Below are 57,157 nucleotides of genomic sequence, written 5' to 3'. Positions count from 1 at the left end.
TGGCGCATCACCTCCAGGTAACGCCTGGCGCCCAGGCCCAACGGGCGGGATTTGATCCAGATGATGTCTACCCACAAGCGTAGGCGGCTGGCCATGTTGTCAAAACGCACCTCGGCCAATGCGCCTGAAGCAATCAACGGCTCCACCAGTGGCTGCGGCAGGTAGGCCCAGCCCAGGCCGGATTGCACCAGGTCGAGCGTCGCCAAATAGCTGTCGGTCAACCATATCCGCCGCGACAGCACCATGCGCGGGTCCGAGCCGGTGGCCTTGCCCGAAGCCACGATAATCTGCCGCTGTTCGGCAAAGGCTTCTTCAGGCAGCGGCATGCCACTGTTGCTGCCAGCGGGATGACGCGGTGAAGCGACAGCCACCAGCAACTGGCTGCCCGCTTCGAGAAATGACTCGCGTTCATCTATCCCCGGGCGCTCGAACACCAGCGCCAGTTGCACGCTGCCTTCATGCAGCAAGCGCACCGCTTCGGTCTGGGTTGCCGAACGCACTTCGATCTCCAGGCTGGGAAACTCCTTCGCCAGGGTTTCCAGCGGCTGGCTCCAGCGGCCGGTCTGCAGCTCGGGGGCCATGGCGATGGTCAGGCGCTTTTCCAGCCCCTGGTGCAGTTGCAGGGCCTGGGCGTCGAGCAGGTTGAGCTGGCAGATCACCTGCCGCGCCTGGGGTTCCAGCGCCAGGGCGGCGCTGGTGGGCAAGGCCTTGCGTGTGGCTCGGTCGAACAGGGCCAGGTCCAGCTCGGCTTCCAGTTGCGCGATGGCCATGCTCACGGCCGACGGCACCCGCCCCAGTTTGCGCGCGGCGGCAGAGAACGAGCCCGCTTCCAGCACTGCGAGGAAAATTGCCAGGGAGTCGCTGCTGAAGGCCATGTCCGCAAACCTGAGGAGGAGGCCGGAAAGTATGAACACTCGCCGGCCCGCTTGACAGCCCCTTACAGGCCTTCGCCAAGCACCCGGTCAATGCTGTCGACGAAGTAGTCGACGCTCGCCCGCGTGGTGCACATCGGCGGCTTGATCTTGAGGATGTTCAGGTAGTCGCCGGTCGGCTGCATGAAAATTCCCAGTTCGCGCAAGCGGTCGCACAGCAGCATGGTTTCCTCGGTGGCCGGCTCCAGGGTTTCACGGTTGCGCACCAGCTCCAGCCCCAGGTAGAAGCCCGAGCCATGGGCCGCGCCGGCCAGCGGGTGCTTGTCGACCAGCGCCTGCAGGCGCGCCTTGAAATAGCGCCCGGTGTCGCGGGCGTTGTCCCACAGGCCTTCCTCCTGCATCACGTCCAGTACCGCCATGCCGATGCGACAACTCACCGGGCTGCCGCCGGCCGAGGAGAAGAAGTAACCCTCGGCTTCCAGTGCTTCGGCGATCTCGCGGCGGGTGATCACCACACCCAGCGGCTGGCCGTTGCCCATGCCCTTGGCCATGGTGATGATGTCGGGCACCACGCCTTGTTCCTCGAAGCCCCAGAAGTACTCGCCCAGGCGGCCATAACCGACCTGCACCTCGTCGGCGATGCACACGCCGCCCCGGGCCCGGACCTTGGCATAGGCGTCGCGCAGGTAACCGGCCGGCAGCGAAATGCCCCCGGCATTGCCGTACATCGGCTCGCAGATGATGCCGGCCAATTGGCGGCCACGGGCATCGAGGTCGGCCAGCTTGGTGTCGACATCGCGCAGGTAGTCGGCCGCCGTGTCGGCACCGCGGAAGCGGCCGCGGAAGGTATTCGGTGCCTCCACCGGGTGCACCCAGTCAGGGCGGGTTTCCAGGGCCTGCGGGTTGTCGGCGATCGAGGTGGAAATGGCATCGGTGGCCACCGACCAGCCGTGGTAGGCCTCCAGCACGCTGAGCAGGTCACGGCCACCGCTGTAGGCCCAGGCCAGGCGGATCGCCAGGTCGTTGGCCTCGGTGCCGCTGTTTACCATGAATACCCGGTCGAAGCCCTCGGGCGCGAGGTCGAGCAGGCGCTCGGAGAACTCGGTGATGGCGGCGTAGTGGAATCGCGAGTTGGTGTTGAGCAGCGACCACTGGCGCGCCGATTCGGCGACCATGCGTGGGTGGCCGTGGCCCAGTACGGCGACGTTGTTGAGCATGTCCAGGTACGAGCGACCCTGCAGGTCGATCAGGTAGTTGCGCCAGCCGCGTTCGATCTGCGGCGGCTGCGCGTAGTAGTGCTTCTGCGAACGGGCGAAGCTGGCGTCGCGACGGGCCAGCAGGGCCTGTGGGTCGGGCAACGGTTCGGCGTCGCAATCGATGCCCAGCAGCGCGGCAGGCGACGGGCACAGGGCCAGCCAGGCGTCAGCTTGCGACGGGGTGGCGAAGAAGGGCGGCTGGATATGGGTGTCGAGGCACAGCTGGACACTGAGGAAGCCGCAACTGCTGCCCAGCGATTGCCCTTTCGTCACGGCCTGGCCATCCGCCAGGGCATCTTCCAGGCCTTGCAACCACAAGGCCCAGTGTGGCGTGCGCAGGCTGCCGCGGCCGTCGCCGTGACGTTGCCAGATGCCCGCTTCGGGTGCATGAACCGGGCTGCCATTGGGCACATGCAGCTCAACGCCCAGCGCGCAGGTGGCGGGTTCTTCGGGGCGATCGACATGGGTTTGTGACAGTCGATACTGGCCGTGCAGGCTGCAGGCCGGTGCAGGTTGCGAACTCAGCAGGTGCTGGTCGAAGCCCGCCTGTTCCCAGTTTCCGGCTTCGCAGTGCGCGCTGAGCACGCCCAGGTCGACTCGCCTGACCGGCTGCCCGGCCAACTCAGGGAGGAGCGGCGCACAGCCCGTCAGGTTGGCGGCATCGGCTTGCAGGCCGGCCGCCTGCAAAATGGCCGCTTCCATCAAGGCAAACGGCACGGCCGTGGCGGTATCGAAGATTTCCCATTCATGGGCGACGTTGTCGCGGGTGTACTGGTTGTCCGGGTCCACGGCCAATTGCTGCGCGCTGCTCAGTACCAGCACGGCCGCACGGTTCAGTACCAACGGCCACAACGCACGCAGCTCGGCCTCTGTCAGCGGGTTGAGGGCCTGGTAGGCGCTGATGGCTGGCAGGATACGCAGCGGGTCGCCTTCGGCATGGTGCAGCAGCGCTGCGCAGGTCACCGACAGGTCGGCGATGCGCCAGGTGCGCGACAGGTCGCCGAAGTCGATCACGCCCTGCAGTTGCCATTGGCGCTGGTCGTCTCGCGCCCACACGGTGTTGTCGTCGGTAATGTCCAGGTGCACGGCCTGAGTCGGCAGCCGCGCCGCCAAGGGTGCCAGGCGCTCGCTGGCCACACGGGTGGCCTGGTCGATGCGGGCGCGTTGCCCGGCGTCCTGCAGCATTGGCAGCAGGTGTTCGATCAGCGCCTGGGCATGTTGCGGGTCCCATTGCAGGGTACGCACCAGGCCAGGGTGGTCGAAGTCGACCAAGGCCAGGTCGAGCCGTGCGCACAGCTTGCCCAGTTCAGCCATCAGGCGTGGCGGCATGTGCTTGAGGCGGGTCACTGGCTGGCCGTCGATGTAGTCGAGCAGGCGCACCCGCAGGGGTTGCCCATCGATGTCCACTGCCAGCAAGGTTTCGCCATCCTGCGCAGCTTGCACGGCAGGCACTGGCAAGCCCTGCTCGCGCAGGTAGGCCAGGGCGGCGTGCTGCGCCTGCAGTTCGACTTCGGCGTAGCTGCCATGGCAGGCCTTGAGCACGAAGCGCCCCTGCGCGGCGTCTACGCGGAAGTTGAGGTCCTGCTGGCTGCCCAGCGCAGTCAAGTCGCCATCCAGGCCGTAGTGTGTCTGCAACAGCGTGTGCGCCTGGGCTTCGCCGAGCACAGGGCTGGGCAGGCCGGAGCGCTGGATCAGCGTGGCGAGGGCAGGGGAGGCGGGTTTTTGTTGTGGGCTGGACATGAGCTCTACCGTTGTTGCTGGGAGTTGACTGGAGAGAATCTATTCCCGATCTGGCTGATGATGAAAGACGATCGTGATCAGAATTTCTGATGAATGAAGTCGTCGCAGCTCCGATCATGGCGTCGCGTATTCCGCAGGTGAGGGGACGAGGTTAAGCTCGCTGGTTTCCTGGGATGGACTGACCCATGACGGAGCTTTATCAGGGGAGCTGCCTGTGTGGCGGCGTACGTTATGAGTTGCGGACTGCGCCCAAGGCCGTGAGCCATTGCCATTGCAGCCAGTGCCGCAAAGGGCACGGGGCGGCGTTTGGCAGTTATGGCAGCGTGCCGCGGGGGGCGATGCGGTTGCTTTGCGGTGCTGAGCTTCTCAGGAGCTACGCCTCTTCGGAGGCGGTGCGGCGTGAGTTTTGTTCGCGTTGTGGGTCTAGTTTGTTCTGGTCGCAGTCACAGGGTGAATTTGCTGATTGGATTTCCATCGCATTGGGAACACTGGATACGCCGTTCAGGCCCGGCAAGCAAAAGCATGTTCACATGGGTGTGGTGGTGGATTGGTGTTCGCTTGCCGGGTGACCGGGCCTGCCGAGGGATTGCAGTAGGGCTGGCGGGTGCATGCCTTGGTTTTTGCAGGGTGGCTGGGATCGAGCGCCGCCCGCGCGGCGCTCGGTCTAATAGGCGCTGCAAATCTTTCGGCAGGCACCTGCAAGCCTTCATGCGCTCTGCAGGCAGGCCCCGTTTCACTCGCCCAAAAACGCCGCTTCCAACAATTGTTTCGTATAGACATGTTGCGGTGCATGGAAGATCTCCCGCGCATCCCCTTGCTCCACCACATGCCCATGCTTGATCACCATCAACTGGTGGCTCAGCGCCTTGACCACCGCCAGGTCATGGCTGATAAACAGATACGTCAGGTTGTACTTGGCCTGCAAATTCCGTAGCAACTCCACCACCTGCCGCTGCACTGTGCGGTCCAGCGCCGAGGTCGGCTCATCCAGCAGGATCAGCGCCGGCTTCAACACCAGTGCCCGGGCAATGGCTATCCGCTGGCGCTGGCCGCCGGAAAACTCATGGGGGTAGCGATGGCGGGTGCGCGGGTCCAGCCCCACTTCCTCCAGCGCCGCAACGATTGCGGCTTCCTGCTCCTCAGGCGTGCCGATCTTGTGAATCCGCAGCCCCTCGCCAACGATATCCGCCACACACATGCGCGGGCTCAGGCTGCCAAAGGGGTCCTGGAACACCACCTGCATTTCCCGCCGCAGCGGCCGCACTGCCTTCTGGTTCATCCCTTCAAGCTGTTGGCCATGAAAGCGGATACCGCCCTGGCTGGAGATCAACCGCAGAATCGCCAACCCCAGTGTCGACTTGCCCGACCCGGATTCGCCGACAATCCCCAGCGTCTGCCCCTGGGGCAGGCTGAAGTTGATCCCGTCCACCGCCTTCACATGGTCAACAGTCTTGCGCAACAGCCCCTTTTTGATCGGGAACCACACCTTCAGATCATTCACCTCCAGCAACGGCGCACCTACCGGGTTATGCGCCGGCAACCCGCTGGGCTCGGCATTGATCAGCATCTGCGTGTAGTGATGCTGTGGGGCACTGAACAGCGTGGCGCACTCGGCCTGTTCGACAATCTGCCCGCGCTGCATCACGCACACGCGGTGGGCGATGCGCCGTACCAGGTTGAGGTCGTGGCTGATCAGCAGCAGGGCCATGCCTAACTTTGCCTGCAGCTTTTTCAACAGGTCGAGGATCTTCAACTGCACGGTCACATCCAGCGCCGTGGTCGGTTCATCGGCAATCAGCAACTCGGGTTCGTTGGCCAGGGCCATGGCGATCATCACCCGCTGGCGCTGGCCGCCGGACAGTTCGTGGGGCAGGGCCTTCAGGCGCTTGCGCGGTTCAGGGATGCCGACCAGTTCCAGCAGTTCCAGCGTGCGCGCTGTGGCTTCCTTGCCGGTCAGGCCCTTGTGCAGCAGGAGGATTTCGTTGATCTGCTTCTCGATGCAGTGCAGCGGGTTCAGCGAGGTCATCGGCTCCTGGAAGATCATCGCAATACGGTTGCCGCGAATACGTTGCAGGGTCTTCTCGTTCTGCTGCAGCAGGTCCTTGCCTTCATAGCGGATGCTGCCGCTGGGGTGGCGGGCCAGCGGGTAGGGCAGCAGGCGCAGGATCGAGTGCGCGGTGACCGATTTGCCCGAGCCGCTTTCGCCGACCAGGGCCAACGTCTCGCCCTTGCGGATGTCGAAGCTGATGCCGTCGACCACCCGGTTGACCTGCTCGCCGGTGACAAACTCCACCGCCAGGTCGCGCACTTCGATCAGGTTCTGTTCGCTCATATCACTTCCTCGGGTCGAAGGCATCGCGGGCGGATTCGCCGATGAACACCAGCAGGCTCAGCATGATCGCCAGCACCGCGAAGGCGCTGATGCCCAGCCACGGGGCTTGCAGGTTGGACTTGCCTTGCGCCACCAGCTCGCCCAGCGACGGTGCGCCAGGAGGTAGGCCGAAGCCGAGGAAGTCCAGCGCGGTCAAGGTGCCGATGGCACCGGTGAGGATGAACGGCATGAAGGTCATGGTGGAAATCATGGCATTGGGCAGGATGTGCCGGTACATGATCGCGCCGTTGCGCATGCCCAAGGCACGGGCCGCGCGCACGTATTCAAGATTGCGCCCGCGCAGGAACTCGGCGCGCACCACGTCCACCAGGCTCATCCACGAGAACAGCAGCATGATGCCCAGCAGCCACCAGAAGTTGGGCTGCACGAAGCTGGCGAGGATGATCAACAGGTACAGCACCGGCAGGCCGGACCAGATTTCCAGGAAGCGCTGCCCGGCAAGGTCCACCCAGCCGCCGTAGAAACCTTGCAGGGCGCCGGCGATGACGCCGACGATGGAACTGAGCACGGTCAGGGTGAGTGCGAACAGTACTGACACGCGGAAGCCATAGATCACCCGCGCCAGTACGTCGCGGCCCTGGTCGTCGGTACCCAGCCAATTGTCCGCCGAGGGCGGCGCCGGGGCCGGTACGCGCAGGTCGTAGTTGATGCTTTGATAGCTGAACGGGATCGGCGCCCACACCACGAAGCTGTCTTTCTTCTCCAGCAGGTCGCGGATGTATGGGCTCTTGTAGTTGGCCTCCAACGGGAATTCGCCACCGAAGGTGGTTTCCGGGTAGCGCTTGAACGCCGGGAAGTACCATGAGCCGTCGTAGCGCACGGCAATTGGCTTGTCGTTGGCAATCAGCTCGGCGCCCAGGCTCAGGCCGAACAGGATCAGGAACAGCCACAGTGACCACCAGCCTCGGCGGTTGGCCTTGAAGCGCTCGAAGCGCCGGCGGTTGAGGGGGGAGAGGGCCATGTCAGTGCTCCCGGCTGGCAAAGTCGATGCGTGGATCGACCAGGGTGTAGGTCAGGTCGCCGATCAGCTTCACCACCAGCCCGAGCAGGGTGAAGATGAACAGGGTGCCGAAGACCACCGGGTAGTCGCGGTTGATGGCCGCTTCGAAACTCATCAGGCCCAGGCCATCGAGGCTGAAGATCACCTCGATCAGCAGGGAGCCGGTGAAGAAGATGCCGATGAACGCCGACGGGAAGCCGGCGATCACCAGCAGCATGGCATTGCGGAACACATGCCCGTACAGCACGCGCGGCCGGCTCAGGCCCTTGGCCTTGGCGGTGACCACGTACTGCTTGTTGATCTCGTCGAGGAAGCTGTTCTTGGTCAGCAGGGTCATGGTGGCGAAGTTACCGATCACCAGTGCGGTGATCGGCAGCACCAGGTGCCAGAAGTAGTCGAGCACCTTGCCCGTGGTGGACAGCTCGTCGAAGTTGTTCGAGGTCAGGCCGCGCAGCGGGAACCAGTCGAAGTAACTGCCACCGGCGAACAGCACGATCAGCAGGATGGCGAACAGGAACGCCGGGATGGCGTAGCCGACGATGATCGCCGAGCTGGTCCAGACGTCGAAGTGGCTGCCGTGGCGCACCGCCTTGGCGATGCCCAGCGGGATCGACACCAAGTACATGATCAGCGTGCTCCACAGCCCCAGCGAGATCGACACCGGCATCTTCTCGGCGATCAGGTCGATGACTTTGGCGTCACGGAAGAAGCTGTCGCCGAAGTCCAGCGTGGCGTAGTTCTTGATCATGATCCACAGGCGTTCGGGCGCCGACTTGTCGAAGCCGTACATGTGCTCGATCTCGGCGATCAGCGCCGGGTCCAGGCCCTGGGCGCCGCGGTAGTTGGAACCGGCTACCGAAACTTCGGCGCCGCCGCCAGCGATACGGCTGGTGGCGCCCTCGAAGCCTTCGAGCTTGGCGATCATCTGTTCCACCGGGCCGCCGGGGGCGGCCTGGACGATGATGAAGTTGATGATCAGGATGCCGAACAGGGTCGGGATGATCAGCAGCAGGCGGCGCAGGATATAGGCCAGCATGTCAGTTGGCCTCGTCCGCAGGGGCGTCGGTGACCGCCGGCGTCACATCCGGTTTGACCCACCAGGTGTCGATGCCGACGTCATACTTGGGCGATACCTTGGGGTGGCCGATGTGGTTCCAGTAGGCCACCCGATTGGTCTTGATATGCCAGTTGGGCACCACGTAGTAACCCCATTGCAGCACGCGGTCGAGTGCGCGACAGTGGTCGATCAGGCTCTGGCGCGAGTCGGCATTGATCAGCTCCTCCACCAGTTGATCGATGGCCGGGTCGCGCAGGCCGATGAAGTTGCGGCTGCCGGGGTTGTCGGCGGCAGCGCTGGACCAGAACTCACGTTGCTCGTTGCCGGGCGAATTGGATTGCGCGAAGCCGCCGACGATCATGTCGAAGTCACGCGAGCGCAGGCGGTTGATGTATTGCGAGACATCCACGCGGCGGATCTCGAAGCCTATCCCCAAATCAGCGAGGTTGCGTTTGAACGGCAGCAGCACGCGCTCGAACTGGGTCTGTGCCAGCAGGAACTCGATGCTGACCGGTTTACCATCCTTGTCGACCATCTTGTCGTCGACGATCTTCCAGCCGGCTTCCTGAAGGAGTTTGTAGGCCTGGCGCTGCTGCTCGCGGATCATCCCGCTGCCGTCGCTGACCGGGTTGGCGAAGGCCTCGGTAAACACCTGCTCGGGGACCTTGCCGCGCAGCGGTTCGAGGATCTTCAGCTCGGCCGGCGAGGGCAGGCCACTGGCGGCCATTTCGGAGTTCTCGAAATAACTGTCGGTGCGAATGTAGGCGCCGTTGAACAGCTGCTTGTTGGTCCATTCGAAGTCGAACAACAGGCTGAGTGCCTTGCGTACACGCACGTCCTGGAACACCGGCTTGCGCAGGTTGAAGACGAAGCCTTGCATGCCCACAGGATTGCCGTTGGGTATTTCTTCCTTTATCAGGCGGCCATCGCGTACGGCGGACACGTCATAGGCGGTCGCCCAGTTTTTCGCGCTCATCTCCAGTTCGTAGTCGAAGGCCCCCGCCTTGAGTGCCTCCAGCGCCACGTTGTTGTCACGGTAGACATCGAAGGTCATGGCGTCGAAGTTGTAGAACCCGCGGTTGATCGGCAGGTCCTTGGCCCAGTAATCCTTGACCCGCTCGTAGCGGATCGAGCGCCCGGCCTTGACCTCGGCGACCTTGTACGGGCCGCTGCCAAGCGGCGGTTCGAGGTTGCCACGGGTGAACTCGCGGGTTTCGTACCAGTGTTTGGGCAGCACCGGCAACTGGCCGAGAATCAGCGGCAGCTCGCGGTTATTGTTGTGCTTGAACTTGAACAGCACCTTGAGTGGGTCTTCTGCGACCACTTCAGCCACATCCCCGTAGTACTGGCGGTACAGCGGGGCGCCGTCCTTGATCAGGGTGTTGAAGGTGAATACCACGTCCTCGGCACGCATTGGGTGGCCATCGTGGAAGCGTGCCTCGGGGCGCAGGTAGAAGCGCACCCAGCTGTTGTCCGGGGCCTTCTCGATCTTGCCGGCGACCAGGCCGTATTCGGTGAACGGTTCATCCTGGCTCTGACGCATCAGGGTGTCGTAGATGATGCTGACGTTGTCGGCCGAGACGCCTTTGTTGATGAACGGGTTGAGGCTGTCGAAGCCACCGAAGCTGGACTGACGGAAGGTGCCGCCCTTGGGCGCGTCGGGGTTGACGTAGTCGAAGTGCTTGAAGTCGGCCGGGTATTTCGGCGGCTCGTCGTACAAAGTCAGCGCGTGTTGCGGCGCGGCCAGCGCGGGCAGGCTCAGGCAGGCGACCAGCAGGCTGCAGGCCAGGCGTAGCGTCGGCTTCATTGGGCTTTCTCCGAAGGCTTTATCCACCAGGTATTCAGCCCGAGGGTGTAGGGCGGCGTGGCGACGAAGGCGAACCGGTTGCGGTAGGCCAGGCGGTGATTGTCGAGGTACCAGTTGGGGATCATGTAGTACTGCCATGAGAGCACGCGGTCCAAGGCGCGGGCGGCGGCGACCTGGTCGTCGCGGGTGCGCGCGGCCAGCAAAGTGTCGAGCAGGTGGTCGACCACCGGGTCCTTGACCCCAGCATAGTTCTTGCTGCCTTTGGTCGAGGCCTGGCTGGAATGGAAGTACAGCCACTGTTCGAGGCCCGGGCTCAAGGTCTGGTTCAAGGTCATAAGGATCATGTCGAAGTCGAACTGGTCCAGGCGTTGTTTGTACTGGGCACGGTCCACCGTGCGCAAGCGCGCATCGATACCGATGCTGGCCAGGTTTTCGACATAAGGTTGCAGGATGCGTTCGAGGCTCGGGTTAACCAGCAGCAGCTCCATGCGCAGCGGTTGGCCCTTGGCGTTGACCAGGCGCTGGCCGTCGAGCTTCCAGCCAGCCTGGTTGAGCAGGCCCAGGGCCTGGCGCAGGGTCTGGCGGCCAATGCCGCGCCCGTCGGTGTGGCTGACCTGGTAGGGCTGGGTGAACAGCTTGTCGGACAGTTGGTCACGGAACGGCGCCAGCAGCAGCCATTCTTTGCCGGTGGGTACGCCGCTGGCGGCGAACTCGCTGTTGGGGTAGTAGCTGGTCGCGCGGCGGTAGGCGCTGCTGAACAGCGCGCGGTTGGTCCACTCGAAATCGAGCATCAGCCCTAGTGCCTGGCGCACCCGCGGGTCGCTGAAGGTGGCTCGGCGACTGTTCATGAACAGGCCCTGGGTCTGGGTAGGGATCTGGTGCGGGATCTGCGCCTTGATCACCTCGCCACGGCGCACGGCCGGAAAGTTGTAACCGTTGGCCCAGTTTTTTGCCTGGTGCTCGATATAGATGTCGAACTCACCGGCCTTGAACGCTTCGAAGGCCACGGTGGCATCGCGGTAGAACTCGTACTCGACGCGGTTGAAATTGTACTTGCCGCGGTTCACCGCCAGGTCCTTGCCCCAGTAGTTCTTTACCCGCTCGAACACCAGGCGCCGGCCAGGTTCCACCTGGGTGATGCGATACGGCCCGCTGCCCAGCGGCGGTTCGAAGGTGGTGGCCTCGAAGTCACGCTTTTGCCAGTAGTGCTTGGGCAATACCGGCATTTCGCCCAGGCGCAGGATCAGCAGCGGATTGCCGGCGCGCTTGAAGACGAAGCGGATGCGCAGCGGGCCGAGAATGTCTACGCGCTGCACTTCCTGCAGGTTGGTGCGGTAGATCGGGTGCCCTTGCTTGAGCAGGGTACGGTACGAGAACGCCACGTCGGCGGCGGTGATCGGCGCGCCGTCATGCCAGCGGGCTTCCGGGCGCAGGTTGAACACCACCCAGCTGCGGTCCTCGCTGTACTCCACCGACCGGGCGATCAGGCCATAGCTGGAGGTGGGCTCGTCACCGGATGGGTCGTACTGGCCGGTGCCGACCATCAGCGTTTCGTTCAGCTCGCTGACGCCGTACTGCAGGAAGTTCGGCGTGGTGACCGGGCTGGTGCCCTTGAAGGTGTAAGGGTTGAGCGTGTCGAAGGTGCCGAATGCCATGGCCCGCAAGGTACCGCCCTTGGGCGCTTGCGGGTTGACCCAATCGAAGTGGGTGAATGTGGCTGGGTACTTGAGCGTGCCGAACTGCGCGTATCCGTGGCTTTCGCTCACCATCGCGACGGCGGGGAAGCTCAAGGCCAGGCTGAATGACAGCAGGAGGGGACGTATCAAGTCGGCATCCGATCCAGAGGCGTTGGGCTTTGGTCGGGGTACAGTAACAGCTTGGCGGGTATGGAAAAAGAGTGGGGTCCAGGGGATTGCCAAGGGCCGCATAGCGGCCCTTGGTCGTGTATCAGTGCGACAGATAGACGGTCAGGGTCTGGCCTGGCTTGAGCGCATGGCCACTGCGCGGATTCCAGCGCTTGAGGTGCTGCATCTCGACGTTGAAACGTTTGGCTACAAGATACAGCGAATCACCCTTGCGCACCTTGTACTGGGTGGAGCGTTGCCCGGAGGCGGCCACGCGGTTGCCTGCGGCGCTCGGCGCGCTGCCGCCGCGCAGGGCCAGGACCTGGCCAGCCTTGACGCGGTTGCCCGGCAGTTTGTTCCAGCGCTGGATGTCCTTGACCGCAACCCGGTTGGCCCTGGCGATGCTGCTCAGGCTGTCGCCTCGCTTGACCCGGTAGCTGCGCGCGGCAGGCGCCTTGGCTTCGGCCACGGCGGCAGCGAACACGGCCTTGTTCGGCTGCAGGCTGACCAGCTGCTCGGGCTTGAGGTTGGACAGGCTGTCGCTGAGCAGTTGCGCCTTGGCGGTCGGCACCAGCAGCTGCTTGGGCCCATCCACGGTCATGCGTTTCTTGAAGGCCGGGTTGAGCTGAATCAGTTCGTCTTCGTCGATGTTGGCGAAGGCGGCGACCCGTGACAGGTCGAGGCGGTCGTTGATGGCTACCGCTTCGAAGTAGGGCTCGTTGGCGATCGGGGTAAGGTTCACACCATAGGCCTCAGGCGTGGAGACCACCTGCGACAGCGCCAGCAGCTTGGGCACATAGTCACGGGTTTCCTGTGGCAGTGGCAGGTTCCAGTAATCGGTGGGCAGGCCGAGCTTCTCGTTGCGCTCGATGGCACGGCTGACGGTGCCTTCGCCCGCGTTGTAGGCCGCCAGGGCCAGGAGCCAGTCGCCGTTGAACATGTCGTGCAGGCGGGTCAGGTAGTCCAGCGCGGCGTTGGTCGATGCGGTGATGTCGCGACGGCCATCGTAGAAGTTGGTCTGGCGCAGGTTGAAGTGGCGACCGGTGGCCGGCATGAACTGCCACATGCCCGCCGCGCTGGCGCGCGAGTAGGCCATTGGGTTGTAGGCGCTCTCGATGGCCGGCAGTAGTGCGAGCTCCAGCGGCATGTCGCGCTCTTCGAGGCGCTCGACAATATAGTGCAGGTAGAGGCTGCCGCGCTCGCCGGCGCTTTCGAGGAACGTCGGGTTGCTGGCAAACCACAGGCGCTGCTGCTCGATGCGCGGGTTGACATCGATGTTGTCCTGCAGGGCGAAGCCCTGGCGCATGCGCTCCCAGACATCCTGCGGCGGTTCGGCCGGTTTGATCGCCAGCGGCGAGGGCTTGTGCTTGATCCGTGCCTGGTAGGTGTGAGCGCGAACGTTGTCGGCTTCGTCGAGCTGACGGGTACTCTGGCAGCCCACCAGGGTGGCGGCCAGCGCCAGCGCACTGATTTGGGCCAGGCGCGTCAGGGCGACTGAATGAGCGGTTCTGCGGCTACGGGAAGACATCGGCTGACACAGGTTTCCGGGCGAAAAATTTCGGCGATTCTAGAAACCGCACCCGCCTGGGTCAACCGTTGTGAACCCTCTGCGATATATCTTGAGGTTATCAGAAGGTATCCTTCCAAGACCTCAAAGCAGCAAAAACAGTGACCTGCGAGTCGTTTGAATGTCCCTTCCATTCGTCTGCTTTTTGTTTAACTAATGTTTCAGCGGTACGCAGGAAAGGGTTGGTCAGGCGCTCGAGACCGATGGTTGATGGCAAGGTGATGCGATTTTCGGCGCGCAACCGGGTAACGTCTTCGAACCGCTGCAGAACATGCGGGTTGGTAGGCTCTACGGCCTTGGCAAAGCGCAGGTTGCTCAAGGTGTATTCATGGCTGCAATAGACTTCGGTCCGCTCCGGCAGCGCCGCCAGGCGGGCGAGGGCGGATTGCATCTGTTCCGGCGTGCCTTCGAACATGCGCCCGCAGCCAGCGGCGAACAAGGTGTCGCCGCAGAACAGCAGCGGTGTTGACGGCTTGTTGCTGAAGTAGGCGATGTGACCCAGGGTGTGGCCCGGCACGGCCATTACCTGGAAGGGCACGCCCAGCACGTTGACCTGGTCGCCCTCGTCCAGCGCCAGATCGCGGCCTGGGATCTGCTCGTGGGCCGGGCCGCAGACGCGGGCACCGGTTTGCTGCTTGAGGCGTTCGACACCGCCGACATGGTCATGGTGGTGGTGGGTCACCATGATGGTGTCCAAGGCCCAGCCGGGGTTGGCGGCCAGCCAGGCCTCCACCGGGCTGGCATCACCGGGATCGACCACCGCGCAACGGCGTTTGGCAGTATCCTGTAACAACCAGATGTAGTTGTCGGAGAAAGCGGGGAGAGCGTCGATCTGTATCATGGTGCGGATCCGTATCGCCAGGCGTGGCACATGAGGGCATCTTAGCCGCGATGGCGCGGTGCGAGAACCTTCGAGGGAGAACGCAATGACCGACCAAGCCTTTGCTCAGGCCGACCCGGAATGGGTCGAGCTGATCAGCCTGGCCCGTGAGTGGTTCAATGGCCCACTCGGCCAGCTGATGCTGAAGGAAGAGGAAAAACTGCTGGAAGAGGAGCTCGGGCGCTTCTTCGGTGGCTACCTCGTGCACTATGGCCCCTGTGCCGAGGCGCCGCCGAGCGCGCCACAGGTGCAGCGTAACGTACGCCTTGGTGCACCGCTGCCGGGGGTGGAAATCGTCTGTGAGGAACAGGCCTGGCCCTTGAGCGAGCACGCCGCCGACGTGGTTGTGCTGCAGCATGGCCTGGACTTCAGCCTGTCGCCCCATGGCCTGCTGCGCGAGGCAGCCAGCGCGGTGCGCCCGGGCGGGCACCTGCTGATCGTCGGCATCAATCCCTGGAGCGGCTGGGGCATTCGCCATTTCTTCAGTCATGGTGCGCTGCGCAGGGCGCGCTGCATCTCGCCGTCACGGGTGGGCGACTGGCTCAACCTGCTGGGCTTCGCGCTGGAGAAACGCCGCTTCGGGTGCTATCGTCCGCCGCTCACTTCGCCGGCCTGGCAGCAACGCCTGGCAGGCTGGGAACGGATGGCGGGCGGTTGGCAGAGTGCCGGCGGCGGGGTCTACCTGCTGGTGGCGCGCAAGATGGTGGTCGGCCTGCGGCCGCTGCGCCAGGTGCGCCGCGAGCCGATGGGCAAGCTGCTGCCGCTGCCGCTGGCCAAGGTCAACCGCAGCGCCGCCAACCCGGGAACCGAAAAGCACTGAACATGAGTGGTACATGAGCGATAGCGTCGAGATGTATACCGATGGCGCCTGCAAGGGCAACCCCGGCCCGGGCGGCTGGGGCGTCCTGCTGGTCTTCAAGGGCGTCGAGAAGGAATTGTGGGGTGGCGAGCGCGAAACCACCAACAACCGCATGGAACTGATGGCGGCGATTCAGGGGCTGATGGCGCTCAAGCGTGAGTGCGAAGTGGTGCTGACCACCGACTCGCAGTACGTGATGAAAGGCATCAACGAGTGGATGGCCAACTGGAAGAAGCGCGGCTGGAAGACCGCAGCCAAGGAGCCGGTGAAGAACGCCGATCTGTGGCAGCTGCTCGACGAACAGGTCAACCGCCACAAGGTCACCTGGAAGTGGGTGCGCGGGCACATCGGCCACCCCGGCAACGAGCGCGCCGACCAGCTGGCCAACCGCGGCGTCGAGGAAGTGCGCGCCAAGCGTTGAGCTGCGGTACAATCGCCGCCTTTGTAACTGATGCAAGTTGGAGCGCCCCGCGTGGAGCAGCAGCAAGATAAACGCCTGGTCATTCTCGATACCGAAACCACGGGTATGCCGGTCAGCGAAGGCCACCGGATCATCGAGATCGGCTGTGTCGAGGTCATGGGCCGGCGCCTGACCGGGAGGCACTTCCACGTCTACCTGCAGCCTGACCGCGAAAGTGACGAGGGGGCGATCAACGTTCACGGCATCACCGACGCGTTCCTGGTCGGCAAACCGCGCTTCGCCGATGTCGCCGAAGAGTTCTTCGAATTCATCCAGGGCGCCACCCTGGTCATCCACAACGCGGCGTTCGACGTCGGCTTCATCAACAACGAATTCGCCTTGCTGGGGCAGGGCGATCGCGCCGACATCGCCAACCACTGCACCATCCTCGATACCCTGCTGCTGGCCCGTGCCCGCCACCCAGGGCAGCGCAACAGCCTCGATGCGCTGTGCAAACGCTACGACATCGACAACTCTGGCCGTGAGCTGCACGGCGCGTTGCTCGACTCCGAGTTGCTGGCGGACGTCTACCTGGCGATGACCGGTGGCCAGACCAGCCTGTCGCTGGCTGGGCACGGGGCAGACGGTGATGGTGACGGGCAGGGTGCGACGGGCAGCGAGATCCGTCGCATCGTCGGGCGCGCGCCAGGGCGGGTGATCATGGCCTCTGCCGAAGAGCTGGAGGCGCATGCCGAGCGGCTGGCAGCGGTGGCCAAGTCGGCGGGTGGGCCGTCGATGTGGCAAGCCCTGACAGAGACACCTGCTGGTTGATGCGTAAGCCTGTACCGGCCCTTTCGCGGGGCAAGCGCGCTCCTGCAGGGATCGCATAACTCCTGTAGGAGCGGGCTTGCCCCGAAGAGGCCGGTACAGGCAGTACAAGGCCAACTACCCTTAACAGGACAACAAGTCCTGCGGAGGTAGCAGCCGGATGTACAAGGACCTCAAGTTCCCGATCCTCATCGTCCACCGTGCGATCAAGGCCGACAGTGTTGCCGGCGAGCGCATCCGCGGCATCGCGGATGAACTGAGCCAGGACGGCTTCGCCATCATCAAGGCTGCCGATCACACCGAAGCGCGCCTGGTCGCCACCACCCACCACGGCCTGGCCTGCATGCTGATAGCCGCCGAAGGCGTCGGCGACAACACCCACTTGCTGCAGAACATGGCCGAGCTGATTCGCCTGGCCCGCCTGCGTGCACCGGACCTGCCGATCTTCGCCCTGGGCGAACAGGTCACCCTGGAAAACGCCCCAGCCGAGGCCATGAGCGAGCTCAACCAGCTGCGTGGCATCCTCTACCTGTTCGAAGACACCGTGCCATTCCTCGCCCGCCAAGTGGCGCGCGCCGCGCACAACTACCTCGACGGGCTGCTGCCGCCGTTCTTCAAGGCCCTGGTGCAGCACACCGCCCAGTCCAACTACTCGTGGCACACGCCCGGGCACGGCGGTGGCGTGGCCTACCGCAAGAGCCCGGTGGGCCAGGCATTCCACCAGTTCTTCGGTGAAAACACCCTGCGTTCGGACTTGTCCGTCTCGGTGCCGGAGCTGGGCTCGCTGCTCGATCACACCGGCCCCCTGGCCGAAGCCGAAGCCCGTGCAGCACGCAACTTCGGTGCCGATCACACCTTTTTCGTCATCAATGGCACCTCCACCGCCAACAAGATCGTCTGGCATGCCATGGTGGGCCGTGATGACCTGGTGCTGGTTGACCGCAACTGCCACAAGTCAGTGGTCCACGCCATCATCATGACTGGTGCAATCCCCATCTACCTGTGCCCGGAGCGCAACGAGCTGGGCATCATCGGGCCGATTCCGCTCGGCGAGTTCAGCCCTGAGTCGATTCAGGCCAAGGTCCGGGCCAACCCGCTGGCCGCAGGGCGGGCGCCGCGGATCAAGCTGGCGGTGGTGACCAATTCCACCTACGACGGTCTGTGTTACAACGCCGGTCTGATCAAGCAGGCGCTGGGCGCCAGCGTCGAGGTGCTGCACTTCGATGAGGCCTGGTTTGCCTATGCGGCGTTCCATCCGTTTTTCGAGGGCCGCTACGCCATGGGCATCGCGTGCAGCGAGAGCAGCCCGCTGGTGTTCAGCACCCATTCCACCCACAAGCTGCTGGCCGCCTTCAGCCAGGCGTCGATGATCCACGTGCAGGACGGCGCCCAGCGCCAGCTGGACCGCGACCGCTTCAACGAAGCGTTCATGATGCATATTTCCACCTCGCCGCAATACAGCATCCTCGCCTCACTGGACGTGGCTTCAGCCATGATGGAAGGCCCGGCCGGGCGCTCGCTGCTGCAGGAGATGTTCGACGAAGCCCTGAGTTTCCGCCGCGCCTTGGCCAACCTGCGTGAGCACATCGCCGCCGAGGACTGGTGGTTCAGCATCTGGCAGCCGCCAGCGGCGGAGGGCATCCATCGCCTGGCCGCGCAGGACTGGTTGCTGCAGCCGGGAGCCGAGTGGCATGGCTTTGGCGAGGTGGCGGACGACTACGTCCTGCTCGACCCGCTGAAGGTGACCCTGGTGATGCCTGGGCTCAGCGCCGGTGGCGTACTGGGTGAGCACGGCATACCGGCGGCAGTGGTCAGCAAGTTCCTTTGGGAGCGTGGGCTGGTGGTGGAGAAAACCGGCCTGTACAGCTTCCTGGTGCTGTTCTCGATGGGCATCACCAAGGGCAAGTGGAGCACGCTGCTCACCGAGCTGCTGGAGTTCAAGCGCCATTACGACGGCAACACGGCGCTGAGTGCCTGCCTGCCGAGCGTCGTCGCGGTCGATGCCGTGCGTTACCAGGGCCTTGGGCTGCGCGACCTGTGCGATCAGTTGCATGACTGCTACCGTGCCAATGCCACGGCCAAGCAGCTCAAGCGCTTGTTCACGCGCCTACCGGAGGTGGCCGTGAGCCCGGCGCGGGCGTATGACCAGATGGTGCGGGGGGAAGTGGAAGCGGTGCCGATCGAAGCATTGCTGGGGCGTGTCGCTGCAGTGATGCTGGTGCCGTACCCGCCGGGCATTCCGCTGATCATGCCGGGCGAGCGGTTCACCGAAGCGACCCGCTCGATCCTCGATTACCTGGCGTTCGCCCGGGCCTTCAACAGTGGCTTCCCGGGCTTTGTCGCCGATGTGCATGGCCTGCAGAATGAAAGCGGCCAGTACACGGTCGACTGCATCAAGGAATGCGAATGATCTCGACGCCGGTCTGCGCCAGTTCGAAGCGGTTTTCGCCCAGGTGGTTGACGCGGTCACCGATAGCCAGGCGGTAGGTGGTGATCGGGGCACCCAGTACGCTGCCGTCCGCTTGCAGGGTGGACTCTTGGAATTCGTGGACGGGGTAGATACGGCCTTCGGCGTCACGGGCGTGGAATTGGCCGACCATTACTGCTGCCATTTGGGGAGAAACCTCTGAATTGCGTAGGAAATGTCTGCAGGGATAGACCGTAAAAGATACCTGGAAGTTTTCGCGCGGTGGAAAAAAATCCAGGCTGCCGAGGAACGGTCATCTATAACTACTGACGTCCCTTTTCCCAGCAAAGGATGGATCACGCCATGAGCCAGGTGTATTCGGTAGCAGTTGTCGTCGGCAGCTTGCGCAAGGACTCCTACAACCGCAAGGTGGCCCGCGCACTTTCGGAGCTGGCGCCGTCCAGCCTTGCCCTGAAGATCGTCGAGATCGGCGACCTGCCGTTGTACAACGAAGATGTCGAGGCCGAGGGCGTGCCTGAGGCGTGGAAGCGCTTTCGCGATGAGATCCGCCGCAGTGACGCGGTGCTGTTTGTCACCCCGGAGTACAACCGTTCGGTTCCGGGCGGCTTGAAGAACGCCATCGACGTGGGTTCGCGGCCATACGGTCAGAGTGCCTGGAGTGGCAAGCCGGCGGCGGTGGCGAGTGTGTCGCCGGGCGCCATTGGCGGCTTTGGTGCCAATCATGCGTTGCGCCAGTCGCTGGTGTTCCTCGACATGCCGTGCATGCAGATGCCGGAAGCGTATATCGGTGGGGCGGCCAGCCTGTTCGATGAAGGCGGCAAGCTCAGTGACAAGACCCGGCCGTTCCTGCAGGGCTTCATCGACAAGTTTGCTACCTGGGTGAAGTTGAACCGGGCTGTATGAGTTGCTGCACCCTGTGCTGACGCGGTCTTTGTAGGAGCGGCCTTGTGTCGCGAAAGGGCCGCCGAGCGGCCCCTGCAATTCAAGCGGCGAAGCTGAAACCCTGGGGGCGCTTCGCCCCCCTTTCGCGACACAAGGCCGATCCTACAAGTGAACACGACCCCGATCTGTCAGAAGGACTGCGGCATCTCACCCTTGGCCAGGCGGCGATTGATATCAGCAATCACCTCTGGCAAGTCGTTGATGGTGTCGATCAGGTAGTGCGGTCGCGAGCCGGCGAACAGTTGGTGAATGCGCTTGCGCTCGCTCTCCAGTTTCTCCGCGCTCAGCGCCTGGTAACCTTCCCAGGTCAGCCCCAGAGCATTGCCCGAACACACCAGGGCCACGGTCCACATCCCGGCGCGGCGGCCTTCGAGGATGCCCGGCACGGTGTCGTCGACCTTCACGCACGCCGCCACATCATCGATCCCCAGGGCAATCACGTTGGCCAGTGCCTGGGCAGGCCATGGGCGGCCATTCGGGGTTTCGTCGGTGGCCACCACGTGGTCGGCGACGTAGCCGTTCTGTGCTGCCAGCTCCACCACCTTGTCCATCACCACTTTCGGGTAGCCCGAGCACGAGCCGATCTTCAGGCCGTCCTGGCGCAGGCCGGTAAGTGTGTCCAGGGCGCCGGGGATCAGCGCCGAGTGCACGGCGATCTTCTCGATCTGCAGTGGCATGAAGCGGTTGTAGATGGCGGTGACGTCATCGTCGCTCGGGGTACGGCCGAACACCTTGCGGTAGCGCTCGGCGATCTCCGGCACGTCGCACAGGGTGCGGATGTGGTCCCATTTGCCCATGCCCATCGGGCCGCGGGCTTCTTCGATGGACACCTGCACGTCGAATTCGGCGAAGGCTTCGACGAAGATCTGGGTCGGGGCGAAGGAGCCGAAATCGACCACGGTGCCAGCCCAGTCGAGGATGGCGGCTTGCAGCTGGGTAGGATTGCTGTAGTTCATGTGCGCTAATTCCTGAAATCGGGTGGGCAAAGGGGTTAGATGTCCAGCACTTCCATTTCCCGCAGCACTTCGGCCACGGCGTTTACGGCGGCTTGCATGCCATCGGCACCGACTACGCCGATGCAGCCGACGCGGAAGGTCTCGACCTGGGTCAGCTTGCCCGGGTAGAGGATGAAGCCCTTGGCCTTGACCCGCTCGTAGAAGTCCTTGAACTGGTAGCGGGCGTGGTTCGGCGCATGGAAGGTGACGATGATCGGTGCCTGGATCTCGGCCGGCAGGAAGCTGCGCAGGCCAATGGCGGCCATGCCGTCGAGCAGGGTCTTGCAGTTGTCGGCGTAACGCTGGTGGCGCGCTGGCAGGCCACCTTCCTCGTTGTACTGTTGCAGGGCTTGGTGCAGAGCCGCGACCACGTGGGTCGGTGGGGTGAAGCGCCACTGGCCGGTCTTGGCCATGTAGGCGTGCTGGTCGTGCAGGTCCATGGCCAGCGAGTGGGCATTGCCTTCAGCGGCGGCCAGGGCGGTTTTCTCGGCGAAGACGAAGCCCATGCCCGGCACGCCTTCCAGGCACTTGCCGGAAGCAGCGATCAGCGCCTCAAAGGGGATTTCGCGAGCATCGATCGGCAGCGCGCCGAACGAGCTCATGGCGTCGATGATCAGGCGCTTGCCGTGGCGTTTGATCACCTGGGCGATCTCTGGCAGCGGGTTGAGGATGCCGGTGCTGGTTTCGCAGTGGATCAGCGCCACGTGGGTGATGGCCGGGTCAGCGGCGAGCAGGCGGTCGACGTCGGCGGCGGTGGTCGGCTGGTCTTCGGCGGTTTCGAAGGTGCTGTAGTTGCGGCCCAGCACTTTGCAGATCTTCGCCAGGCGCTGGCCGTAGGCACCGTTGATCAGGACCAGCACCTTGCCATCGCGTGGCACCAGGGTGCCGATGGCCGCTTCCACGGCGAAGGTGCCGCTGCCTTGCAGGGGCACGCAGTGGTGGCTGGCGCTGCCGTCGATGATCGCCAGCAGTTGTTCGCAGACACTTGCGGTCAATTGGTTGAAGTCGCGGTCCCAGGAGCCCCAGTCCACGAGCATGGCTTGGCGGGTGCGGATTGATGTGGTCAGGGGACCAGGGGTCAGCAGGATCGGGGCGTTGCTCATTCCGTTATTCCTCACAAGCGGTGGGCTGAAACTACGGGGCCTAGGTTGCAATTCCCGCTCTTATCAATCAAATTGTTTGTTGTTATCCAAGCTATAAGTCAGGCCGATAGATATGAACCTGTTCCAGTTGCGTGCCTTCGATGCCGTCGCCCGTGAAGGCAGCTTCACCCGCGCGGCTGCGCGACTGTTCATCAGCCAGCCAGCGGTGACCGGGCACGTCAAGGCACTTGAGGAGCACTACCAGATCACCCTGCTGCGGCGCACTGCGCGGCGGGTCGAGCTGACCGAGGAGGGCACCCGTCTGGCGGCCATTACCCGGGCCATGTTCGGCTTGGCCGAAGAGGCCCAGGCCATGCTCGAAGCCAACCGCCAGCTGCTGACCGGGCGGCTGGAGGTGGCCGCCGACGGCCCGCACCGGGTCATGCCGATGCTGGCGCTGCTGCGTGAGCGCTACCCGGGCATTACCGTCAACCTGCGCCTGGGCAACGCCCAGGAGACCTTGGCGGCATTGCTAAGCGAGCATGCCGACGTCGCAGTGCTGACCGAGATCGAACCACGCAAGGGCTTGTACCTGCAGAACCTCTGCGAATCGCGCCTGTGTGCCTTGCTGCCGGCCGGCCACGCCTGGGCACAGTTGGACAGTGATCTGCCGTTGGCAGAACTGCACCAGCAGATCATGGTGCTGCGTGAGCCCAGTTCAACGACGCGTCGCACGTTCGACAAGGCGTGCAACGCTGCTGGCGTGCAGCCCCGGGTGCAGCTGGAACTGGATAGCCGCGAGGCGGTGACCGAGGCGGTGGCGTCGGAGTTGGGCATCGGCGTGGTGTCATCGACCGAGGTGGCCAACGATCCGCGAGTGGTGGCGCGGCCTCTAAGCGGCCAAGGCCTGCTTAACCAGCACATGGTTGGCTGCCTGGAGCGGCGCCGCGAACTGCGCCTGATCCAGGCGTTCCTGGGCCTGGCAGCCAGCCTCTGAGCCAGCCTAAGATGCCCGCATCAGCGAATGGAATGCCTATGAGCGAAAAAGACACCATTTCCATGCAGTTGGTGCGTGAGGCGCTGCTGCAGACCTGCCCCGCCGGCGAGCCAGATAGCGGCTTGCTGGCGCGGGCAGGCATCGCTGTCGAACACTTGCATCTGCCCGAGGCGCGGGTCAGTGCCGAATCCTATGCCAGGCTCTGGCGCTTGCTTGCACGGCGCTGCAACGATGAGTTCTTCGCCATGGACCCGCGCGGTCTGCGCAGCGGTAGCTTGGCATTCATGTGCCGTGCTGGCATGGGGCAGCCCACTTTGGGCGCCGGCCTGGAAACCGTGCTGGCGTTTCTCTCGCTGATGCTCGAAGACCTGCAGCCAAGCCTGGTACGCCAGGCGAGCCTGGCCGAAATCGTCATCAACGAACCACGCGACCGGCCGCGTCGCGCATTTACCTATTTCACCTTCTGGATGATCGTGCACGGTGTGGCCTGCTGGCTTGCCGGGCGGCGCATCCCGATTTTGGCTATTGATCTGCGCTGTGACGAGCCCCCGTTCTGCGATGACTACCGGGTGATGTTTTCGGAAAACCTGCAGTTCGAGCGCCCGCGAACACGCATGATCATCGCCGCCGAATGCCTGGAGCTGCCGCTGCGCCGCAGCGAGGAGGAACTGCAGCGCTTTCTGGCGGAGGCGCCGGGCAACATCCTGGTCAAGTACCGAGACCCGGCCAGCCTCGGGCGGCGTATTCGCACCGACCTGCTGCGCCAGGACCCTGGGCACTGGCCCGATGGCGACAGCCTGGCGCGGCAGTTGTGCCTTTCGCCCTCTACCTTGCGCCGGCGCCTGGCTGAAGAGGGGCAGAACTACCAAGGGTTGAAGGACAGTGTACGGCGTGAGCTGGCAATCGCCTGGCTGAGCAAGCAAGACGCGGCGCTGGGTGATATCGCTGCGCGCCTGGGCTTTGCCGACAGTAGCTCGTTTTACAAGGCGTTTCGCAAATGGTTCGGCTGCAATCCAGGGCACTATCGCGCGCTGATCCAGGCACGTGGTCCGGGAGGATGAGGGGCGAATAGTTCCGTATGCCTGGCGTCAGCGTATGGACGCAGGGTTGCAGGTCGAACAACCCTGAGGATTCGACCATGGCCAAAACGAAGGTGCACCCGAAACTGCAGCACCCTGCACAGGACTTTATCGCTGAGCAATTGCCCGGCTGGCTGAAGAACGCCACTCAAGCACAGCTCGGATCATTGCGCGCATGCATGACTGCGCATTTGCAAAGTCAGAAACACATGGCAGCGGCCTTGCAGCAACTGCTGCCGCTTGACCGGTTCGCTGCCCAAAAGCTTGAGCTGGCCTTCAAGCAACAGCTGGCACTGGACATTGACCTGTTCAAGGTCAACTGGCACGAACAGCGCCGACGCTTCTCGGTGGCACCGGGCCTGCTGCCTGAGGACGAGGCCTACTTTGTGACAGTGCCTGCCTTGCAGAAGCTGTTGCAGAATTTCCATGAGGGTGAAACGTTCTACGCGCAGACTGCGCTGACCGATGCAACGGCTGCGCCCGGTGAGCCGGAGCGGGTGGTCTCGCGGCGCATCGACGATATCGTCAGGCTTTGTCGCAGCGTTGATGTTGGCAAGTCCTATCAGGAGCACCTGAAGCAGGTATTGACGAGCGCTTTCGAGCGTCAGCTGGCCACGGACAAACGCCAGGAACTGGCTGTGGCAGTCGAAATCGCGGCCATCAAGGGGCAGTTGACGTATAGCGACCAGAACATGTTGCGTCAGGTCGCTCAGGGACAACCTGCAGAACTGCCTTTAGACTTTGAATTGTTCATGGGAGACCTGCAGTTGCTGGGGCAACGAGTGGACGGGGCAGTGGCGTTCGAATTGGTGGGGACACCAGCCGGTCTGCCAGGGCTGGTCTATAACCCCAGGAAACTGCTGGGGGTACTGCTGTACTTGCCGGACGATATGCAGCAGCCATTGCGCCGCTTCGATGACTGGGCCACGGCGAACCTTGCTTTGGTCGCGGCGATGCGCGATGAGCGGTTTAGTCAGGCCATTGCCCGTCGTATTTCTCTGGCCGGGCAGGCTGACTACTTGATAACCCTGGGCAAGCGCCTGAAGGATCCCAAGACGGATCTGGAGCCCAGGCGGATTGCCGAGAACGGTGAGGGTTTCGCAGCGCTGGCGGCAGGGCATGTACAGCGCATCAAGGCCGACGCTGCATTCCTGGCCGTGCCGACGGCGCAGACGGATGCCAGGGCCGCTGCCGAGCGCCTGCGCCAGCTGGAGGCGGCTGGGTTGGTGATGTTGAACTTGGCCGGTTTGTTCGTGCCGGGTGTCGCTGTATTGCTGTTGGCTGATCTGGCCCGCCAGGTACTGAGCCAAGTGTACGAGGGCGTCAGCGACTGGGCGCAGGGTCACCAGCACGAAGCACTGGAGCACCTGCTCCAGGTTGCCTCGACGGTGGGCGCAGGGGCAGCCATTGCAGGTGGCGCGCAGGTGGTGCGCAGCGCCTTCGTCGAAGGCCTTGAACCAGTAGTGACCGAGGCGGGCGAGCAGCGCCTGTGGCAGCACGATCTGCAGCCCTACGAGGAGCGGGCGTCATTGCCCCCTTTGATGGAGCTGGATAACGGGTTGCTCAGTGACGGCAAGGCCCATTGGTGGCGCTGTAACGGTGTGCTCTACCGGGTAAGGCGCAATGGCGCAGGTACTTGGCGATTGCTGCATCGTGAAGGGGCGGGCGTTTTTGGCCCTGTCCTGGAAAGTAATGGCGAGCGCGCCTGGCGAATCGTCTACGAGCGGCCATTGGAGTGGCAAGGTACGGACCTGCTGCTCAAGCGCCTGTGGCCGGACGCAACCAAACTGAGCACCGAACTGATCAGCCAGATCTTGACCGTCGCGGATGTCGATGAAGCCCATCTGCGTGGCCTGTTGGTGGAGAACCGGCCTCTGCCGGCCAGGCTCCGCGATACCCTGGAGCGCTTTGCCGTCGACGCAAGAATCCATGTTTTTTTCGCTCAGGTCGGGGCTGGAAGCAACGATGCCGAGGCCTTGCAATGGTGTATCGACAGGCTGGGTTTGCAAGGCGAAAGCCTGACAGGGCAGGTTGAGGCGATCCAGGCATCCAGCGAAGCGCTGCGCAATCCGATGCTGGAGCATTTCGCCAAGGCTTATCTGACCGATGATCCGCTGCTAGCTACTTTGAAAGCAGCCTTCCCAGGGCTTGCGGATGCCTACGCCCTGGATTTGCTGAAGAACGCCAGTGTCGAGGTGCGGCAACGATTGACCAGCGAATCCCGCGTGCCGCTGGCTCTGGCGGAACAGGTGCGCGGGATGCTTCAGGAGGCCCGCTTGACCCGGGCGCGCGAAGCACTCTACCTGCGCAGCAGTTACCATGCCGATGTCGTCACCCTGGTGTTCTCCTTGATGAGGCGCCGGGGCTTGTTGCCCGGAGAGATGAACCTGGTGTTGCGCGAGCGCTCAAGTGGCGGGCCGGTGCTGGAGCGGCTGTTCCCCGAAACGGGCGGCGCGCCGCCGCCCACGATCATGGTCAGGACCAACGGCGGATTCTCACTTTTCGACGACGCGGGGCGTGCCAGCGAGATCGAAGTCGAAGAGCCACAGGGATTGTTCGAAGTGCTGGCTGCCTGTCTGCCACCTGCTTTCATGCAACGCCGAGGGTGGGCCGGCGAGGATGCTGCGGAGCGCATCCGTTCGGCCATGCAGCGTGCGTTGCCACGGGATCGACAGGCGTTGATCAGCCTGCTTGGGTGGCGCGAAGCGAAGCCTGTTGGAGCTTCCCTGCACCGATTGCGCGATGGCCGCGTGGGTTATCTGCTCAGTGGCCGGGGCGCGTCGACGGAGGCGGATGGGCGGATTATGCGGCAACGGATTCGCGCGCTGTACCCGTCGTTCGATGAGGCAGCAGTCGATCGATACCTGCAATTGCTGCTCGATCAGTCAGGGTCGGCCTATGCCATCCTGCTGCGCCAGGAGCAGGAATATCGAGCGCTTGATGAAAGCCTGCAGCACTGGAGAAATGCAGTCAGCGCCCCGGAACGGGGACACAGGGGCGCAGTTGCAGAGGTATTCCTGCGGGCGTGGCGGCTGGAGGGTGAAGAGGCGTTCTACCGCAACGGCCAGCCTGCTGGTTTAAGGATCAGCGTGCTGGGCATACCTGCACGTAGCCTGCCGCCGATTCCAGTCGGTACGGACTTCGGCCACATCACTGACATGGCCCTCGTGGGGATGCAACTGGAGGCTCTGCCAGCCGCGTTCCTGAGGCACTTTCCGGAACTGCGACGTCTTGATCTGAGCAACAATGCCTTGAGTGCGATCCCGGATGATCTTCATTGGTTGACTGCGCTGCGTCATCTTCGCCTGGCCCGCAACCAGATTCGCATGAGCGAGGGACAGGTGAATGTGCTGGCCGCTCTGGGCCGCCTGCGCACGCTGAACCTCAATGAGAACAGGCTGGGCTCGATCAGCCTGCGCTTTAACCAGTTGTCCCGCTTGCGGGAAATCCATTTGCATCGAGCTGGATTGCAGGCAGTGCCGAGCGGCCTTGAGTGGTGTGGTCAGCTGGAGTTTGCCGACCTGCGGCACAACCAGATTTCCAGCTTGCCTCAATCACTGATCGATGCCCCGTTGGCCCTGCGGCAAGCGATCCGTGTTGAGCATAACCCGCTGTCGGTGGCGGACCGTGAGCGGTTGTATGCACCAAACCCGGCACCTGCAGATCTGCTAGCGATCAGGGACAACATGCAGACGGAAGCGGCTTTCATTCTCGGCGCCAGGAACGCCTGGCTTGAAACACTGGCCGCATCCGAACAGGTGTCCAGGGCTGAGCAGTGGGATGCCCTGCAGGGGGAAGCAGGCAGCGCTCAATTTATCGAGTTGTTGGCAGAGCTGACTGGCACGTCTGATTTTCGTCTGGCACGCCACGACCTTTCGCGAAGGGCCTGGACCATGATCCAGCTCGCACATGAAGATTCGCGGATAAGGACCGAGTTGTTCGAACGAGCGGCTGACCCTCGTACCTGCGTCGACAGTGTGGCGCACTGCTTCAGCCAGCTGGAAGTGCGCATGCGGGTGCTAGAGGTGACGTTCGGGGGGGAGCCGCTGGCTACGAGGGATGCACGCTTGCTGTTGGCTCAACGCATGTTCCGTCTTGATCAGGTGGAACTGTTCGCCCGCAACGATTTTCAGGGCCGGTTTGCCGAAGGGCGACGTGTGGATGAGGTCGAGGTCAGCCTGGCTTACAGGATGGGCCTGGCGGAACGTCTGAATCTTCTGGGACAGCCGCGGACCATGGAGTTCCAACGGGTTGCCGATGTCACGCAGGGTCATCTCGATCGGGCATACCAAGCAGTTCTGGCTGCCGAAACGGGCACTGAGCGGATCCGCTACATCAGCCAGCGCGACTTCTGGACGTCCTACCTTCGCGCCAGATATCCCGAGGCTTTTGCGCAGATCGCCGAACGTTTCGACACAAAGATGGATGCGCTGGACGATGAAAAGGAAGCGCTCGGCAGTGGCGCATATGCACAGCGTTGCGAAAAACTTCGGGATGATCGAGAGCAAGCTTTGGATGCACTTGCCTTGAAGCTCACACAGGATGAATTGAACATGCCCTTGCCAGGCAGTTCCCGGGCGTAGGGGGGGCAACGAACCGCTTCCTGCTGCATCGTGATCTGAGCATTGAACAACATGATTGGCTTCATCCGAGTGCCAAGGAACCAATCATGTTGAACCCAGCAACCAAGATCGATCAATTCGTCGAGGCAAAATTGCCTGACTGGCTCAAGCGAGCGTCAAGGGGGCAGATCAACACTTTGCGTACCAGCCTCGACGCACATCACGCCAGCCAGGCGCGGTTGCGTGGCCTAACGCTCGAGCTACTGCCAATTCCTCAGTTCGCCGAGCAGCACCTGGCGGCGCTGCTCGATGAGCCTTTGCCTGACGGCCAGTCTTTCGGCCAGCTTGAATGGCTACTGGTGGCGCCGCGCTTCGGCAGGTTGCCAGGCTCCTTGCAGCAGACTTACGAATACAGCCAGAGCCGAGAGAACGGGTTGTTGCGGCTTATGCGCAACTTTGCCGCAGGTACCACTTACTACGATGGTACCGGGCTGGTGTTGCCAGGGCGCGATCAACCTTTGAATGGACCACTCGACGCATTCATCAGGAAATGCCGTGAGCTGGATATCGGCACGCATTATCAGGAGAAACTGGAGCAGATCTTTAATCCCAGAACGCAGGCAATCCTGGTCGAGGATAAACGTTCAGGGCTCAAGCTTGCGATCGAGCTGGCTGCGTTGAAGGGGCAGATCAGTGCCGATGTGCAGATTGCCTTGCGTGAGATCGCAGGCGATGGGCAGGCGCATCGGCAGGAGGGACTGACAGCTGATCCCAGTCTCCTGGCGTCGCTGGGGCAGCCAGTGGCCGATGGCTTGTTGATTCCATTGCGCGATAGCGCGGGTGCTGTCAGGGGCATCGTGCTTTACCTTCCCAGCGACCCATTGCAGGCGCTGCGATGTTTCGACAATCGGGAGTCCCTCGACAGTGCCTTGGCGAACTTGCTGAGAAAGGCCGATTACCGCCAGTACTTCACGCAGTTGATCAGCCTTGAGCACCGTGCAGATTATGTCACCCTGCTGGACACACGCCTCAAGGACGCTCAGCCTGACTTGGAGGTCGAAGGTCGCAAGCGGCCCGATAACATCTTCTCGGAACTGGCTGCCCTGCAAATTCAGCGGGTCAAGGATGACGCGCGGGTGTTGCTTGTAACCAGCGCCGATGCCGATAGCGCGGAAGTGCGAGCCAGGCATGCGAAATGGGCAGCGGCAGGCCTGGACATGGTGAACTTGGCAGGGTTCTTCATTCCAGTGGTGGGGGGGCTGTTGCTGGGTCAGTTGGTCGCTCAGACGTGCCTGGAAGTATTCGAGGGGGTGAGAGACTGGTCGAGGGGGCGTCAGCACGAAGCGCTGGGGCATCTGCTCGGGGTTGCCGAAACCTTGGCGGCCACTGCAGCCACTGTGGCGGGTGTCAGTTACGTGCGCAGCGCCTTTGTCGCTGGTTTGGAACCGGTAAGTCTGGGGAAAAGTGGCAGTCGGCTGTGGTGCTTTGACGCCGAGAATTATCGATCAGTCCCAGGCGATATCAATATGTCCGAAGACGGGCGTTATGGCACCGGTGAGCGTCGTTGGATTCATGTCGATGGACATTATCATGAAGTGCATCGGCCAGTTCCCGATGGCCCTTATCGGTTACGGCATGTTGCAGGCGATGGCAGTTACGGCCCGGTAGTGCTCTACAACGGTGAGCGCGGATGGCGTCTTTTACGCGAGCAACCGCTGGCATGGGAGGAGCCTGTGCGCATGCTCGATGCGCTTTGGCCGCAGCATCCGCCAATGGACCAATTACAGTCAGAGCACATCCTGCAGGTGGCAGGCGTCGATGAGGACGAATTACGCGGTGTTCTGGTGGAAAACCGGCCAGCCCCGGTTAACCTCAGGTATGCCCTGCGTGCTTTCCAGGCACAAGCGCGCATTGAAACGTTCTTCAAGCGAATTCGCCTGAAGGCGTTAATGCCACCCGACAGTGAACTTCTGGCCTGGAGTGAGGGCCGCGCGGGGATCGGTAGCGGGTTGGAGCGAGTATTGGCCCATGAAGCTGAATTGCGCCCGCAGTTGTTCGCTCACTTGACGCAACAACCGTTTCCACAAGACCCACTCAGCGTGTTGGTCGCCCGGGACTTTCCGGGTCTGCCTTCGTCGTACGTAAGTGAAGTGCTACGCCAGGCTACCGACCTTGAGCGCGACATGGCAAAGGTCGAGGGGCGCTTGCCAATTTCGTGTGCTGAGAATGCACATTCGCTGCTGCGACTGGCGCGGTTGAACCAGGCGTTGGCAGGCCTCTACCTGAGTACTGGCTACTGCGATGATACGGGGGAGCTGGTGCTTGCCTTGCTGGATGGACTAGAGCTTGAAGGCGTCAGCATCGACTTGCGCGAAGGTACGGTGGATGGGCGCTCGATCAAGCTTGTAGGAAATGGCGGGCAAGGTGAGGTGGACAGGGTGCTGGTGCGCAGTAACGGCAGTTTTCAAATTTACAACGGGCTGGGCGAGCAGCAAATGTTCACGCCCGCCGACCCTGGCTGCATCTTCGAGGCAATCTATGCAGCGCTTTCACCCGAGCAGCAGGCCGCAAACGTCTCAACTGGCCAGTTGCGCGAGCAGCTGCTGACGCGTCTACCCGCTTCGCACTGGGGCATCAACCGCATGCTGCGCAGGCCGAAGCAACGCCGCTGGTTCAACCCTGGGCGTCGTCTGGATGACGGACGGGTAGGCTACCCACTCAGCGGTCACCCTTCCGTTGGCCCCAGGGATGAGCGGGCGATCATTCGCGATCAGCTGCGCGCTCTTTATCCCGGCCTGAATGGGCAAGCGATCGAGGATGAACTGGCACGCCTGCAGCAAGGCGAGCGCCCGGTACTTGAGCGCCTGGTGGAGTTGCAGGACGATCATGATCAGCTCGTGCAACACCTGAACCGTTGGGTCGGCGCCGAGCTGCAGGAAGGTCGTCAGAACGCGCGCCGGATGACGGCGGACAGCATCCTGCGGGCATGGCGGCTGCAGGGTGAAATCGTTCCGGCAAGTGCGGGGCAAGCACAGGGGCAACGCTTGTCGCTCAGGGGTAGTCATCTGCTTACGCTACCGGAGCTACCGCCGCAGATCGACTTTCATCGCATCACCATGCTGAGCGTGAACGAATCGCGGATAAGTGACATTCCGGTCGACTTTCTGCGTCCGTTCACCGCAGTATCGGACTTGAACCTCAGCAGCAATCAGCTGCTGCGCCTGCCCAGAGGCATCGCCTATCTCCCGCGGGTCCGGGTGCTGCGCCTGGCACACAATCAGATCCGGCTCGATGCACAGGCAGTCGAGATACTTCACGGGTTGCCCAATCTGGTCCATCTTGATCTGAGTTATAACCGGCTGGAGGGGCTGGACCTGCGCTTCCACCATCTTTCCCAGCTTACCACTCTCAACCTGCGCCATTGTCGGCTGGGTGTATGGCCCCAGCGCCTGGAACTGTGCGGTCTGCTCGAGCGTGCCGATCTGCGTGACAACTCTCTGCGCACCGTGCCAGACGAGATCCAGCAAATGCCCTACGGATTCCGGCGCGCGATACTGGTGCAGCGCAACCCGCTGTCGGTCATGCAGCTGCAGCGTTTGTATGCACTTGATGTCATTGAAGAACATGGGCACCTGCCAGAGGCTTCAGGGCTGGTGGACTTGCCCAGAGCCCGCGCGCTCTGGGTGGCGCATGCGGATGCGGCTGTTCAGGCGGCGCGCGAAGCATTGTGGCAGCGGCTGCTGGACCAAGCCGGGAGCAGCGGACTGTTCAGGCTGTTGGCCCGCCTGGAGTTCACCGCGGATTACACTCAGGCGGGGGAAGCACGCACGGTGCTGGCCGAAGGCGTATGGACGCTGCTGGAGGCGCTCGATACGGATCCGGTGCTCTGTGGGCGGGTCCTGGTTCAAGCCAGCCTGCCTCTCTCATGCCTGGATGCCGTCGCCATCCATTTCAGCGCACTGCAGATTCTGGTAAGGCAGGCCCAGGCCGAAACTGAGGCGCTCAACCCTGAAAACAGGAGCGCGTTGCTGGCCCTCGGCCGTCAGCTGTTCTGCCTGGAACAGCTCGAAGGTGTCGCCTATCGGGACTGTCGGCAGCGCCAGGCCGCCGGTGAGCATTTCGATCAGTTGGCACTGGGATTGGCCTACAGGGTACAGCTTCGTAGTCGCTTGAATTTGCCCCTTCAGCCTCATGCCATGCGCTACCCCGACGCCGCCGAGCTGACAGTGGCGCAAGTCGAGGAGGCATTTCGGCGAGTTGACCAAGCGCAGACGCTGGAAGCCCTCACCGATAGCCTCAGCCAGCGAGAGTTCTGGCGCCGCTACTTGCGTCAGCAACATGGTCCGATGTTCGAGGCAATCAGCACGGACTACAACCAGCGTTCGATCCAGTTGCAGGCCGAGCGGCCCGGCTTGTCTCCGGAACAGTACGATGACCGGCTCAGCCACCTGCAACAGCAGGAGGTCGACGATGTCGAGCGTCTGGTCCACGGCCTCACCCAGTCCTACTTGCGCGCTGGCGAGCGCGGTGAAGGTTGAGTAGCGGCGGCCAAACCGGTCATCCAGATTGACAGCTTTGGCCATTGCCGCGTCTGGCAAGCGGCGCGAACATCGTCGGACCGATGGTTCAACTCCAAAAACAAGAAACCAGGAGTCCGACGATGCGCGATTACGCCGAGGCAGCTCGTGCGTTCGACCATGCCCAGGCCGCTGCTGCGGCGTTGCATGGCGACCTCACTGCCCTCAATGCCTGTGTCGAATGCTGTGACCGCCATGCCGGTGCTGACAAGCTGGCGCTGGTCTGCGAAGACCGTGATGGCAACGCTGCCCGTTACAGCTTCGATCAGCTCAGGATCCAGGCTTCCCGCTTCGCCAATGTGCTCAAGGCGCAGGGAGTGGGCCCTGGAGATCGGGTTGCCGGCCTGATGCCGCGCACCGCCGAATTGCTGGTGACGATTCTCGCCACCTGGCGTCTGGGGGCGGTGTATCAGCCGTTGTTCACGGCCTTTGGCCCTAAAGCCATCGAGCACCGCCTGGAGCAGTCCCACGCCCGCGTGGTGATCACCGACGCCCATAATCGCGCAAAGCTCGACGAGGTGCAGGGTTGCCCGACGATCATCACGGTCAGGGCCCGCAGTGGTGAACTGGATTTTCGTCAGTGCCTTGAGGCTGCAGCCGATGTGTGTGAACCGGTGATGCGCTCGGGGGACGATCCGTTCCTGCTGATGTTCACCTCCGGCACGACCGGCCCGGCCAAACCGCTGGAGGTACCACTACGCGCCATTGTCGCTTTCCAGGGCTACATGCGCGACGCCATTGACCTGCGCCCCGACGACCACTTCTGGAACCTGGCCGACCCGGGCTGGGCCTATGGCCTCTACTACGCGGTCACCGGGCCGTTGGCGCTGGGCCATGCCACCACCTTCTACGATGGCCCGTTCAGCGTCGACAGTTGCGCACGGGTAATCGACAAGCTGGGCATCACCAACCTGGCCGGTTCGCCCACGGCGTATCGGTTGCTGATTGCTGCTGGCGATGGCTTTTCGGCACCGATCAAGGGCCGCCTGCGGGTCGTCAGCAGTGCCGGCGAACCGCTCAACCCCGAAGTGATTCGCTGGTTCGCCGACGAACTGGGGGTAACCATCCACGACCATTACGGGCAGACCGAGCTGGGCATGGTGCTGTGCAATCACCATGGCTTGCAGCACCCGGTGCACCAGGGCTCGGCCGGTTTTGCCATCCCTGGCCACCGCATCGTGGTGCTGGACGAACAAGGTAACGAACTGGCGGCCGGCCAGCCGGGCATTCTGGCGGTGGATCGCGAGCAGTCGCCACTGTGCTGGTTCGGCGGCTACCACGGCCTGCCGACCAAGGCCTTTGTCGGCAAGTACTACCTCAGTGGCGATACGGTCGAGCTCAACCCGGATGGCAGCATCAGTTTTGTCGGCCGCAGCGACGACGTGATCACTACCTCCGGTTACCGCGTTGGTCCTTTCGACGTGGAAAGCGCACTGATCGAGCATCCGGCGGTGATCGAAGCGGCGGTTATCGGCAAGCCGGACCCCGAGCGCACCGAACTGATCAAGGCCTTCGTTGTACTGGCCAGTGGTTGCCAGGGCAGCGCCGAGCTGGAAGAAACCCTGCGTCAGCATGTGCGCCAGCGCCTCTACGCACATGCCTATCCTCGCGAAATCGAATTCGTCAGCGAGCTGCCGAAGACCCCGAGCGGCAAGCTGCAACGCTTCATCCTGCGCAATCAGGAAGTCGCCAAACAACACGCGCAACAGGCCACCCCTGCCAGCGCCTGAAAGGAACCCGATCATGCAGATAGCCAACAAACACTTCATCGTCAGCGGCGCCGCCTCCGGGCTGGGTGCTGCCACCGCGCAGATGCTGGTCGAAGCCGGCGCCAAGGTCATGCTGGTCGACCTCAATGCCCAGGCAGTCGAGGCCAAGGCCCGCGAGCTGGGTGACAAGGCCCGCTTCGCGGTGGCCGACATCAGCGACGAGCAGGCTGCGCAGGCGGCGGTAGAGGCGGCGGTCAGCGCCTTCGGCAGCCTCCACGGGCTGATCAACTGCGCCGGTATCGTCGGTGCCGAAAAGGTGCTGGGCAAGCAAGGCCCGCACGGTCTGGCCAGTTTCGCCAAGGTCATCAACGTCAACCTGATCGGCAGCTTCAACATGCTGCGCCTCGCCGCAGCGGCCATGTCTGAAAGCCAGGCAGATGACAACGGTGAGCGCGGAGTGATCATCAACACCGCCTCCATCGCCGCCTACGACGGTCAGATCGGCCAGGCCGCCTATGCGGCCTCCAAGGGCGCCATTGCCAGCCTGACCCTGCCGACTGCCCGAGAACTGGCGCGCTTCGGCATCCGCGTGATGACCATCGCCCCAGGCATCTTTGAAACACCCATGATGGCTGGCATGACCGAAGAAGTTCGCGCCTCGTTGGCCGCTGGCGTGCCGTTCCCGCCGCGCCTGGGTCGCCCTCAGGAATACGCCGCGCTGGCCCGCCACATCATCGAGAACAGCATGCTCAACGGCGAGGTGATCCGCCTCGACGGCGCACTGCGCATGGCTGCCAAGTAAGGAGAACGCACATGACCCTCGCCAATGATCCGATCGTTATCGTCAGTGCCGTGCGCACGCCCATGGGCGGCCTCCAGGGCGACCTCAAGAGCCTGACCGCGCCGCAGCTGGGCAGCGCCGCCATCCGCGGTGCCGTGGAGCGCGCCGGCATCGACGCCGCCAGCGTCGAGCAGGTGCTGTTCGGCTGCGTGCTGTCCGCCGGCCAGGGCCAGGCCCCCGCACGTCAGGCAGCGCTCGGTGCCGGGCTGGGCAAGCACACTACCTGCACCACCCTGAACAAGATGTGTGGCTCGGGCATGCAGGCGGCGATCATGGCCCATGACCTGCTGCTGGCCGGTACCGCCGAGGTGGTGGTGGCCGGCGGCATGGAGAGCATGACCAACGCACCGTACCTGCTGGACAAGGCCCGCGGCGGCTACCGCATGGGCCATGGCAAGATCATCGACCACATGTTCATGGACGGCCTGGAAGATGCCTACGACAAGGGCCGCCTGATGGGCACCTTTGCCGAAGATTGCGCCCAGGCCAATGCCTTTAGCCGCGAAGCCCAGGACCAGTTCGCCATCGCCTCGCTGACCCGCGCCCAGGACGCTATCAAGAGCGGCCGCTTTGCCGCGGAGATCGTGCCGGTAGAGGTCACCGAGGGCAAGGAGAAGCGCGTCGTCAAGGACGACGAGCAACCGCCAAAGGCGCGCCTGGACAAGATCCCGCAGCTCAAGCCGGCCTTCCGCGAAGGGGGCACAGTGACCGCCGCCAACTCCAGCTCGATCTCCGACGGCGCTGCGGCGCTGGTGCTGATGCGCCGCTCCGAAGCCGACAAGCGTGGTCTCAAGCCGCTGGCGGTAATCCACGGCCACGCCGCGTTCGCCGATACCCCGGCACTGTTCCCCACTGCGCCGATCGGTGCCATCGACAAACTGATGAAGCGAACCGGCTGGAGCCTGGGCGAAGTCGACCTGTTCGAGATCAATGAAGCGTTTGCCGTGGTCACCCTGGCGGCCATGAAGCACCTCGACCTGCCACACGACAAGGTCAATATCCACGGTGGCGCCTGCGCCCTGGGTCACCCGATCGGCGCCTCGGGTGCACGTATCCTGGTGACCCTGCTGGCGGCCCTGCGCCAGAACAACCTGCGTCGCGGCGTTGCTGCCATCTGCATCGGCGGTGGCGAGGCCACGGCCATGGCAGTCGAATGCCTGTATTGAGGTGAACCATGCTGGTAACTGACGAGCAACAACAGATCGCCGACGCGGTACGTGCCTTCGCCCAGGAGCGCCTCAAACCGTTCGCAGAGCAATGGGACAAGGAACATCGCTTCCCCAAGGAGGCCATCGAGGAAATGGCCGAGCTCGGCCTGTTCGGCATGCTGGTGCCGGAGCAGTGGGGCGGCAGTGACACCGGGTACGTGGCCTACGCCATGGCGCTGGAAGAGATCGCTGCCGGTGACGGTGCCTGTTCGACCATCATGAGCGTGCATAACTCGGTAGGTTGCGTGCCGATCCTGCGGTTTGGCAACGAGCAGCAGAAGGCGCAGTTCCTGACCCCGTTGGCTATGGGCTCGATGCTGGGTGCCTTCGCCCTGACCGAGCCGCAGGCCGGTTCCGACGCCAGCAGCCTGAAGACCCGTGCACGGTTGGAGGGTGACCACTACGTGCTCAACGGCAGCAAGCAGTTCATCACGTCCGGGCAGAATGCCGGCGTGGTGATCGTCTTTGCCGTGACCGATCCGGATGCAGGCAAGCGTGGCATCAGCGCTTTCATCGTGCCCACCGACTCCCCGGGCTACCAGGTGGCGAGGGTCGAGGACAAACTGGGGCAGCATGCCTCGGACACCTGCCAGATTGTCTTCGACGATGTCCGCGTGCCGATGGCCAACCGCCTGGGCGCGGAAGGCGAGGGCTACAAGATCGCCCTGGCCAACCTCGAAGGTGGCCGCATCGGCATTGCCTCGCAGGCGGTGGGCATGGCCCGCGCGGCCTTCGAAGCGGCTCGTGACTACGCCAATGAGCGGCAGAGTTTCGGCAAGCCACTGATCGAACACCAGGCCGTGGCCTTCCGCCTGGCCGACATGGCCACGAAAATTGCCGTGGCCCGGCAGATGGTGCTGCACGCGGCCGCGCTGCGTGACGCCGGGCGCCCGGCGCTGGTGGAGGCGTCGATGGCCAAGCTGTTTGCCTCGGAAATGGCCGAAAAGGTCTGTTCGGATGCCTTGCAGACCTTGGGCGGTTATGGCTATCTGAGCGACTTCCCGCTGGAGCGGATCTACCGCGACGTTCGGGTCTGCCAGATCTACGAAGGCACCAGCGACATTCAGCGCATGGTCATTGCGCGCAATCTTTGAAGGAGCAGACTGCATGGCATTCGAAACCATCCTGTTGGACATCCACGGCAAGGTCGGCCTGATCACCCTCAATCGCCCCCAGGCGCTCAACGCGCTGAATGCGCAGATCGTCGGCGAGATCAACCAGGCCCTGGACCAGCTCGAGCGTGACCCGAACATCGGTTGCGTGGTGCTCACCGGATCTGCCAAGGCGTTTGCCGCCGGTGCCGACATCAAGGAAATGGCCGAGCTGCAATACCCGCAGATCTACGTGGACGACTTGTTCAGCGATTCCGATCGCATCGCCAACCGACGCAAACCGATCATCGCCGCAGTCTCCGGTTTCGCCCTGGGCGGTGGCTGCGAGCTGGCGATGATGTGCGACTTCATCCTCGCTGCCGACAATGCCAAGTTCGGCCAGCCGGAAATCAACCTCGGCGTGCTGCCGGGCATGGGCGGCACCCAGCGCCTGACCCGTGCAGTGGGCAAGGCCAAGGCCATGGAGCTATGCCTGACCGGCCGCCTGATGGGGGCCGAGGAAGCCGAACGTGCCGGCCTGGTGGCGCGCATCGTGCCTCAGGCAGAGCTGCTCGAAGAAGCGCTGAAGGTCGCCACCACTATTGCCAGCAAGTCGATCCCGGTCAGCATGATGGTCAAGGAAAGCGTCAACCGCGCGTTCGAGGTGACCCTCAGCGAAGGTGTGCGCTTCGAGCGCCGGGTGTTCCACGCCGCGTTCGCCACCGAAGATCAGAAAGAAGGCATGGCGGCTTTCATTGCCAAGCGCGAAGCACAATTCAAGGATCGTTGAAGCGAGGCACTGTTACGGCAGTACCACGCACAGTATTTTGCCCCGGTGCATGAAGCGGGGTGGTCGGCGCCACGGTATACATTGGTATACCGTGGCGCTTTCTTTGCGGGGTCGGCAAGGGTGCCAGCGGGCGGATTCCAGCCGCTTTCGGGCAATTTCTCCCATGATTGCTGTTGCTCAAGGCGACGTGGCGACTTAGACTGCCGCCCCCTGTAAAAGAGTGCCGGTTGGCGCTTGAAGAATTCCGCTGCCGATGCCAAGGCGTCGACAGCACCTGAATCGCCCAAATGCACATTTTTTCATAGAGAAATCGATGACCAAGGAACAGTTGCTGGCCATGTCGGCCGATGACTACATGAACGCTGACCAGCTGGCCTTCTTCACTGAGCTGCTGCAGGCGATGAAAGTCGAAACCCATGAACGCATCGAGCTGAGCCGCACTACCATCGAAGGCCTGGACACCCCGTCGGACCCTGCTGACGTGGCGTCGGTCGAGGAAGAGCGCAGCTGGCTGGTGAATGCCATCGACCGCGACCAGCGCTTGCTGCCGCAGCTGGAAATGGCCCTGGACCGTATCTCCGACGAGAGCTTCGGCTGGTGCGACGACAGTGGTGAGCCAATCGGCCTGAAGCGTCTGCTGATCAGCCCGACCACCAAGTACTGCATCGAAGCCCAGGAACGCCACGAGCAGCTCGACCGCCACCAGCGTCAGGTCTGACCGGACGCAGTGCGCCAAGCCCCATGGAGCGATCCTTGGGGCTTTTTGCGTTTCTTGCGCAAACGGGCTTGCGCGATTTGTTGCTCAAGGCGTAACACTGCTGTACCAGGATGTGCTGTTACACGGCAGTCGCTGGGCGTATCATGACCTTATCGTTAGGGTGCTATCTAAGTGCCGGAGGGAATGATGAACAGCCGGGTCGATGTGGCGGTAATGATCGGTTCAGGTGTGCCAGCGAGCTTGCAGGCACTGGGCAAACGGGTCTGTTGGGTGGTCCTGGTCAATGGCGAGCGCCGTGGTACCGCGTTCGCCACCCGTGGCGAGGCCAAGGAATGTCAGGCGGCCTGGTTGCAGCTCATGCAAGATGGCCATGCCGCCTGAATGGTTTCAGGCTTCCAGGCTGCGGGCCAGTGCGCAGGCGTCGCGGTGCAAGCGGCGAAAGCCCTTGACTCTACCCGTCGCGCTTTCGGTAACGTGGAAGAACTCGATACCTGCGGGTATCACGACGTAGCGTGGCTTGTTGCTGGCGCATGTGAGGTAAGAAATGTTCTTTACCTCTCGACGGATTTCAGTGTTTTCGTGCATATTCATTCCCCGGTAATGCGCTGATGGATGCCTGAGCCCGTTCTGCCGAGGGGCCTGTAGTTATCTATCGCATCTTTTCTGGCGGGTTTGTTGTCAGACATTACGCTTCCCTGACAGGGAATATGCCGAAAGCCTGTGCTGAGGCTATATCTGGCAAGCCAGAGTAAAGTTTCCTGCGTGCTGCATCGCCAGCGGGCACAGATTTTTCGTGTATCACTTTATTATTCTTTTCGCCTATCGAATTGAAATGGCCGTACCTCACCGAATCCGAGTGAGGGCGGATGTCACCGGTTTGAGGATTACTTCATTGGCAGTCAGTACACTGGATACCCACGCCTTGTTTGCCCTGGGCGATTTGCGCGGCAAGTTGGCCAAGCTGTTTCAGGGTCGTTTCATCTATGTCACCGAGCAGAGCCCCGAAGGCCTGTACATGGCCGAGATCGACACCGAAAGCGCCTTGGTGGTCGATGACAAACAGCGTCTGGAACTTAAGGTCGGCGATCATTTCCGCGCCGCCGTCTTGCCCAGCCGCGAAGGCGGCAAACTGGAAATGCGCTTTCGCGAAATCAAGCTGAATGTCTATGGTGTGGGCGACTACGCATTTGTTTCGGTGCCGGAAGGCGAAGGCATCGTGTTCCGCGAAGGGCAGGGTGTGATGCTGGTGTTCGCTGCGCAGCAGCAGGTTCAGGAGGGCCTGGGCAAGTTGCTCAAGGCGGTGACCGGCAAGGTCGCCAAGTGGCGCAAGGGTGAGTTGACCACCTTCAAGGCCAGTGAATGAGTGAGGGTGACGAAACGCCTGGCACGCGTGCCGCGTTTCATCGGCAGCACCAGGCGCAAGCCAGGGCCGAGGCACAGCGGCTACTGGCGCAACGTGAGGCAATGGGCACGAGCTGGTTGAACTGGGTGGCCGCCCAGCTCTATCAGCTGAGCCCGCCTCCGTATGCCGCCATGGTGCGGCGTGAACTGCAGCGCCTTGCCCAAGGCTGACGCCAGCCGTTTCAATTGCCGCGATCGCGGCCGCTGCTCACTTCTTCAGGTACGTCTTCTTTCGCCATGCGCTTGCGGAACAGTGCCGCCCTGGCCAGCAGCAGGGTGGTGACCGGTACCGTGATCGACAGCAGGATCGGAATCAGCCATGCGTGCAGCACCGGGCTATCCTTGAGCCAGGAAAAGTAGATGATCGATGCCAGCGCCACGCACCAGGCGCCGATAGTCGATGCCAATGCCGGTGGGTGCATGCGCTGGAAGTAGTCTTTCAGCCGTAGCAGGCCAATGGCGCCGATCAGCGCGAAGAGGCTGCCGATCAACAGCAGGGTGGCAGTGACCAGCTCCAGCCAGAACGGCAGTTCAAGGGATTCAGTCATTCGATCACCTCACCACGCAACAGGAACTTGGCCAGGGCGAACGAGCCGACAAAGCCGAACAGGGCAATCAGCAGCGCCCCCTCGAAGTAGGTGTCACTGGCATAGCGGATCCCCAGTACCAGCATCGTCAGCATGCCCAGGATGTACAGGTAGTCCAGCGCCAGCACCCGATCCTGGGCAGAGGGGCCGCGAAACAGCCGGATCAATGCCAGGCCCATGGCCAGGGCGAAGATGAACAGGCTGGCGAGGACTGCATTGGCGAGCAGGCCTGTCATTCGAAGATCTCCATCAACGGGCGTTCGTAGGTGAGCTTGAAGTGCTCGATAAAGGCCGCTTCGTCATCCAGATCGAACACATGCAGCAGCAGTACGCTGCGGTCCAGGGCCAGCTCCGACCATACGGTGCCGGGCACCACCGTGGTGATCATTGACAGTGCAGCGAGGCCGTGGGCGTCGCGCAGGTTCAGCGGGATGTGCACGAAGGCTGAACGTGGCGGGCGTTGCCCGGCGCGCAGCACGCCAATGGCTACCGACAGATTGGAATGGATGACATCGATGCCCACCCTGCCAATCAGCTTTGCCACCACCCAGGGCTTACGCACATGCGCGTATTGCGGGCGCAACGGTGCCATCAGCAGCGGGGCCAACACGCCAAGGGCTGCGCCCAGCAACAGGTTGCCGGGGCTGACCGACAGGTTCAACAGCAGCCAGAGCACGAACAGTGCAGCGGACAGCAGCGGTGCGGGGAACAGTCGGCTCATGGCTGCACCTGCACGTCGAGTGTGGTCGGGCCGGGGATGGGGCGGGCGGCCATCACGGCTTCGATGTACGCGTTCGGTGCCTGCAGGCTGGCTGCGGTGTCCTGGGTGTAGCGCAGCAGCGGTTCAGCTCTGAAACTGAGGATGATGCACAGGCCGAGCAGGATCACGATCGGCAGGCACTCGTAGCGGCGCAGCACAGGTGAAGGGCGTTCCTCGGGCTTCCAGAAGCGCTGGATGCCGACCCGGCCGAAGGCTATCAGCGAAGCCATGCCCGACAGGATGAGCAGGGCCGCCAGCACCCAGCCCGCAGCTGACAGGGGTTGTTCGGCTGGCATGCCCAGCCCCTGCGGATTGAACAGCGCGCTGATCAGGTTGAGCTTGCTGACGAACCCGGAAAGCGGTGGCATGCCGATGATCAGCAGGGCGCAGGCGATGAAGCTCAGGCCGAGGAACGCCATGGTCCAGGGAATGACCTGGCCGATGACCACCTTCTGCTCGTCGTCGAGGTTGATGCCCTTGGGTGGGTGCAGCGACTCGAGCGGTGAAGGCATGGCGTCTTCTTCTTCATCCAGCGGCGCTTCGTTGGCCGAGCGCGAACGCTCGATCAGTTCGGCGAGCAGGAACAGCGCGCACAGCGCCAGGGTCGAGTTGACCAGGTAGAACAGCGCTGCGCCAGTGAGCGCCGGTTGGGCGAAACCGACCGCGCCAAGCAGGGTGCCGGCAGAAACCAGGATGCTCAGCGCGGCCATGCGCTCCAGGCGCTGTGCGGCCAGTATCGACACTGCCGCCACGGCCAGGGTGACCAGGCCGCCGTAGACCAGCCATTGTCCGCCGAAATGCGCCGAAGCACCGGCCTGCCCGGAGAACAGCAAGGTCCACAGGCGCAGTACGGCATACAGGCCGACCTTGGTCATGATGGCGAACAGCGCGGCAACGGGGGCACTGGCCGAGGCGTAGGCGGGGATCAGCCAGAAGTTCAGCGGCCAGATGCCGGCCTTGGCCAGGAACGCGATGGCCAGGATCGCCGCGCCCGCATGTAGCAGGCCTCGATCGGCTTCTGGTACCAGCGGCACCTTCAGGGCCAGGTCGGCCATGTTGAGGGTGCCGGTCACGCCATACAGCATCGCCGCACCAATCAGGAACAGCGATGAGGCGAACAGGTTGATGGCGATGTAATGCAGCCCGGCACGCACCCGTGCACGGCCCGAGCCATGCAGCAGCAAGCCGTAGGAGGCGGCCAGCAATACCTCGAAGAACACGAACAGGTTGAAAAGGTCAGCGGTGAGGAAGGCGCCATACAGGCCCATCAGCTGTATCTGGAACAACGCATGGAAGCTGGCGCCGGCACCATCCCAGCGGGCTCGGGCGAACAGCAGGGCGCTGATGCCGATCACGCCGGTCAGGGTTAGCAGCAGGGCTGAAAGGTGATCCACCACCAGCACGATGCCAAAGGGCGCGGGCCAGTTGCCGGGCAAGTAGACGCCGATCGATTCCGCCTGCCCCTGGGTTCGCACCCACAGCAGCAGGCAGACCGCGATGGCCAGCCCGGTGAAGGTGGACAGCAGGTTCAGGCGTGCCTTGATCTGGCGATGCTTCTCGCCCAGCAACAGCATCACCGCCGCCGTCAGCAGCGGCAGCAGGATGGGGGCGACGATCAGTTGACTCATGCCACTCATTCGTCACGCTCCCGGCCGTCCACATGGTCGGTGCCGGTCAGGCCGCGCGATGCCAGCAGCACCACCAGGAACAGCGCGGTCATGGCAAAGCTGATGACAATGGCGGTGAGCACCAGCGCCTGCGGCAGCGGGTCGGTGTAGTGCAGCAGGTCCTGGGTCACGCCGTCCTTGATGATCGGCTCCTTGCCGATGAACAGGCTGCCCATGCTGAAGATGAACAGGTTGACCCCATACGACAGCAGGCACAGGCCCATGATCACCTGGTAGGTGCGCGGGCGCAGGATCAACCACACTCCCGAGGCGGCCAGTACACCGATGGCGACTGCTATGACTTCTTCCATCAGGCGGCTCCTGCTTGGCTGGACTTCGACGAATTGCCCGGGCGGTAGGCGCGCACCGACTGGTGCGCCAAAGCGGTGAGGATCAGCAGGGTAGAGCCGACCACCACGGTGTACACGCCGATGTCGAAGAACAGCGCGCTGGCCACGTGCACGTCGCCGAGCAGTGGCAGATGCAGATGGGCGGTATGGGTGGTGAGAAACGGGTAGCCGAGCAGCATGGCACCGACCCCGGTCAAGGTCGCGCAGAGCAGCCCGGTGCCCATCCAGCGCAGCGGTCGCAGGCTCATTTGTGCCTCGACCCACTGGGTGCCGGCCACCATGTACTGGAGAATGAACGCCACCGACATCACCAGGCCGGCAACGAAACCGCCGCCCGGCTGGTTATGCCCGCGCATGAACAGGTACATCGACACCAGCAGGGCGATCGGCAACAGCAGGCGCACCAGTACGGCTGGGACCATCATGAAGCCAAGAGCGGTGTCGGTGGCATGCCGCGGGTTGATCAGGTCGGTGACCACATCGGGGGCCAGCTGGCGCTGCTGGGCCGGCAACTGCATGCTCTCCTTCGGCGGGCGGAAGCGCCGCAGCAGGGCGAACACGGTGAGCGCCACGGCCACCAGCACGGTGATCTCGCCGAGGGTATCGAAACCGCGGAAGTCCACCAGCATCACGTTGACCACGTTGGTGCCGCCGCCTTGCGGCAGTGCACGGCTGAGGTAGAACGACGAGATGTCGTTGGGCGTTGGCCGGGTCAGCATGGCGTACGATAGCGCCGCCATGCCGCCGCCGACCAGTACCGCCAGCAGCAGGTCGCGCAGGCGCCGGGCGCGGGCGCGGCTGCCGGGCAGCGGCGAGACGCCTTCGATACGCCGTGGCAGCCAGCGCAGGCCGAGCAGGATAAGTACCGTGGTGACCACCTCGACCACCAGCTGGGTAAGGGCCAGGTCCGGGGCAGAGAACCAGACGAAGGTGATACAGGTCATCAGGCCGCAGACGCCGACCATGATCAACGCCGCCAGACGGTGGTACTTGGCCTGGTAGGCGGCGCCGATGGCACAGGCGATGGCGATCAGCCACAACGCGACGAACACGCCGGAACCCGGGATCTTCGGCCGGTCGCCCCAGCTCAGGCCGCTGTAAAGCATCGGCGTGAGGCCGGCGAGGAAGGCCGCCAGCACCAGCATGAACAGTTGCGACTGCAGGCGGCGACTGGTCATCAACCGCTCCATGCGTCGCGCCAGCAGCATCAGCCGGACCTGACCGTGTTCGAACAGGCGCTTGCCATTGAAACGCTCGATCAGCGGCGGATACGGGAAGCGCCCAAGGCGCAGCTGGTTGCGCAGCAGCAGGTAAAGGACGATACCGCCGCTCATGGCCACCAGGCTCATGATCAGCGGAGCGTTCCAGCCGTGCCAGATGGCCAGGCTGTATTCCGGCAGCGTGCCACCTACCACCGGCAATGCGGCGGCGGCCAGCAGCGGGCCAACCGACTGGGCCGGGAAGATGCCGACCACCAGGCAGGTGAGCACCAGCAGCTCGACCGGGGCGCGCATCCAGCGAGGTGGCTCGTGCGGCGTGTGAGGCAGGTCCTTTGCAGTCGGCCCGAAGAACACGTCGACGGTGAAGCGCAGGGCATAGGCGACGCTGAAGGTACCGGCAAGGGTGGCGATCACCGGCAGGGTCGCTTCGACCCAGGCGGTGGAGTTGATAAACACGGTTTCGGCAAAGAACATTTCCTTGGAGAGGAAGCCGTTCATCAACGGCACGCCGGCCATCGAGGCGCTGGCCACCATGGCCAGGGTCGCGGTGTAGGGCACCAGGCGGATCAGGCCGCTCAGGCGGCGGATGTCACGGGTGCCGCTTTCATGGTCGATGATGCCGGCGGCCATGAACAGCGAGGCCTTGAAGGTTGCGTGGTTGAGGATGTGGAACACAGCGGCGACCGCGGCCAGCGGGCTGTTGAGGCCCAGCAGCAGGGTGATCAGGCCCAGGTGGCTGATGGTCGAATAGGCCAGCAACCCCTTGAGGTCGTTCTGGAACATCGCGGCAAAGGCGCCCAGCAACAGGGTGATGGCACCCGCGCCGCCAACGATCCAGAACCATTCTTCACTGCCTGACAGCACAGGCCACAGACGCGCCAGCAGGAACACTCCGGCCTTGACCATGGTTGCTGAGTGCAGATAAGCGGAAACTGGAGTGGGTGCTGCCATGGCATGGGGCAGCCAGAACTGGAAGGGGAATTGCGCACTCTTGCTCAATGCGCCGATCAGGATAAGCGGCAGCAGCACCGGGTACAGTGCGTGCTGGCGGATGGTTTCGCCGGCAGCCAGGACCTTGTCCAGGTCGTAGCTGCCGACCACATGGCCGAGCAGCAGGGCTCCGACCAGCAGGCATAGGCCGCCGGCCCCCGTGACCATCAAGGCCATGTAGGCGCCGCGGCGGGCGTCGGCGCGGTGATGCCAGTAACCGATCAGCAGGAACGAGAACAGGCTGGTCAGTTCCCAGAAGAACACCAACTGAATCAGGTTGCCGGAGATCACCAGGCCGAGCATGGCGCCCATGAATGCCAGGAAGAAGGCAAAGAAGCGCGGCACCGGGTCTTGCGGCGACATGTAGTAGCGGGCATACAGCGACACCAGGGTACCGATGCCCAATACCAGCAATGAGAACAGCCAGGCGAAACCGTCCATGCGCAGGACCAGGTTCATGCCCAGGCTGGGCAGCCACAGCAGTTCTTCGCGGATCACGCCGCCATCGGCAATCTGAGGGTACAGCAGTGCTACCTGGACGGTGCCGACCAAGGCCACGAGCCCGGCAAGGATGGACTCGGCGTTACGTGCGTTGTGCGGCAGCGCAGCTGCCAGGCAACTGCCCACGAACGGCAGAAGCAGTAGCACTATCAATGACATAGCGTTCTATTCTGGAAAGGTTTGCAAGGATCATACGTGCCGGGCCGTTGATCACCAACACGCAAGCTGTCGCAGAATCGTACAAAAGCGCTGTGACAAGCTGTTTTTTTATAACAGTTTTTTACAAAGCATAGACGCTGCCGGGCACTTTACAGCCCGGCTTCAGTTTCGCGGGGGGCTGGCGCTTCGAGGGTGTCGCTGGTTTCACGGTTGCGGCGTATCTTCAGCTCGCTGACTACCACGGCGATGACGATCAGCAGCCCGCCGATCAGCGCGATGCCCGGCAGGCGCTCGCCGGCAATGCGCCCGACGATGCCGGCCCATACCGGCTCGCCCGCGTAGATCAGCGTGGCACGGGTGGGCGAAACCGACTTCTGTGCCCAGTTCATCGCCACCTGGATCACCGCGCTCATGGCGCCCAGCCCCAGTGCGCTGAGCAACAGCAACCAGGAAAAGTCGGGGAGTCGCTCCTGAGTCGGCACGATCATCAGGAACGCCAGCAGCGAAGCAGTCGCCAACTGCACCACGGTGACCCGGCGCACATCGACCTGGCCGGCGAAGCGGCTGATCAGGATGATTTCGGCGGCGATGGCCACTGCGCTCACCAAGGTCACCACTTCACCTTCGCTGAAATGCAGCGCGCCGCCTTCGGGGCCGGCCAGCAGCATCAGGCCGACAAACGCCAGGCAGATGCCGATGCTCGGCATCAGCCCTGGGCGGCGACCAAGCACCAGCCATTGCAGCAGTGGCACGAACGGGACATAGAGCGCGGTGATGAATGCCGACTGGCTGCTGCTGATGGTTTGCAGGCCCATGGTCTGCAGGCCGTAGCCCAGCATGATGGACACGCCGATCAGCACGCCGGCCTTCAGTTCGATGAAGGTCAGCCCGGACAACGCGCGCGCCGAGGCCAGGCCGACGAACAGCGCCGCTGCAGCGAAGCGCAGGCCGACGAAGAACATCGGGCCGCTCACGGTCATGACGTTGTGCACCAGCAGGAAGGTGCCGCCCCACAGCATGGTGATGAGCACCAGCACCATTTCTGCCTTGCTCAGGCGAAAAGATACCGCGGTCTGTGGGCTGCTGGTCGGTTGGCTCATGGTCTTGCGCACTCGGAGGGGGCGGCGCACAATCGCCGCAAAGTGGGCAGTATACTGCGCAATCCGTAGAAGTGAGCAATATAGTGCACAAAGATTCCGCGCACCGTGCATCGGTGCTGCAGCATGTCAGCCTCAATGTCCGCAGCCTGCGCAACGCAGCCGGGATGAGCCAGAGCGCTCTGGCCGAACGCTCCGGGGTCAGCCGGCGAATGTTGGTGGCGATCGAGGCGGGCGAGAAGAATGTCAGCCTGACCACCCTCGACCTGATTGCCGAAGCCCTCGGGGTGGCGTTCAGTAACCTTATCCAGGCTCCGGACCAGCGCGACCCCAGCCGTATCGACGAGCTTGCCTGGACCGGCGAGCACCCGCAAAGCAAGGCCGTGCTGTTGGCCAGCAGCACGGCCCGGCGCGAAGTGGAAATCTGGGAGTGGACCCTCGCGTCTGGCGAGTGCTACACCAGCGAAGCCGATGCCGAGGGCTGGAGTGAGCAGATCTACGTGGCCGAAGGCCAATTGACGCTGATCATCGAAGGCGCCGAGCACTGCCTGCAGGTCGGGCAGTTCCATGTGTTCCCCAGCAACTGCCGCTATGCCTACCGCAATGATGGAGCAGTGCCCGTGCGCTTCGTGCGTAATGTGGTGATCTGATCGGCTGCGGGTCAGCCCTTGAGCAGTTCGTCAGTTTTCACCACCTTGGCATAGGCAAATGCCAGCGCGGCCATGGCCGAGTCGTGCACATGGGCGGCCGGTACCTGCTTGCCATCGAACTCCAGTGGCAGGGTGGCGCAGGCATCGTGTGCCACCGTGACGTCGAAGCCGAAGTCGGCGGCCGCGCGGGAGGCGGCGTCGATGCACATGTGGCTCATGCTACCGACGATGGTCACGGCCTTGACCTGATGCTGGTCGAGCGTCTGCTTCAGGTCGGTGCCAAGAAACGCGTTGACCTTGTGCTTGAGTACCACGGGTTCGCCCGCCGTTGGCGCAACCTTCGAATGAATGGCCGAGCCTTGGGTGCCCGGGGCGAAGAATGGTGCATCGGCGCTGTCGAACTCATGCCGCACGTGAACCACCAGGTCGCCTTTCTCACGTGCCGCAGCGAGCAGGCGTGCGGCGTTGTCAGCCGCCTTGTCGGCACCGTCGAGGGTCCATTTGCCGCCGGGGAAGTAGTCGTTCTGGATGTCGATGATGATCAGGGCCTGCTTGCTCATGCTGCCTCCTGTGGCAGTAGTCGTTGGATGACGATAGTTATAGGCTGTGGGCATCGACTTGAGGATTGGCGCGATCGACACAATGACGGCAAAAACTGACAGCCCTGGCAGCCTGCAAATCGGCCTGCTGCACTACTCGGGCGCGCAACGCGCTGCGTTGCATGGTCTGAGCGACCTGTTCAGCGTGGCCAATCGTGTGGCTGCCGAGCTGGGCGCTGCGGGGCTACCGCAGATCCGGGTCAGCCACTGGCAGGTCGATGAAGCGGGTCAGTTGCAGTTCATTGAGGATAGCCTTGGCCCGCCGAGCCAGCCGTTGCATGTATTGATCATTCCACCGAGCCTGGAGTCGGCCCCGCCGCCAGACTTGCTAGAGCGGCACAGGCAGCCCTTATGTCAGCGGCATGGCCAGGGCACGGTGCTGGCGTCGGTGTGCATCGGCGTGTTCTTCATCGCCGCCAGTGGCCTGCTCGATGGCCGGGCAGCCAGTACCCACTGGAATTACGCGCAGACCCTTGCCGAGCGTTACCCCAAGGTCCATGTGGAGGCCAACCAGCCGCTGCTGGATGACGGCGACATCATGACATCCGCCGGGTTGATGGCCTGGACCGAACTGGGCCTGCGCCTGCTGGAGCGCTATCTTGGCGCCTCGGTGGCCTGGGAGACGGCGCGCTACATGTCCGTCGAGCCGGTGACCAAGCCTTTGCCGGGGGCGTTGTTCAATCCGCGCCTGGATCACGGTGACGAGGCGGTGCTGAGGGTTCAGCACTGGTTGCAGGCAGCAGGTGCGCAAGATGCCGACCTCGCCGGCATGGCAGCCTGCGCCGGGCTGGAGGCGCGCACTTTCCTCAGGCGCTTCCGTGCGGCCACGGGCCTCAAACCTACTGAGTACTGCCAGCAGGTAAGGGTGGGGCGTGCCTGTCGGATGCTGGAGTTCACCCGGCGCACGGTCGAGCAGATTGCCTGGGGAGTGGGGTATCAGGACCCGGGAGCGTTTCGCAAGGTGTTTCAACGCATCACCGGCCTGACACCCAGCGAGTACCGACAGCGCTTCGCCTTGCCCTGCTCAGGGTAGGTGTGGCCCTGGCCCCTCATCAGCCAGGTGATCCTGGCGGTTACGCAGCGGGCATTCTTTCAGCGACATGCAACCGCAGCCAATGCAGCCATCGAGCTGGTCGCGCAATCTGACCATTTCGTCGATTCTGTGGTTCAGGTCCTCGCGCCAGCGCGCCGAGAGCCGCTGCCAGTCTTCGGCGGTCGGGGTGTGGTCGTTGGGCAATGCGGCCAAGGCAGAGGCAATCTCGGCCAGCGGAATGCCCAGGCGTTGGGCCATCTTGATTACCGCGACCCGGCGCAGCATTGCCCTCGGATAGCGCCTCTGATTACCCGCATTCCGGGTGCTCTGGATCAGGCCCTTGGTTTCATAGAAATGCAGCGCGGTCACTGCCACGCCGCTGCGAGCAGCCAGCTGGCCAACACTCAGCAGCTTTTCCGTCGCGATAGGTGTTGTGTTGGGCATGGGAAAAAACGCTTGACCTTGAGTTAACTGGAGGTTTTACCCTGCAGTCCATTCCGAAGCAAGCGTTCGCAGCAAGGAGACTCGCCATGACGGCCAGCCCGCATTCCCTGTGGTTCACCCAGATGATCGAATATGAAGTACCCGCTTCGCGCCAGGCGGCGCTGGCAGAGGCCTTGGTCACGCGCAGTGAAGAGTTGGCTGTGCGTTGCCAAGGCTTGCAGGGTGTCAGCATCCAGGCCAGCGACGATGGCAGACGGGTCTTGCAGTACCTGCAATGGCAGTCACGCCTGGCTTGGGTGGAGGCTGCGGACTGTTTTGCCGAAGAGCCATTCTTCGACCTGCTCAGCCGCCATCAGGCGCGTGGCGTCAACTTTGCCGCGTACCAGACATTGCGCAGCCTGGTGCGCGGGGCTGATGGCGGGCTGCACTGCCAAGTCGGCGATGCTCAGGCATACCAGGGGGCGTAGTGCGGGTAGCGGTCCAGGCGTGCACCGACCACCATCTCACTGATCCAGGCGGCCAGGATCGAACTGTAGGCCTTCTGGCTTTCCTCGCTGGATAGCGCGTGATCGGCACCATCGACGATGCGATGGGTCAGCGAATGAGCGCTGACGAATGCCGAGCGATAACTCATCAGTGTGGCGTGTGGCACATAGTCATCCTGCTCCGATTCGACCAGCAACACATCACCTGCAAATTCGGCACAGGCGGCCAGTGCACGATTGTCGGAGGGGCCGAGCATGCGCAACCGGTAGTCGTTCAGGCGCTGGCGATCAAGGGCTTGCTTTGGCATGTTCCATTCGTCGTCCCAATACATCGCAGGCACGCGCAAGGCCAGCCACTTCACCGGCCGCTGCAAGGTCAGCAGGGTAGCCAGGTAGCCCCCGTAGCTGCTGCCGATGATGGCGATAGCGCTGCTGTCCACCGCCGGGTGGCTGACAAGTCGGTCGTAGGCGGCCAGCAGATCGTTGAGGTTCTGTTCGCGGGTGACGGTCAGGCGCTGGCTTTCGGTTTTTTCGTGGCCGCGCAGGTCGAAGGTCATGCACACGCAGCCCAGCCCGGTGATGTGCCGGGCGCGCGCCAGGTCGCGCTGCTGGCTGCCGCCCCAGCCGTGGACGAAGAGGATGCCGGGCATCTTGCTGCCGGGGCTGACCAGGGTGCCGACGATGCTGTCATCTTCGACCTGCAGTTCCACGGTTTCACTCTGAATGCTCATGCTGGCGAATCCGCGCATATTTGCTGAGTTGTCCGAGTTCACTGTCGTTTCCTTGATAGAAGAGGGTGGCGTCAGCGGGCAGGTCGGGGGTGCCGAATACTTCATGGGTAGAGGCGCATACCTGCTGCAGTGCCGGGTCGTCGGCGAAGGCCTGCAGTGCCAGCAGCTCTGCGCTGCTGGCTCCCCCCAGACGCCAGGATTGTTCGAGCACGCCGCTACGCAAGTGCCCTTCGGCCGTGGTGCCGCGGGCGATGTCGTAGTTGCGCCGAGATGCGACGAAGCCTGGGAAGTGCTGCTCGGCGGCTTGTTCGTAGGCTATGGCCTGGTTGACTGCAAGGCGCACGTGATCTTCCAGGGGCAGCTGCAGCAGGGCCTGGTAATCGCCGCGGACCACAACGAGCTCGGAGCCGCCGTAGACTTCGCTACCCTGGTGGTCTCGCGTCAACTGCTGGGTGCCGTGATAGCTGCAGGTCAGGCCGGCGACGCGGACTTGGCCAACGCTGAAGGTCTCTACGTTGCTCAGATCTTCTTCCAGCACCAGGCCCCACAGGGCCAGGTCCCGTTCATCGATGTTGGCCAGCAGCGGCTCCAGTTCATCTGCTTGGCTGATGACTTGCTGACCGCGGCCGGCGCAGGCCAGCACGGGCTTCACCCGCAAGGGGCCATCAAGCAGCAGCAATTGGGCAGCGCGCCGGGCATCGGCCTTGCTGAACACGGTGTAGCCGCAGAGGAGGGCATCACTGGCCTGGCGGGCGAAGGCATCGGTCCAGCCCGGCGGGAATTCGGCATCGGCCGGCAGCGGGTGGGAAATGGCCTTGGTGGCCATGTAAGGGTGGCTGACCAGTCCACCGAACAAGTCCTGCTCGCTGTGAATGCCCATGGCGGCATAACGCTCAGGGCCGACCAGGGTTTCGGTAGGTAAGTAATAGAAGTGTGGGTCTTCCTTGGCTGGCAGATCGGTCAGTACGGCATGGCAGCCGAGCAACCGGGCCAGTCGGTCAGCCAGCTTCAAGTGCACGGCATGTTCATGTTCCGGGGTGTGCTCGCGGGTGTCGAGCAATACCACGGCGGTCTTCTGGTCGTTGGCACTGGGCATGGGCATCTGCCTGTGTGCAATGAATGTACAAGTTGTGAAGCTCGTGCCAGCGGTAAGTTCAGCTGGAAGTGACTGATGGTCCCGGCCCGGTTGTAGGAAGCGTCTTGTTTGCAGGTGGCGGGATGGGCATAGCATGCCGTGAGTCGGTCGCCATGATTGCGGCACCGTGGCAGCTGTTCCATTATCCTCATCCTGGAATAACCACGATGTGTCCGCAGGAGTGCGCATGAACGTTCAGACCACGATTCAGCAAAGTGTGCCGGAGCGCCTGGCGCGCGTGCGCGAGGTCATGGCCAGGGAAAGGCTCGATGCCCTGCTGGTGCCTTCGGCCGACCCGCATCTTTCCGAGTATCTGCCGGGCTACTGGCAGGGGCGTCGGTGGCTGTCGGGCTTTGATGGTTCGGTGGGTACCCTGGTAGTGACCGCAGACTTTGCCGGTGTGTGGGTCGACAGCCGTTACTGGGAGCAAGCCGAGAAAGAGCTTGCTGGGACCGGCATCGTCTTGATGAAGCTGTTGCCAGGCAAGCCGGGAGCGCTGGAGTGGCTGGGTGACAATATTCCGCCCAAAGGCGCCGTGGCCGTGGATGGCGCGGTCATGGCACTGGCTTCGGTGCGCCAGCTCGAAGAGCGGCTCAAGGCCCGTGAGGCGCGTCTGGTGACCGATCGGGACCTGCTCGCCGAGGTATGGGAGGGTCGCCCGGCGCTGCCAGTCAACCCGATCTATCAGCACCTGCCGCCCCACGCCACGGTCAGCCGGGCCGAGAAGCTCGGCCAGCTGCGGGCCACGCTGCAGGACAAGGGGGCTGATTGGCACTTCATCGCGACCCTGGACGACATCGCCTGGCTGTTCAACCTGCGTGGCAGTGATGTGTCCTACAACCCGGTTTTCGTTGCCTTTGCTCTGATCGGCATGGACCGGGCGATCCTGTTCGTCGGTGCCGGTAAACTCGATGAGCACTTGCGCCATGTACTTGAGGTTGACGGCATCGAAGTGCGCGATTACAGCGCCGTTCAGCAGGCGTTGGCGGAGCTGGCTCCGGATAGCCGCTTGCTGGTCGACCCGGCTCGCGTGACCTGTGGTTTGCTCAAGTACCTGGATGCTCAGGTCCAACTGGTCGAAGGGCTGAACCCTACCACGCTGAGTAAATCACGCAAGGGTGAAGAGGAGCTGGTGCACATCCGCAAGGCCATGGAGCAGGATGGCGCGGCCTTGTGCGAATTCTTCGCCTGGTTCGAGGCGCATCAGGGTCACGAGACCATCACCGAATTGACCGTGGATGAGCAGTTGAGTGCTGCGCGTGCCCGTCGACCGGGCTTCGTCTCGCTGAGTTTTTCGACCATTGCGGCATTCAATGGCAATGGTGCGATGCCGCATTACCGTGCTACCGAAGCGTCCCATGCAGTCATCGAAGGTGATGGCCTGCTGTTGATCGATTCCGGAGGGCAGTACCTGGGCGGTACCACCGACATCACGCGGATGGTTCCGGTGGGCACGCCGAGCGTGGAGCAGAAGCAGGACTGCACGCGAGTACTCAAGGGCATGATCGCCTTGTCGCGTGCCAGCTTCCCGCGCGGCATCCTGTCACCGTTGCTCGATGCCATCGCACGAGCGCCGATCTGGGCGGACCAGGTCGACTACGGTCATGGTACCGGGCATGGCGTTGGCTACTTCATGAATGTGCACGAAGGCCCCCAGGTGATTGCCTACCAGGCGGCAACCGCGCCACAAACGGCCATGCAGGTGGGCATGATCAGTTCGATCGAGCCAGGTACCTACCGGGCCGGCGCCTGGGGTGTGCGTATCGAGAATCTGGTAGCGAACCGCGAGGCAGGCAAGAGTGCGTTCGGTGAGTTCCTGTGCTTTGAGACTCTGACCCTGTGCCCTATCGACACGCGCTGCTTGCTGGCGGAACGACTGACCGAGGATGAACGGGAATGGCTCAACCGCTATCACGCAACGGTGCGCGAACGTCTCTCGCCGTTGCTGCGAGGCGCTGCACTGGCCTGGCTCGAGGCGCGTACAGTGCCGTTGTGATCACATAGGATCGGTTAATGAAAGAAGGGCAGCTCGCGAGCTGCCCTTTCTTACTTGCAGATGACGATCATGCTGCGGCTGGTGTAGCCAGCAGGGTTGATGCCGAACAGGTAATCACCGGGCTCTTCGTCGGTGTCTCCGGAGCGGGCGATCACCTTGTATCCGCGAGAGCTGCAGGACGTGGCCGCTTTGCTGTAGCACTTGTCCCACGACGAAGAGAGGCCGGAGCAATTGATATGCAGGCCTTTTTTTCCCCTTTTGACCTCAGTCTTGGCCGTTGCGGCGCATCCGGCAATGGCCAAGACGGCCAGGATGAGCAAAATACGTTTCATTCCTGTCCTTAATTGCAGGGCTGATCAGTTGTCTGGCCCAGTCGTTATCGCTTCGGTTCTTCCTGAATCTTCCTCGGCTTCCGTGTCCGCACAAGTAGATAGCGTAAAGATTATGATTTTGTGACAGCTTAATCAGCGAGGCGAGTCGGGACAATGATTAATCTCGTCTCAAATGAAAATATTTCTCAAATCAGTCTGCGGCGAGTGCAGGGTTTGCCTCGCGACGCATGGACAGTGTAGCGCCGACCGAGGCAGCGATGATGGCAAGAATGGCCAGCCACTGGGTGGTGCTCAGTACTTCGCCGAGGAACAGCAGGCCTGAAAGTGCGCCAATCGCCGGTTCGATGCTCATCAGCGTACCGAAGGTACGGGCTGGCATGCGGGTCAAGGCGACCATTTCCAGGCTATAGGGCAGGGCGGTCGAAAGCACGGCGACACCCAGTGCCAGCGGGATGACGGCAGGGGTGAGTAATGCACTGCCGGCATGCACGATGCCGATGGGTGCGACAAACAAGGCCGCGACCACCACGCCGAGGGCCGCGCTCTGGATGCCGTGCTCGGCGCCAGCGCGCTGGCCGAACAGAATGTAAAGAGCCCAGCACACACCTGCGCCAAGCGCATAGGCTGCACCCACCATATCGAGCGGCTGGCCGCCGTCCCCGACCGGTAGCAACAACAACAGGCCGGCAACCGCCAGGGCAATCCACACGAAGTCCAGCGCACGGCGCGAGGCGAACAGTGCCACGGCCAGCGGACCGGTGAACTCCAGGGCGACGGCGATGCCCAGCGGTGTGGTCTGCAGGGACATATAGAAGAGGAAGTTCATGCCGCCCAGGGACATGCCGTAGATGACGACGTTACGCAGGGTGTTGGCGGTCATGCGCACGCGCCATGGTCGCAGGATCAGCAGCATGATGATGCTGGCGAAGATCAGGCGCAGGGTGGTGGTGCCTTGAGCGCCAATGATGGGGAACATGCTTTTTGCCAATGAAGCGCCGGACTGGATCGAGGCCATGGCGATGAGCAGCAGGCCGATCGGGAAGAGAGTGGCGGCCAGGCTGCGGGGCTGGGTGTTCATTTCTGCGCGGCTATCCTTGGAAGATGTGCGGGGTGTGCAATATAGTGCGCAATTGGTGGTGCGAGGTGCAAGGCTCCTTTAATAGGCTTTTTCATCGAATGTTTCAATTTCATGAAATTAAGGGTTGACGCGCTTTCGAATCCCCTTATAATGCGCCCCACTTCCAGCGACATCGGAACGACAAACTCCTTGATATTCAATGAGTTAGGTAGTTAAGGTGAGGTTGGAGGCGCTTCGGTCGAAAGATCGATAGCGGTTGAGATGAAGGTTGACAGCGGTTTTAAACGCTGTATTATTCGCCTCCCGCTAGCGAGTGATCGCAGCGAGTCAAGTGTTTGAGGCTAAACGAGTTTCTCGAAAAAAACTTCAAAATAAACGCTTGACACGAAATGAGGAAGGCGTAGAATTCGCGCCTCGGTTT

At 63.0% G+C, this 57,157-nt stretch carries 49 protein-coding genes (1 of these 49 cut by a window edge); 23 read left to right on the top strand and 26 right to left on the bottom strand.

Annotated features, from left to right (window positions below):
* Both ACLEJU_RS16380 and ACLEJU_RS16375 read right to left on the bottom strand, forming a co-directional pair.
* Positions 1–875, bottom strand: partial view of a LysR family transcriptional regulator gene (locus tag ACLEJU_RS16380; protein WP_435422596.1) — the 5' portion only. Its footprint begins 31 nt before the window's first position; the window shows 875 of its 906 coding nt (coding positions 1–875); its start codon is at positions 873–875; the stop codon falls past the left edge of the window.
* A 62-nt stretch (positions 876–937) separates the two neighbouring features.
* Complete coding sequence (locus ACLEJU_RS16375; protein ID WP_435422597.1) at positions 938–3,868, bottom strand: aminotransferase; 2,931 nt, start codon at positions 3,866–3,868, stop codon at positions 938–940.
* Between the two features lie 185 nt (positions 3,869–4,053).
* On the opposite strand from ACLEJU_RS16375, the gene ACLEJU_RS16370 reads away from it, so the two are divergent.
* Positions 4,054–4,437 (top strand): GFA family protein, encoded by a 384-nt coding sequence (locus ACLEJU_RS16370; protein ID WP_435422598.1) that lies wholly within the window; start codon positions 4,054–4,056, stop codon positions 4,435–4,437.
* 164 nt (positions 4,438–4,601) lie between these two features.
* On the opposite strand, the gene ACLEJU_RS16365 is transcribed toward ACLEJU_RS16370, so the two are convergent.
* The 7 genes from ACLEJU_RS16365 to gloB all read right to left on the bottom strand — a co-directional run bounded on the left by ACLEJU_RS16365 (position 4,602) and on the right by gloB (position 14,376).
* Entirely contained in the window at positions 4,602–6,200 is a 1,599-nt protein-coding gene (locus ACLEJU_RS16365) for an ABC transporter ATP-binding protein (protein ID WP_435422599.1), read from the bottom strand.
* A gap of 1 nt (position 6,201) precedes the next feature.
* Positions 6,202–7,221 (bottom strand): ABC transporter permease, encoded by a 1,020-nt coding sequence (locus tag ACLEJU_RS16360; RefSeq protein WP_103446637.1) that lies wholly within the window; start codon positions 7,219–7,221, stop codon positions 6,202–6,204.
* A gap of 1 nt (position 7,222) precedes the next feature.
* Positions 7,223–8,296 (bottom strand): microcin C ABC transporter permease YejB, encoded by a 1,074-nt coding sequence (locus ACLEJU_RS16355; protein WP_027919080.1) that lies wholly within the window; start codon positions 8,294–8,296, stop codon positions 7,223–7,225.
* Between the two features lies 1 nt (position 8,297).
* Complete coding sequence (locus ACLEJU_RS16350) at positions 8,298–10,124, bottom strand: extracellular solute-binding protein (RefSeq protein ID WP_435422600.1); 1,827 nt, start codon at positions 10,122–10,124, stop codon at positions 8,298–8,300.
* Positions 10,121–11,893 (bottom strand): extracellular solute-binding protein, encoded by a 1,773-nt coding sequence (locus tag ACLEJU_RS16345; RefSeq protein WP_435422635.1) that lies wholly within the window; start codon positions 11,891–11,893, stop codon positions 10,121–10,123. Before ACLEJU_RS16345 ends, ACLEJU_RS16350 begins: the two co-directional genes overlap by 4 nt.
* Before the next feature lie 178 nt (positions 11,894–12,071).
* Positions 12,072–13,496, bottom strand: coding sequence for a transglycosylase SLT domain-containing protein (locus ACLEJU_RS16340; protein WP_435422601.1), 1,425 nt, complete (start codon positions 13,494–13,496; stop codon positions 12,072–12,074).
* A gap of 100 nt (positions 13,497–13,596) precedes the next feature.
* The gene (gloB, locus tag ACLEJU_RS16335) at positions 13,597–14,376 is read right to left on the bottom strand and encodes a hydroxyacylglutathione hydrolase (protein ID WP_435422602.1); all 780 of its coding nucleotides are present in this window, start codon (positions 14,374–14,376) and stop codon (positions 13,597–13,599) included.
* 85 nt (positions 14,377–14,461) lie between these two features.
* On the opposite strand from gloB, the gene ACLEJU_RS16330 reads away from it, so the two are divergent.
* The 4 genes from ACLEJU_RS16330 (at position 14,462) to ACLEJU_RS16315 (ending at position 18,912) form a co-directional block, all read left to right on the top strand.
* On the top strand, positions 14,462–15,235 hold the full coding sequence (locus ACLEJU_RS16330; RefSeq protein ID WP_435422603.1) for a class I SAM-dependent methyltransferase: 774 nt from the start codon (positions 14,462–14,464) through the stop codon (positions 15,233–15,235).
* A gap of 13 nt (positions 15,236–15,248) precedes the next feature.
* Complete coding sequence (rnhA, locus tag ACLEJU_RS16325; protein WP_054884018.1) at positions 15,249–15,695, top strand: ribonuclease HI; 447 nt, start codon at positions 15,249–15,251, stop codon at positions 15,693–15,695.
* 51 nt (positions 15,696–15,746) lie between these two features.
* On the top strand, positions 15,747–16,505 hold the full coding sequence (gene dnaQ / locus ACLEJU_RS16320; RefSeq protein WP_435422604.1) for a DNA polymerase III subunit epsilon: 759 nt from the start codon (positions 15,747–15,749) through the stop codon (positions 16,503–16,505).
* A 157-nt stretch (positions 16,506–16,662) separates the two neighbouring features.
* The gene (locus ACLEJU_RS16315; protein WP_435422605.1) at positions 16,663–18,912 is read left to right on the top strand and encodes an Orn/Lys/Arg decarboxylase N-terminal domain-containing protein; all 2,250 of its coding nucleotides are present in this window, start codon (positions 16,663–16,665) and stop codon (positions 18,910–18,912) included.
* Here ACLEJU_RS16315 and ACLEJU_RS16310 read toward each other — a convergent pair.
* Positions 18,896–19,114, bottom strand: a complete 219-nt coding sequence (locus tag ACLEJU_RS16310) for a hypothetical protein (protein ID WP_435422606.1) — start codon at positions 19,112–19,114, stop codon at positions 18,896–18,898. The genes ACLEJU_RS16315 and ACLEJU_RS16310 overlap by 17 nt on opposite strands.
* A 158-nt stretch (positions 19,115–19,272) precedes the next feature.
* Between ACLEJU_RS16310 and ACLEJU_RS16305 the strand changes: the two genes are divergently transcribed.
* Entirely contained in the window at positions 19,273–19,833 is a 561-nt protein-coding gene (locus ACLEJU_RS16305; RefSeq protein WP_435422607.1) for an NADPH-dependent FMN reductase, read from the top strand.
* Positions 19,834–20,000: 167 nt separating this feature from the next.
* Here ACLEJU_RS16305 and phnX read toward each other — a convergent pair whose 3' ends face one another.
* Together phnX and ACLEJU_RS16295 are read right to left on the bottom strand one after the other, a co-directional pair.
* A complete protein-coding gene (gene phnX / locus ACLEJU_RS16300; RefSeq protein ID WP_103446649.1) occupies positions 20,001–20,828 on the bottom strand; it encodes a phosphonoacetaldehyde hydrolase in 828 nt (275 codons plus the stop codon).
* Between the two features lie 35 nt (positions 20,829–20,863).
* Positions 20,864–21,970, bottom strand: coding sequence for a 2-aminoethylphosphonate--pyruvate transaminase (locus ACLEJU_RS16295; RefSeq protein ID WP_435422608.1), 1,107 nt, complete (start codon positions 21,968–21,970; stop codon positions 20,864–20,866).
* A 112-nt stretch (positions 21,971–22,082) separates the two neighbouring features.
* Here ACLEJU_RS16295 and ACLEJU_RS16290 point away from each other — a divergent pair, with 112 nt between their 5' ends.
* The 11 genes from ACLEJU_RS16290 (at position 22,083) to ACLEJU_RS16240 (ending at position 39,902) form a co-directional block, all read left to right on the top strand.
* On the top strand, positions 22,083–22,946 hold the full coding sequence (locus ACLEJU_RS16290; protein ID WP_435422609.1) for a LysR substrate-binding domain-containing protein: 864 nt from the start codon (positions 22,083–22,085) through the stop codon (positions 22,944–22,946).
* A gap of 38 nt (positions 22,947–22,984) precedes the next feature.
* Entirely contained in the window at positions 22,985–24,007 is a 1,023-nt protein-coding gene (locus ACLEJU_RS16285; RefSeq protein ID WP_435422610.1) for an AraC family transcriptional regulator, read from the top strand.
* Between the two features lie 77 nt (positions 24,008–24,084).
* Positions 24,085–28,608, top strand: a complete 4,524-nt coding sequence (locus ACLEJU_RS16280) for an NEL-type E3 ubiquitin ligase domain-containing protein (protein WP_435422611.1) — start codon at positions 24,085–24,087, stop codon at positions 28,606–28,608.
* Between the two features lie 86 nt (positions 28,609–28,694).
* Positions 28,695–33,125, top strand: coding sequence for an NEL-type E3 ubiquitin ligase domain-containing protein (locus ACLEJU_RS16275; RefSeq protein ID WP_435422612.1), 4,431 nt, complete (start codon positions 28,695–28,697; stop codon positions 33,123–33,125).
* A gap of 122 nt (positions 33,126–33,247) precedes the next feature.
* The gene (locus ACLEJU_RS16270; RefSeq protein WP_435422613.1) at positions 33,248–34,894 is read left to right on the top strand and encodes an acyl-CoA synthetase; all 1,647 of its coding nucleotides are present in this window, start codon (positions 33,248–33,250) and stop codon (positions 34,892–34,894) included.
* A 13-nt stretch (positions 34,895–34,907) separates the two neighbouring features.
* Positions 34,908–35,675, top strand: a complete 768-nt coding sequence (locus ACLEJU_RS16265) for an SDR family NAD(P)-dependent oxidoreductase (protein ID WP_435422614.1) — start codon at positions 34,908–34,910, stop codon at positions 35,673–35,675.
* An 11-nt stretch (positions 35,676–35,686) separates the two neighbouring features.
* On the top strand, positions 35,687–36,880 hold the full coding sequence (locus ACLEJU_RS16260; protein WP_435422615.1) for an acetyl-CoA C-acyltransferase: 1,194 nt from the start codon (positions 35,687–35,689) through the stop codon (positions 36,878–36,880).
* Between the two features lie 8 nt (positions 36,881–36,888).
* Complete coding sequence (locus ACLEJU_RS16255; protein WP_435422616.1) at positions 36,889–38,016, top strand: acyl-CoA dehydrogenase; 1,128 nt, start codon at positions 36,889–36,891, stop codon at positions 38,014–38,016.
* A 13-nt stretch (positions 38,017–38,029) separates the two neighbouring features.
* Positions 38,030–38,803: an enoyl-CoA hydratase gene (locus ACLEJU_RS16250; RefSeq protein ID WP_435422617.1), complete on the top strand. Its 774-nt coding sequence runs from the start codon at positions 38,030–38,032 to the stop codon at positions 38,801–38,803.
* Between the two features lie 313 nt (positions 38,804–39,116).
* Positions 39,117–39,521 carry a TraR/DksA family transcriptional regulator gene (locus ACLEJU_RS16245; RefSeq protein WP_201207235.1) on the top strand — a complete coding sequence of 135 codons (405 nt, stop codon included), beginning with the start codon at positions 39,117–39,119 and terminating at the stop codon, positions 39,519–39,521.
* 186 nt (positions 39,522–39,707) lie between these two features.
* Positions 39,708–39,902, top strand: coding sequence for a hypothetical protein (locus ACLEJU_RS16240; protein WP_159411346.1), 195 nt, complete (start codon positions 39,708–39,710; stop codon positions 39,900–39,902).
* 6 nt (positions 39,903–39,908) lie between these two features.
* Here ACLEJU_RS16240 and ACLEJU_RS16235 read toward each other — a convergent pair whose 3' ends face one another.
* Positions 39,909–40,106, bottom strand: coding sequence for a hypothetical protein (locus ACLEJU_RS16235; protein WP_435422618.1), 198 nt, complete (start codon positions 40,104–40,106; stop codon positions 39,909–39,911).
* A 307-nt stretch (positions 40,107–40,413) separates the two neighbouring features.
* Between ACLEJU_RS16235 and ACLEJU_RS16230 the strand changes: the two genes are divergently transcribed.
* On the top strand, positions 40,414–40,884 hold the full coding sequence (locus tag ACLEJU_RS16230; protein WP_159411344.1) for a hypothetical protein: 471 nt from the start codon (positions 40,414–40,416) through the stop codon (positions 40,882–40,884).
* Positions 40,881–41,093 (top strand): hypothetical protein, encoded by a 213-nt coding sequence (locus ACLEJU_RS16225; RefSeq protein WP_435422619.1) that lies wholly within the window; start codon positions 40,881–40,883, stop codon positions 41,091–41,093. The genes ACLEJU_RS16230 and ACLEJU_RS16225 overlap by 4 nt, the downstream gene beginning before the upstream one ends.
* Positions 41,094–41,104: 11 nt before the next feature.
* On the opposite strand, the gene ACLEJU_RS16220 is transcribed toward ACLEJU_RS16225, so the two are convergent.
* The 7 genes from ACLEJU_RS16220 to ACLEJU_RS16190 form a co-directional block, all read right to left on the bottom strand.
* Entirely contained in the window at positions 41,105–41,470 is a 366-nt protein-coding gene (locus tag ACLEJU_RS16220; RefSeq protein WP_435422620.1) for a Na+/H+ antiporter subunit G, read from the bottom strand.
* Positions 41,467–41,745, bottom strand: coding sequence for a K+/H+ antiporter subunit F (locus tag ACLEJU_RS16215; RefSeq protein ID WP_103446664.1), 279 nt, complete (start codon positions 41,743–41,745; stop codon positions 41,467–41,469). The genes ACLEJU_RS16220 and ACLEJU_RS16215 overlap by 4 nt, the downstream gene beginning before the upstream one ends.
* Positions 41,742–42,230 (bottom strand): Na+/H+ antiporter subunit E, encoded by a 489-nt coding sequence (locus tag ACLEJU_RS16210; protein WP_435422621.1) that lies wholly within the window; start codon positions 42,228–42,230, stop codon positions 41,742–41,744. Before ACLEJU_RS16210 ends, ACLEJU_RS16215 begins: the two co-directional genes overlap by 4 nt.
* Positions 42,227–43,906 carry a monovalent cation/H+ antiporter subunit D gene (locus ACLEJU_RS16205; protein ID WP_435422622.1) on the bottom strand — a complete coding sequence of 560 codons (1,680 nt, stop codon included), beginning with the start codon at positions 43,904–43,906 and terminating at the stop codon, positions 42,227–42,229. Before ACLEJU_RS16205 ends, ACLEJU_RS16210 begins: the two co-directional genes overlap by 4 nt.
* A complete protein-coding gene (locus tag ACLEJU_RS16200) occupies positions 43,903–44,247 on the bottom strand; it encodes a Na+/H+ antiporter subunit C (protein WP_003250128.1) in 345 nt (114 codons plus the stop codon). Before ACLEJU_RS16200 ends, ACLEJU_RS16205 begins: the two co-directional genes overlap by 4 nt.
* A complete protein-coding gene (locus tag ACLEJU_RS16195) occupies positions 44,247–47,156 on the bottom strand; it encodes a monovalent cation/H+ antiporter subunit A (RefSeq protein WP_435422623.1) in 2,910 nt (969 codons plus the stop codon). Before ACLEJU_RS16195 ends, ACLEJU_RS16200 begins: the two co-directional genes overlap by 1 nt.
* Before the next feature lie 149 nt (positions 47,157–47,305).
* On the bottom strand, positions 47,306–48,256 hold the full coding sequence (locus ACLEJU_RS16190) for a DMT family transporter (RefSeq protein ID WP_435422624.1): 951 nt from the start codon (positions 48,254–48,256) through the stop codon (positions 47,306–47,308).
* Between the two features lie 83 nt (positions 48,257–48,339).
* Between ACLEJU_RS16190 and ACLEJU_RS16185 the strand changes: the two genes are divergently transcribed.
* Positions 48,340–48,903: a helix-turn-helix domain-containing protein gene (locus tag ACLEJU_RS16185; protein ID WP_435422625.1), complete on the top strand. Its 564-nt coding sequence runs from the start codon at positions 48,340–48,342 to the stop codon at positions 48,901–48,903.
* 11 nt (positions 48,904–48,914) lie between these two features.
* Here the strand turns inward: ACLEJU_RS16185 and ACLEJU_RS16180 are convergent, their stop codons facing one another.
* A complete protein-coding gene (locus ACLEJU_RS16180) occupies positions 48,915–49,463 on the bottom strand; it encodes a cysteine hydrolase family protein (RefSeq protein ID WP_110639078.1) in 549 nt (182 codons plus the stop codon).
* An 82-nt stretch (positions 49,464–49,545) separates the two neighbouring features.
* Here ACLEJU_RS16180 and ACLEJU_RS16175 point away from each other — a divergent pair, with 82 nt between their 5' ends.
* A complete protein-coding gene (locus ACLEJU_RS16175) occupies positions 49,546–50,535 on the top strand; it encodes a GlxA family transcriptional regulator (protein ID WP_435422626.1) in 990 nt (329 codons plus the stop codon).
* On the opposite strand, the gene soxR is transcribed toward ACLEJU_RS16175, so the two are convergent.
* Entirely contained in the window at positions 50,527–50,979 is a 453-nt protein-coding gene (gene soxR, locus ACLEJU_RS16170; RefSeq protein WP_435422627.1) for a redox-sensitive transcriptional activator SoxR, read from the bottom strand. The genes ACLEJU_RS16175 and soxR overlap by 9 nt on opposite strands.
* Before the next feature lie 86 nt (positions 50,980–51,065).
* Between soxR and ACLEJU_RS16165 the strand changes: the two genes are divergently transcribed.
* Positions 51,066–51,446, top strand: a complete 381-nt coding sequence (locus ACLEJU_RS16165; protein ID WP_435422628.1) for an antibiotic biosynthesis monooxygenase — start codon at positions 51,066–51,068, stop codon at positions 51,444–51,446.
* Here the strand turns inward: ACLEJU_RS16165 and ACLEJU_RS16160 are convergent.
* Complete coding sequence (locus ACLEJU_RS16160) at positions 51,425–52,195, bottom strand: alpha/beta hydrolase family protein (protein WP_435422629.1); 771 nt, start codon at positions 52,193–52,195, stop codon at positions 51,425–51,427. The two genes, ACLEJU_RS16165 and ACLEJU_RS16160, sit on opposite strands and share 22 nt — an antisense overlap.
* Positions 52,179–53,297 (bottom strand): DUF3182 family protein, encoded by a 1,119-nt coding sequence (locus ACLEJU_RS16155; protein ID WP_435422630.1) that lies wholly within the window; start codon positions 53,295–53,297, stop codon positions 52,179–52,181. The genes ACLEJU_RS16160 and ACLEJU_RS16155 overlap by 17 nt, the downstream gene beginning before the upstream one ends.
* A gap of 220 nt (positions 53,298–53,517) precedes the next feature.
* Between ACLEJU_RS16155 and ACLEJU_RS16150 the strand changes: the two genes are divergently transcribed.
* Positions 53,518–55,326 carry an aminopeptidase P family protein gene (locus ACLEJU_RS16150; RefSeq protein WP_435422631.1) on the top strand — a complete coding sequence of 603 codons (1,809 nt, stop codon included), beginning with the start codon at positions 53,518–53,520 and terminating at the stop codon, positions 55,324–55,326.
* A gap of 50 nt (positions 55,327–55,376) precedes the next feature.
* Here the strand turns inward: ACLEJU_RS16150 and ACLEJU_RS16145 are convergent, their stop codons facing one another.
* Positions 55,377–55,658 carry a hypothetical protein gene (locus ACLEJU_RS16145; protein WP_103446677.1) on the bottom strand — a complete coding sequence of 94 codons (282 nt, stop codon included), beginning with the start codon at positions 55,656–55,658 and terminating at the stop codon, positions 55,377–55,379.
* Between the two features lie 190 nt (positions 55,659–55,848).
* Positions 55,849–56,736, bottom strand: a complete 888-nt coding sequence (gene rhtA, locus ACLEJU_RS16140) for a threonine/homoserine exporter RhtA (RefSeq protein ID WP_435422632.1) — start codon at positions 56,734–56,736, stop codon at positions 55,849–55,851.
* Positions 56,737–57,157 lie beyond the last annotated feature (421 nt).

This window comes from Pseudomonas sp. SMN11 (genome assembly GCF_052041945.1).
Lineage (GTDB): Bacteria > Pseudomonadota > Gammaproteobacteria > Pseudomonadales > Pseudomonadaceae > Aquipseudomonas.
This window is presented reverse-complemented; position numbering and strand designations above follow the sequence as displayed.

Coding starts and splice junctions, on each gene's coding strand:
- ACLEJU_RS16330 (WP_435422603.1), top strand. CDS start 14,462: ATGACCGACCAAGCCTTTGCTCAGGCCGACCCGGAATGGGTCGAGCTG.
- ACLEJU_RS16155 (WP_435422630.1), bottom strand. CDS start 53,297: ATGCCCATGCCCAGTGCCAACGACCAGAAGACCGCCGTGGTATTGCTC.
- ACLEJU_RS16265 (WP_435422614.1), top strand. CDS start 34,908: ATGCAGATAGCCAACAAACACTTCATCGTCAGCGGCGCCGCCTCCGGG.
- ACLEJU_RS16260 (WP_435422615.1), top strand. CDS start 35,687: ATGACCCTCGCCAATGATCCGATCGTTATCGTCAGTGCCGTGCGCACG.
- gloB (WP_435422602.1), bottom strand. CDS start 14,376: ATGATACAGATCGACGCTCTCCCCGCTTTCTCCGACAACTACATCTGG.
- ACLEJU_RS16370 (WP_435422598.1), top strand. CDS start 4,054: ATGACGGAGCTTTATCAGGGGAGCTGCCTGTGTGGCGGCGTACGTTAT.
- ACLEJU_RS16275 (WP_435422612.1), top strand. CDS start 28,695: ATGTTGAACCCAGCAACCAAGATCGATCAATTCGTCGAGGCAAAATTG.
- ACLEJU_RS16150 (WP_435422631.1), top strand. CDS start 53,518: ATGAACGTTCAGACCACGATTCAGCAAAGTGTGCCGGAGCGCCTGGCG.
- ACLEJU_RS16375 (WP_435422597.1), bottom strand. CDS start 3,868: ATGTCCAGCCCACAACAAAAACCCGCCTCCCCTGCCCTCGCCACGCTG.
- ACLEJU_RS16305 (WP_435422607.1), top strand. CDS start 19,273: ATGAGCCAGGTGTATTCGGTAGCAGTTGTCGTCGGCAGCTTGCGCAAG.
- ACLEJU_RS16250 (WP_435422617.1), top strand. CDS start 38,030: ATGGCATTCGAAACCATCCTGTTGGACATCCACGGCAAGGTCGGCCTG.
- ACLEJU_RS16365 (WP_435422599.1), bottom strand. CDS start 6,200: ATGAGCGAACAGAACCTGATCGAAGTGCGCGACCTGGCGGTGGAGTTT.
- ACLEJU_RS16310 (WP_435422606.1), bottom strand. CDS start 19,114: ATGGCAGCAGTAATGGTCGGCCAATTCCACGCCCGTGACGCCGAAGGC.
- ACLEJU_RS16175 (WP_435422626.1), top strand. CDS start 49,546: ATGACGGCAAAAACTGACAGCCCTGGCAGCCTGCAAATCGGCCTGCTG.
- ACLEJU_RS16180 (WP_110639078.1), bottom strand. CDS start 49,463: ATGAGCAAGCAGGCCCTGATCATCATCGACATCCAGAACGACTACTTC.
- ACLEJU_RS16290 (WP_435422609.1), top strand. CDS start 22,083: ATGAACCTGTTCCAGTTGCGTGCCTTCGATGCCGTCGCCCGTGAAGGC.
- soxR (WP_435422627.1), bottom strand. CDS start 50,979: ATGCCCAACACAACACCTATCGCGACGGAAAAGCTGCTGAGTGTTGGC.
- ACLEJU_RS16200 (WP_003250128.1), bottom strand. CDS start 44,247: ATGGAAGAAGTCATAGCAGTCGCCATCGGTGTACTGGCCGCCTCGGGA.
- rhtA (WP_435422632.1), bottom strand. CDS start 56,736: ATGAACACCCAGCCCCGCAGCCTGGCCGCCACTCTCTTCCCGATCGGC.
- phnX (WP_103446649.1), bottom strand. CDS start 20,828: ATGAACTACAGCAATCCTACCCAGCTGCAAGCCGCCATCCTCGACTGG.
- ACLEJU_RS16285 (WP_435422610.1), top strand. CDS start 22,985: ATGAGCGAAAAAGACACCATTTCCATGCAGTTGGTGCGTGAGGCGCTG.
- ACLEJU_RS16295 (WP_435422608.1), bottom strand. CDS start 21,970: ATGAGCAACGCCCCGATCCTGCTGACCCCTGGTCCCCTGACCACATCA.
- ACLEJU_RS16215 (WP_103446664.1), bottom strand. CDS start 41,745: ATGACAGGCCTGCTCGCCAATGCAGTCCTCGCCAGCCTGTTCATCTTC.
- ACLEJU_RS16205 (WP_435422622.1), bottom strand. CDS start 43,906: ATGAGTGGCATGAGTCAACTGATCGTCGCCCCCATCCTGCTGCCGCTG.
- ACLEJU_RS16345 (WP_435422635.1), bottom strand. CDS start 11,893: ATGGTGAGCGAAAGCCACGGATACGCGCAGTTCGGCACGCTCAAGTAC.
- ACLEJU_RS16220 (WP_435422620.1), bottom strand. CDS start 41,470: ATGACTGAATCCCTTGAACTGCCGTTCTGGCTGGAGCTGGTCACTGCC.
- ACLEJU_RS16195 (WP_435422623.1), bottom strand. CDS start 47,156: ATGTCATTGATAGTGCTACTGCTTCTGCCGTTCGTGGGCAGTTGCCTG.
- ACLEJU_RS16190 (WP_435422624.1), bottom strand. CDS start 48,256: ATGAGCCAACCGACCAGCAGCCCACAGACCGCGGTATCTTTTCGCCTG.
- rnhA (WP_054884018.1), top strand. CDS start 15,249: ATGAGCGATAGCGTCGAGATGTATACCGATGGCGCCTGCAAGGGCAAC.
- ACLEJU_RS16165 (WP_435422628.1), top strand. CDS start 51,066: ATGACGGCCAGCCCGCATTCCCTGTGGTTCACCCAGATGATCGAATAT.
- ACLEJU_RS16255 (WP_435422616.1), top strand. CDS start 36,889: ATGCTGGTAACTGACGAGCAACAACAGATCGCCGACGCGGTACGTGCC.
- ACLEJU_RS16350 (WP_435422600.1), bottom strand. CDS start 10,124: ATGAAGCCGACGCTACGCCTGGCCTGCAGCCTGCTGGTCGCCTGCCTG.
- ACLEJU_RS16315 (WP_435422605.1), top strand. CDS start 16,663: ATGTACAAGGACCTCAAGTTCCCGATCCTCATCGTCCACCGTGCGATC.
- ACLEJU_RS16360 (WP_103446637.1), bottom strand. CDS start 7,221: ATGGCCCTCTCCCCCCTCAACCGCCGGCGCTTCGAGCGCTTCAAGGCC.
- ACLEJU_RS16145 (WP_103446677.1), bottom strand. CDS start 55,658: ATGAAACGTATTTTGCTCATCCTGGCCGTCTTGGCCATTGCCGGATGC.
- ACLEJU_RS16270 (WP_435422613.1), top strand. CDS start 33,248: ATGCGCGATTACGCCGAGGCAGCTCGTGCGTTCGACCATGCCCAGGCC.
- ACLEJU_RS16225 (WP_435422619.1), top strand. CDS start 40,881: ATGAGTGAGGGTGACGAAACGCCTGGCACGCGTGCCGCGTTTCATCGG.
- ACLEJU_RS16210 (WP_435422621.1), bottom strand. CDS start 42,230: ATGAGCCGACTGTTCCCCGCACCGCTGCTGTCCGCTGCACTGTTCGTG.
- ACLEJU_RS16160 (WP_435422629.1), bottom strand. CDS start 52,195: ATGAGCATTCAGAGTGAAACCGTGGAACTGCAGGTCGAAGATGACAGC.
- ACLEJU_RS16340 (WP_435422601.1), bottom strand. CDS start 13,496: ATGTCTTCCCGTAGCCGCAGAACCGCTCATTCAGTCGCCCTGACGCGC.
- ACLEJU_RS16245 (WP_201207235.1), top strand. CDS start 39,117: ATGACCAAGGAACAGTTGCTGGCCATGTCGGCCGATGACTACATGAAC.
- ACLEJU_RS16240 (WP_159411346.1), top strand. CDS start 39,708: ATGAACAGCCGGGTCGATGTGGCGGTAATGATCGGTTCAGGTGTGCCA.
- ACLEJU_RS16280 (WP_435422611.1), top strand. CDS start 24,085: ATGGCCAAAACGAAGGTGCACCCGAAACTGCAGCACCCTGCACAGGAC.
- ACLEJU_RS16355 (WP_027919080.1), bottom strand. CDS start 8,296: ATGCTGGCCTATATCCTGCGCCGCCTGCTGCTGATCATCCCGACCCTG.
- ACLEJU_RS16235 (WP_435422618.1), bottom strand. CDS start 40,106: ATGCACGAAAACACTGAAATCCGTCGAGAGGTAAAGAACATTTCTTAC.